General features: G+C 64.8%; 51 protein-coding genes, 7 pseudogenes and 1 riboswitch. Of the genes and pseudogenes, 31 read left to right on the forward strand and 27 right to left on the reverse strand.

All coding sequences use genetic code 11. The features are described 5' to 3' along the window. Positions 1-118: 118 nt before the first annotated feature. On the forward strand, positions 119-1,375 hold the full coding sequence (locus PSR88_RS38500; RefSeq protein WP_016880645.1) for an NAD(P)/FAD-dependent oxidoreductase: 1,257 nt from the start codon (positions 119-121) through the stop codon (positions 1,373-1,375). Between the two features lie 208 nt (positions 1,376-1,583). After that, positions 1,584-3,164: an FMN-binding glutamate synthase family protein gene (locus tag PSR88_RS38505; protein WP_029538057.1), complete on the forward strand. Its 1,581-nt coding sequence runs from the start codon at positions 1,584-1,586 to the stop codon at positions 3,162-3,164. Between the two features lie 250 nt (positions 3,165-3,414). On the opposite strand, the gene PSR88_RS38510 is transcribed toward PSR88_RS38505, so the two are convergent. Then, positions 3,415-3,855: a MarR family winged helix-turn-helix transcriptional regulator gene (locus tag PSR88_RS38510; RefSeq protein ID WP_011599175.1), complete on the reverse strand. Its 441-nt coding sequence runs from the start codon at positions 3,853-3,855 to the stop codon at positions 3,415-3,417. Between the two features lie 606 nt (positions 3,856-4,461). Between PSR88_RS38510 and PSR88_RS38515 the strand changes: the two genes are divergently transcribed. From PSR88_RS38515 to PSR88_RS38530, 4 genes and pseudogenes are all read left to right on the forward strand, one after another. Continuing rightward, positions 4,462-4,662: an RGCVC family protein gene (locus PSR88_RS38515; protein WP_237723862.1), complete on the forward strand. Its 201-nt coding sequence runs from the start codon at positions 4,462-4,464 to the stop codon at positions 4,660-4,662. A gap of 474 nt (positions 4,663-5,136) precedes the next feature. Next, a pseudogene (locus tag PSR88_RS38520) lies at positions 5,137-5,253 on the forward strand (DUF3040 domain-containing protein); the annotation flags it as partial. Positions 5,254-5,388: 135 nt separating this feature from the next. Next, on the forward strand, positions 5,389-5,541 hold the full coding sequence (locus tag PSR88_RS38525; protein WP_237723866.1) for a hypothetical protein: 153 nt from the start codon (positions 5,389-5,391) through the stop codon (positions 5,539-5,541). Positions 5,542-5,709: 168 nt separating this feature from the next. After that, complete coding sequence (locus tag PSR88_RS38530; RefSeq protein WP_016880649.1) at positions 5,710-6,606, forward strand: SPFH domain-containing protein; 897 nt, start codon at positions 5,710-5,712, stop codon at positions 6,604-6,606. A gap of 341 nt (positions 6,607-6,947) precedes the next feature. Here PSR88_RS38530 and PSR88_RS38535 read toward each other — a convergent pair whose 3' ends face one another. Next, entirely contained in the window at positions 6,948-7,304 is a 357-nt protein-coding gene (locus PSR88_RS38535; protein WP_016880650.1) for a DUF488 domain-containing protein, read from the reverse strand. A 441-nt stretch (positions 7,305-7,745) separates the two neighbouring features. Here PSR88_RS38535 and PSR88_RS38540 point away from each other — a divergent pair, with 441 nt between their 5' ends. Continuing rightward, positions 7,746-8,540, forward strand: a complete 795-nt coding sequence (locus PSR88_RS38540) for a succinate dehydrogenase iron-sulfur subunit (RefSeq protein ID WP_029538063.1) — start codon at positions 7,746-7,748, stop codon at positions 8,538-8,540. Between the two features lie 335 nt (positions 8,541-8,875). Here the strand turns inward: PSR88_RS38540 and PSR88_RS38545 are convergent, their stop codons facing one another. Further along, positions 8,876-11,674 (reverse strand): aconitate hydratase, encoded by a 2,799-nt coding sequence (locus tag PSR88_RS38545; protein WP_016880652.1) that lies wholly within the window; start codon positions 11,672-11,674, stop codon positions 8,876-8,878. Further along, the gene (locus tag PSR88_RS38550) at positions 11,671-12,030 is read right to left on the reverse strand and encodes a carboxymuconolactone decarboxylase family protein (RefSeq protein ID WP_016880653.1); all 360 of its coding nucleotides are present in this window, start codon (positions 12,028-12,030) and stop codon (positions 11,671-11,673) included. Before PSR88_RS38550 ends, PSR88_RS38545 begins: the two co-directional genes overlap by 4 nt. Before the next feature lie 340 nt (positions 12,031-12,370). Here PSR88_RS38550 and PSR88_RS38555 point away from each other — a divergent pair, with 340 nt between their 5' ends. Beyond that, positions 12,371-12,784 (forward strand): VOC family protein, encoded by a 414-nt coding sequence (locus tag PSR88_RS38555; protein WP_029538066.1) that lies wholly within the window; start codon positions 12,371-12,373, stop codon positions 12,782-12,784. 128 nt (positions 12,785-12,912) lie between these two features. Here the strand turns inward: PSR88_RS38555 and PSR88_RS38560 are convergent, their stop codons facing one another. Next, complete coding sequence (locus PSR88_RS38560; protein ID WP_016880655.1) at positions 12,913-13,197, reverse strand: YciI family protein; 285 nt, start codon at positions 13,195-13,197, stop codon at positions 12,913-12,915. A gap of 80 nt (positions 13,198-13,277) precedes the next feature. Next, positions 13,278-13,970, reverse strand: a complete 693-nt coding sequence (locus PSR88_RS38565; protein ID WP_016880656.1) for a helix-turn-helix transcriptional regulator — start codon at positions 13,968-13,970, stop codon at positions 13,278-13,280. Between the two features lie 226 nt (positions 13,971-14,196). Between PSR88_RS38565 and PSR88_RS38570 the strand changes: the two genes are divergently transcribed. Then, positions 14,197-14,766, forward strand: a complete 570-nt coding sequence (locus PSR88_RS38570) for an FHA domain-containing protein (RefSeq protein ID WP_016880657.1) — start codon at positions 14,197-14,199, stop codon at positions 14,764-14,766. A gap of 285 nt (positions 14,767-15,051) precedes the next feature. On the opposite strand, the gene PSR88_RS38575 is transcribed toward PSR88_RS38570, so the two are convergent. The 3 genes from PSR88_RS38575 to PSR88_RS38585 form a co-directional block, all read right to left on the reverse strand. Then, on the reverse strand, positions 15,052-15,282 hold the full coding sequence (locus tag PSR88_RS38575) for a hypothetical protein (RefSeq protein WP_016880658.1): 231 nt from the start codon (positions 15,280-15,282) through the stop codon (positions 15,052-15,054). 52 nt (positions 15,283-15,334) lie between these two features. Then, the gene (locus tag PSR88_RS38580) at positions 15,335-16,087 is read right to left on the reverse strand and encodes an MgtC/SapB family protein (RefSeq protein ID WP_029538068.1); all 753 of its coding nucleotides are present in this window, start codon (positions 16,085-16,087) and stop codon (positions 15,335-15,337) included. Between the two features lie 101 nt (positions 16,088-16,188). Continuing rightward, the gene (locus tag PSR88_RS38585; RefSeq protein WP_037196066.1) at positions 16,189-17,853 is read right to left on the reverse strand and encodes a hypothetical protein; all 1,665 of its coding nucleotides are present in this window, start codon (positions 17,851-17,853) and stop codon (positions 16,189-16,191) included. A gap of 899 nt (positions 17,854-18,752) precedes the next feature. On the opposite strand from PSR88_RS38585, the gene PSR88_RS38590 reads away from it, so the two are divergent. Both PSR88_RS38590 and PSR88_RS38595 read left to right on the forward strand, forming a co-directional pair. Further along, the gene (locus PSR88_RS38590; RefSeq protein WP_342338975.1) at positions 18,753-19,130 is read left to right on the forward strand and encodes a serine recombinase; all 378 of its coding nucleotides are present in this window, start codon (positions 18,753-18,755) and stop codon (positions 19,128-19,130) included. 635 nt (positions 19,131-19,765) lie between these two features. After that, positions 19,766-19,894: a hypothetical protein gene (locus PSR88_RS38595; RefSeq protein ID WP_272943389.1), complete on the forward strand. Its 129-nt coding sequence runs from the start codon at positions 19,766-19,768 to the stop codon at positions 19,892-19,894. A 1,679-nt stretch (positions 19,895-21,573) separates the two neighbouring features. Here PSR88_RS38595 and PSR88_RS38600 read toward each other — a convergent pair. The 3 genes from PSR88_RS38600 to PSR88_RS38610 form a co-directional block, all read right to left on the reverse strand. Then, entirely contained in the window at positions 21,574-22,095 is a 522-nt protein-coding gene (locus PSR88_RS38600) for a Dps family protein (RefSeq protein WP_016880663.1), read from the reverse strand. Next, a complete protein-coding gene (locus tag PSR88_RS38605; RefSeq protein ID WP_272943390.1) occupies positions 22,092-22,220 on the reverse strand; it encodes a hypothetical protein in 129 nt (42 codons plus the stop codon). The genes PSR88_RS38600 and PSR88_RS38605 overlap by 4 nt, the downstream gene beginning before the upstream one ends. 490 nt (positions 22,221-22,710) lie before the next feature. Next, positions 22,711-23,268, reverse strand: coding sequence for a CBS domain-containing protein (locus PSR88_RS38610; RefSeq protein WP_016880665.1), 558 nt, complete (start codon positions 23,266-23,268; stop codon positions 22,711-22,713). A 755-nt stretch (positions 23,269-24,023) separates the two neighbouring features. Between PSR88_RS38610 and PSR88_RS38615 the strand changes: the two genes are divergently transcribed. Next, positions 24,024-24,401: a serine recombinase gene (locus tag PSR88_RS38615; protein WP_342338976.1), complete on the forward strand. Its 378-nt coding sequence runs from the start codon at positions 24,024-24,026 to the stop codon at positions 24,399-24,401. 506 nt (positions 24,402-24,907) lie between these two features. Beyond that, positions 24,908-25,274 (forward strand): annotated as a pseudogene (locus PSR88_RS38620) (LysR substrate-binding domain-containing protein); the annotation flags it as partial. A 490-nt stretch (positions 25,275-25,764) separates the two neighbouring features. Here the strand turns inward: PSR88_RS38620 and PSR88_RS38625 are convergent. From PSR88_RS38625 to PSR88_RS38655, 7 genes are all read right to left on the reverse strand, one after another. After that, positions 25,765-26,772, reverse strand: coding sequence for a phosphotransacetylase (locus PSR88_RS38625; RefSeq protein WP_342338983.1), 1,008 nt, complete (start codon positions 26,770-26,772; stop codon positions 25,765-25,767). Positions 26,773-26,875: 103 nt separating this feature from the next. Continuing rightward, on the reverse strand, positions 26,876-28,684 hold the full coding sequence (xsc, locus tag PSR88_RS38630) for a sulfoacetaldehyde acetyltransferase (protein ID WP_016884751.1): 1,809 nt from the start codon (positions 28,682-28,684) through the stop codon (positions 26,876-26,878). Positions 28,685-29,085: 401 nt separating this feature from the next. Next, complete coding sequence (locus PSR88_RS38635; protein WP_342338977.1) at positions 29,086-30,510, reverse strand: NAD(P)(+) transhydrogenase (Re/Si-specific) subunit beta; 1,425 nt, start codon at positions 30,508-30,510, stop codon at positions 29,086-29,088. Further along, positions 30,510-30,860, reverse strand: coding sequence for an NAD(P) transhydrogenase subunit alpha (locus PSR88_RS38640; RefSeq protein ID WP_016880553.1), 351 nt, complete (start codon positions 30,858-30,860; stop codon positions 30,510-30,512). The genes PSR88_RS38635 and PSR88_RS38640 overlap by 1 nt, the downstream gene beginning before the upstream one ends. Beyond that, positions 30,860-31,012 (reverse strand): hypothetical protein, encoded by a 153-nt coding sequence (locus PSR88_RS38645; protein ID WP_016880552.1) that lies wholly within the window; start codon positions 31,010-31,012, stop codon positions 30,860-30,862. Before PSR88_RS38645 ends, PSR88_RS38640 begins: the two co-directional genes overlap by 1 nt. After that, the gene (locus tag PSR88_RS38650; RefSeq protein ID WP_029537987.1) at positions 31,009-32,124 is read right to left on the reverse strand and encodes a Re/Si-specific NAD(P)(+) transhydrogenase subunit alpha; all 1,116 of its coding nucleotides are present in this window, start codon (positions 32,122-32,124) and stop codon (positions 31,009-31,011) included. The genes PSR88_RS38645 and PSR88_RS38650 overlap by 4 nt, the downstream gene beginning before the upstream one ends. Before the next feature lie 159 nt (positions 32,125-32,283). Continuing rightward, a complete protein-coding gene (locus PSR88_RS38655; protein ID WP_016880550.1) occupies positions 32,284-33,549 on the reverse strand; it encodes an MFS transporter in 1,266 nt (421 codons plus the stop codon). A 547-nt stretch (positions 33,550-34,096) separates the two neighbouring features. On the opposite strand from PSR88_RS38655, the gene sauS reads away from it, so the two are divergent. The 6 genes from sauS to PSR88_RS38685 all read left to right on the forward strand — a co-directional run bounded on the left by sauS (position 34,097) and on the right by PSR88_RS38685 (position 40,534). Next, the gene (sauS, locus tag PSR88_RS38660; RefSeq protein WP_016880549.1) at positions 34,097-35,521 is read left to right on the forward strand and encodes an acylating sulfoacetaldehyde dehydrogenase; all 1,425 of its coding nucleotides are present in this window, start codon (positions 34,097-34,099) and stop codon (positions 35,519-35,521) included. A gap of 3 nt (positions 35,522-35,524) precedes the next feature. After that, entirely contained in the window at positions 35,525-36,688 is a 1,164-nt protein-coding gene (locus tag PSR88_RS38665; RefSeq protein WP_016880548.1) for a succinate--CoA ligase subunit beta, read from the forward strand. Then, on the forward strand, positions 36,688-37,599 hold the full coding sequence (locus tag PSR88_RS38670) for a succinate--CoA ligase subunit alpha (protein ID WP_083853014.1): 912 nt from the start codon (positions 36,688-36,690) through the stop codon (positions 37,597-37,599). The genes PSR88_RS38665 and PSR88_RS38670 overlap by 1 nt, the downstream gene beginning before the upstream one ends. Positions 37,600-37,816: 217 nt before the next feature. Next, complete coding sequence (locus PSR88_RS38675) at positions 37,817-38,815, forward strand: IclR family transcriptional regulator (RefSeq protein ID WP_237723842.1); 999 nt, start codon at positions 37,817-37,819, stop codon at positions 38,813-38,815. Between the two features lie 429 nt (positions 38,816-39,244). After that, positions 39,245-39,353, forward strand: a riboswitch (TPP riboswitch). 187 nt (positions 39,354-39,540) lie between these two features. Then, positions 39,541-39,765, forward strand: a complete 225-nt coding sequence (gene thiS / locus PSR88_RS38680; protein ID WP_029537985.1) for a sulfur carrier protein ThiS — start codon at positions 39,541-39,543, stop codon at positions 39,763-39,765. Continuing rightward, positions 39,758-40,534, forward strand: a complete 777-nt coding sequence (locus PSR88_RS38685) for a thiazole synthase (RefSeq protein WP_016880544.1) — start codon at positions 39,758-39,760, stop codon at positions 40,532-40,534. Before thiS ends, PSR88_RS38685 begins: the two co-directional genes overlap by 8 nt. Before the next feature lie 475 nt (positions 40,535-41,009). Here the strand turns inward: PSR88_RS38685 and PSR88_RS38690 are convergent, their stop codons facing one another. Next, positions 41,010-41,741: a sulfite exporter TauE/SafE family protein gene (locus tag PSR88_RS38690; protein WP_016880543.1), complete on the reverse strand. Its 732-nt coding sequence runs from the start codon at positions 41,739-41,741 to the stop codon at positions 41,010-41,012. A 61-nt stretch (positions 41,742-41,802) separates the two neighbouring features. On the opposite strand from PSR88_RS38690, the gene PSR88_RS38695 reads away from it, so the two are divergent. After that, on the forward strand, positions 41,803-42,387 hold the full coding sequence (locus tag PSR88_RS38695; RefSeq protein WP_237723838.1) for a hypothetical protein: 585 nt from the start codon (positions 41,803-41,805) through the stop codon (positions 42,385-42,387). 7 nt (positions 42,388-42,394) lie between these two features. Here the strand turns inward: PSR88_RS38695 and PSR88_RS38700 are convergent. Further along, positions 42,395-43,147, reverse strand: a pseudogene (locus tag PSR88_RS38700) (IS256 family transposase); the annotation flags it as partial. 48 nt (positions 43,148-43,195) lie between these two features. Here PSR88_RS38700 and PSR88_RS38705 point away from each other — a divergent pair. The 3 genes from PSR88_RS38705 to PSR88_RS38715 all read left to right on the forward strand — a co-directional run bounded on the left by PSR88_RS38705 (position 43,196) and on the right by PSR88_RS38715 (position 45,604). Next, positions 43,196-44,380: an IS30 family transposase gene (locus PSR88_RS38705; protein WP_016880541.1), complete on the forward strand. Its 1,185-nt coding sequence runs from the start codon at positions 43,196-43,198 to the stop codon at positions 44,378-44,380. A 100-nt stretch (positions 44,381-44,480) separates the two neighbouring features. Next, complete coding sequence (locus PSR88_RS38710; RefSeq protein WP_016880540.1) at positions 44,481-44,852, forward strand: transposase; 372 nt, start codon at positions 44,481-44,483, stop codon at positions 44,850-44,852. Further along, positions 44,852-45,604 carry an IS3 family transposase gene (locus PSR88_RS38715; protein WP_016880539.1) on the forward strand — a complete coding sequence of 251 codons (753 nt, stop codon included), beginning with the start codon at positions 44,852-44,854 and terminating at the stop codon, positions 45,602-45,604. The genes PSR88_RS38710 and PSR88_RS38715 overlap by 1 nt, the downstream gene beginning before the upstream one ends. Here PSR88_RS38715 and PSR88_RS38720 read toward each other — a convergent pair. Next, positions 45,501-46,895, reverse strand: a complete 1,395-nt coding sequence (locus PSR88_RS38720; RefSeq protein WP_037195973.1) for an IS30 family transposase — start codon at positions 46,893-46,895, stop codon at positions 45,501-45,503. The genes PSR88_RS38715 and PSR88_RS38720 overlap by 104 nt on opposite strands. Here PSR88_RS38720 and PSR88_RS38725 point away from each other — a divergent pair. Then, entirely contained in the window at positions 46,799-47,221 is a 423-nt protein-coding gene (locus PSR88_RS38725; protein ID WP_083853015.1) for an integrase core domain-containing protein, read from the forward strand. The two genes, PSR88_RS38720 and PSR88_RS38725, sit on opposite strands and share 97 nt — an antisense overlap. 46 nt (positions 47,222-47,267) lie before the next feature. Here PSR88_RS38725 and PSR88_RS38730 read toward each other — a convergent pair. Both PSR88_RS38730 and PSR88_RS38735 read right to left on the reverse strand, forming a co-directional pair. Beyond that, positions 47,268-48,125: pseudogene (locus tag PSR88_RS38730) on the reverse strand (transposase); the annotation flags it as partial. Continuing rightward, entirely contained in the window at positions 48,122-49,222 is a 1,101-nt protein-coding gene (locus PSR88_RS38735; protein ID WP_037198108.1) for an IS630 family transposase, read from the reverse strand. The gene PSR88_RS38735 and the pseudogene PSR88_RS38730, both read right to left, overlap by 4 nt. A gap of 452 nt (positions 49,223-49,674) precedes the next feature. Between PSR88_RS38735 and PSR88_RS38740 the strand changes: the two are divergent. Then, positions 49,675-50,515: pseudogene (locus PSR88_RS38740) on the forward strand (SDR family NAD(P)-dependent oxidoreductase). Between the two features lie 269 nt (positions 50,516-50,784). Here PSR88_RS38740 and PSR88_RS38745 read toward each other — a convergent pair. Further along, complete coding sequence (locus PSR88_RS38745; protein ID WP_016884898.1) at positions 50,785-51,213, reverse strand: hypothetical protein; 429 nt, start codon at positions 51,211-51,213, stop codon at positions 50,785-50,787. A 678-nt stretch (positions 51,214-51,891) separates the two neighbouring features. On the opposite strand from PSR88_RS38745, the gene PSR88_RS38750 reads away from it, so the two are divergent. The 6 genes and pseudogenes from PSR88_RS38750 (at position 51,892) to phoU (ending at position 55,495) form a co-directional block, all read left to right on the forward strand. Then, on the forward strand, positions 51,892-52,161 hold the full coding sequence (locus tag PSR88_RS38750; RefSeq protein ID WP_157180210.1) for a hypothetical protein: 270 nt from the start codon (positions 51,892-51,894) through the stop codon (positions 52,159-52,161). Beyond that, positions 52,158-52,649 carry a hypothetical protein gene (locus PSR88_RS38755; protein WP_016884896.1) on the forward strand — a complete coding sequence of 164 codons (492 nt, stop codon included), beginning with the start codon at positions 52,158-52,160 and terminating at the stop codon, positions 52,647-52,649. The genes PSR88_RS38750 and PSR88_RS38755 overlap by 4 nt, the downstream gene beginning before the upstream one ends. 170 nt (positions 52,650-52,819) lie before the next feature. Continuing rightward, the gene (locus tag PSR88_RS38760) at positions 52,820-53,521 is read left to right on the forward strand and encodes a hypothetical protein (protein WP_029539781.1); all 702 of its coding nucleotides are present in this window, start codon (positions 52,820-52,822) and stop codon (positions 53,519-53,521) included. After that, positions 53,508-54,296: a hypothetical protein gene (locus tag PSR88_RS38765; RefSeq protein ID WP_016884894.1), complete on the forward strand. Its 789-nt coding sequence runs from the start codon at positions 53,508-53,510 to the stop codon at positions 54,294-54,296. The genes PSR88_RS38760 and PSR88_RS38765 overlap by 14 nt, the downstream gene beginning before the upstream one ends. A 70-nt stretch (positions 54,297-54,366) precedes the next feature. Further along, a pseudogene (locus PSR88_RS38770) lies at positions 54,367-54,788 on the forward strand (DUF6308 family protein). A gap of 59 nt (positions 54,789-54,847) precedes the next feature. Beyond that, positions 54,848-55,495, forward strand: a complete 648-nt coding sequence (gene phoU, locus PSR88_RS38775; protein ID WP_016884893.1) for a phosphate signaling complex protein PhoU — start codon at positions 54,848-54,850, stop codon at positions 55,493-55,495. A gap of 363 nt (positions 55,496-55,858) precedes the next feature. Here phoU and PSR88_RS38780 read toward each other — a convergent pair. After that, positions 55,859-55,984, reverse strand: a pseudogene (locus tag PSR88_RS38780) (hypothetical protein); the annotation flags it as partial. An 80-nt stretch (positions 55,985-56,064) separates the two neighbouring features. Next, a complete protein-coding gene (locus PSR88_RS38785; protein ID WP_342338978.1) occupies positions 56,065-56,211 on the reverse strand; it encodes a hypothetical protein in 147 nt (48 codons plus the stop codon). Positions 56,212-56,915: the final 704 nt, after the last annotated feature.

The following is a 56,915-nucleotide window of genomic DNA, read 5'->3' on the forward strand; positions in this document are numbered from 1 at the left end:
GGCCGGCCGAGGCGACCCGGCACTACAAGATATCGGCGCGGTGCGGTGAACAGGAACCACAGCGCGCATGAAATCGGTCCTCGCACCTGAAACACCTCGCACCAGAGAAGGACATGACATGGCCACTGCAGAGCAGACATTCGTCATCGTGGGCGCCGGACTGGCCGGTGCGAAGGCCGCTGAGGCGCTGCGCACCGGCGGGTTCGACGGAAGGATCGTTCTCATCGGCGACGAGACCGACCGCCCCTACGACCGACCCCCACTGTCGAAGGCCTACCTCCAAGGCACCACCGAGCGGGAGAAGATCTACCTTCACCCGGCCGGGTGGTACACCGACCACGACATCGAGTTGCGGGTGGGGACCCCGGTCACCGCCCTCAACCGGACCGAACACGAGGTGGTCATTGACGGCGTCGAGCGGCTCGGATACGACAAGTTGCTGTTGACCACCGGTTCGTCGCCCCGCCGGCTGCAGGTGTCCGGCGCCGATCTGGGCGGGGTGCACTACCTGCGCCGGGTCACCGACTGCGAGACAATGAAGGCCGCGTTCGCCGCGGCGGACCGGGTGGCGATCGTCGGGGCGGGATGGATCGGTTTGGAGACCGCGGCCGCCGCCCGAGCGGCGGGCTGCGCAGTCACGATGGTGGGGAGATCGAAGTTGCCGTTGCTGGCGGTGCTCGGCGCCGAGGTCGCCGAAACCTACGCCGCCCTGCACCGCGACCACGGTGTGGAGTTGCGACTGAACTCCGGGGTGCGCGAGATCGTCGGTAAGGACAACCGGGCCACCGGAATCCGCCTCACCGATGGCACGGTGGTCGAGGCGGACGCGATCGTCGTGGGGGTGGGCATCGTGCCCAACACCGCACTGGCCGAGACGGCCGGGCTGGCGGTCGACAACGGGATCGTCGTCGACGAACACCTGGCCACGACCGACCCCGACGTGTTCGCCGCCGGGGACGTCGCCAACACCTATTACCCGCTGTTGGGGACTCATCTGCGCCTCGAGCACTGGTCGGCCGCCCTCAACCAGGGACCGGTGGCGGCGGAGAACATGAGCGGCCGGGTCACCGCCTATGACCAGGTGCCCTACTTCTTCTCCGATCAGTACGACAGCGGGATGGAGTATTCCGGCTACGTCCCGCACGGTAGTTACGACTCGGTCGTGTTCCGCGGCGACGTCGCCGCCGGCGAGTTCATCGCCTTCTGGATGCGAGACGGGCGGGTGCTGGCCGGCATGAACGTCAACACCTGGGGGGTCACCGATGCCATCGAGGCGCTGGTGCGCTCCGGTGAGCGGGTCGACCCGGCGAAACTGGCCGACCCGGACGAGCTCTTGAGGTACCTGGCCGATCGGGTGCCGGGAGGTGCGCGGTGACGCTCATGCCCCAGCAGGCACGGTCCCGAACCCCCGAGACACCGCCCCCGTCTCAGTGGTGGTGGTGCTGTCGGCCCTGCTCGCACTCGGCCGGGTTTCCTGGATTCACCGATGGCGCTTCCGGTTCGGCCGGACCTGCTCGATCGGGTGCGCGGGGGCCGACACGGCGGGTGGGTGCGTCCGCGACCACGCGCCGGGAGGGATTCCCATGATCCGGTGGCTGGTTATCGCGGGCGCCTGGGTGTTGGGGTCGGCGTCGCTGCTGCTGGTCTTCTTCGTCTCGGCGTGGTGGCTGCTCGTCACGGTGATCGTGGCGGCGATCGCCATGGTCGGCGCCTGGGATCTGCTGCAGCGTAGGCACAGTGTGCTGCGGAACTATCCGGTGATCGGCCACGCCCGGTTCATGCTCGAGAGGATACGCCCCGAGATCCAGCAATACTTCATCGAACGATCCACGGACGGAACACCGTTCGACCGCGACACCCGCACCACGGTGTACGAACGCGCCAAGGGCACCAAGGACGTGGAACCGTTCGGAACCGAACGGGACGTCACCGCCACCGGATACGAGTTCGTCACCCACTCGTTGCGCGCGCATCCGGCCTCCGATGACACACCACATGTCCGGATCGGCGGTCCACAGTGCACCATGGGGTACGACATCGCCTTGTACAACGTCTCGGCGATGAGCTTCGGCGCCCTGTCGGGTAACGCCATCGAGGCGCTCAACGGGGGCGCGGCGCGCGGCGGGTTCGCCCACGACACCGGCGAGGGCGGTATCAGTCCTTACCACCTCGCGCAGGGCGGCGACCTGATCTGGGAGATCGGTTCCGGCTACTTCGGCTGCCGCGACCCCGATGGGCACTTCGATCCCGGCGAGTTCGCCGCCAAGGCCGCCCTTCCTCAGGTCAAGTGCATCTCCATCAAGCTCTCCCAGGGGGCGAAACCAGGGCTCGGCGGCGTACTGCCCGCCGCGAAAGTCAGCCCCGAGATCGCCCGAACCCGGGGGGTGCCGGTCGGGCAGAGCGTGATCTCGCCGCCCTCCCACAGCGCGTTCTGCACACCGCTCGAGCTCATCGACTTCATCACCACACTTCGTGCACTGTCCGGCGGAAAGCCGATCGGCTTCAAACTGTGCGTCGGTTCCCGCACGGAATTCCTCGCCATCTGCAAGGCCATGATCGAGACCGGCATCACCCCGGACTTCATCATCGTCGACGGATCCGAGGGCGGAACCGGGGCTGCCCCACTCGAATTCGAGGACCACGTCGGGATGCCGCTCACCGAAGGCCTGATGCTGGTGCACAACGCGTTGGTGGGCACCGGACTGCGGGACCGGATCAAGATCGGCGCCTCGGGCAAGGTCGCCAACGGAATCGACATCATCAAACGCCTGATCCAGGGAGCGGACTTCACCCTCGCCGCCCGCGCGATGATGTTCGCGGTCGGCTGCATCCAGGCCCAACGCTGCCACACCAACCGGTGCCCCGTCGGTGTCACCACCCAGGACGCCCGCCGGGCCCGCGCACTGAATGTTCCGGACAAGACCACCCGGGTGTACAACCTCCAGAGATCCACCGTCGCGAGCGCCCAACAAATCCTGGCATCGATGGGGCTGGACGACTTCTGCGACCTCGATCCGTCGATGCTCCACCGGCGCATCCAGGGGCACCGCACGATGACCTACGCGGACCTACACGAGTGGCTGCAGCCCGGCGACCTGCTCACAGAGGACCCCCCGACGAGTTGGCTCCGCGACTGGACGAACGCCGACTCGTCTAGGTTTTGACGGCATCGCCGGAGTCTGTGGTGTTCGCCCGAGTCCCGCCGAGGCCGGCTACGTCGCACCACCTACCGCAGAACCAGCGCCCACGAGCGCGACGTCCCCGATGTCCGGGATCCGCCTGCGCCAGCTCCTCGCCCGGCGCCTACCGACCCTCGGGCAATGGTTTCTTCGCCGACCGGCAGCTGATGGGAACCGGGATTGATGTGCGGGCGACCGATCACGGCCCCGGGCGGGTCGACGAACGGACGCGATGTCACCGATCCTGGGGAGGGTCGTCCCAGATGGGTAACTCGAGGGCGGGTCCGAGGCGCAGCAGTTCGTCGCGGTGCATCGCACTCAGACGTGCCAGGATCAGCTGCCCGTGCTCGGTCAACTCCACCCGTACCGCCCGCGCGTCGGACGGGTGCGGCGCGCGCTCCACGAGACCCTGCTTCTGCGCCCGGTCGACCAGCTCCACCACGCTGTGATGACGCAGCTGCAGGCGGTCGGCCAGCTCTCGCATGGTGGCCCATTCGCGGCCGGGAAATCCCTTGAGTGCGAGCAGCAGCTGGTAGTGCTGCGGGGTGAGGCCATGGTCACGGACCGTATCCTCACTGAAGCGCACATAGCGGCGGATACCGAAGCGGAAACGTGCCAGTGCCTCGAAATCCCGCTTCGTCAACGGCTCCGACTCCACGTGCTCCTCTGCAGTCACGGCACCTCGCCCCTTCAGTCGTCAGAACCGCCGCACTATATATCGTCATACGATACACCAGGGATGTTCTCGTGGTCATCATGCCTGAACGGGGCATTGCCCGACATCGTGCAACGAGTCCTTGAAGACAGCGCCGACGTCGATGCCGCGGCGACGAGTGCGTAACGCCCCGCCGTGCGATCGGCCACCGACTCGGCAATGTCGACAAAGTATCGCCGATTCGCGGTCGTGATTCCAGCGCAGACGATTTCCGATTCCCTCAGAAGAAGGACGCACAGGAACACATCATGTATCAGCACCCGCACTGCCCCGTGCAGCGGAGCGATGAGTACGGGCGGACGATTCCGCAACGAAAGCATCGAGGACTCGTTCGGGTGCAATTGCGACAGGATCGCCGAGGGCCGAGGAAGGGTCGTCGGGACGTTGTGAACCCTCGACGCGTCACCGCAATAGGTTCCGGGAGAGGGTCGTCACCCGCGGAGCCAAAGGAGCCGGCGGGCACGTGTAGCCTTGAGGGTGCCGAGGGCCCGAACATGCGCGGTCAAGCCATGTCGTCCTCGGCGCCCGAACCGGCCCGATCACAGGGCCGAGAACTGGAGCGCCGCCATGGCGTCGAACGCGACCAATGTGTCGAACCCTGAACGGGCACTGGAATCAACGCCGTCCTGCACGGCATGTCCGCACCGCCCGGATTCCCACGATGCGCTCGGTATTCGGTTTTGCGCCGCGACCTCGGACCGAAACCTCGGCCGAAAGTGCATCTGCGCTGGCGAACCGGCGACTGGCCAGCACTACTCCCGGTACTGAACGAGAAGTACAGCTCGAAAAGCCCACCCAGGCATATCCGCCCGATTCCCGGCGAGTTCTACCGCAACCCCTATTCGCGCGGTGCGGGACCGGCGCCCATGCGGCGACATCACCGACCGCACCAATCGGCGACCGTCGCCAGAAAAGGGGGTAGCGGTGGTACTCCCACCTTTACTGGCGCGCAATCACCTTCGTGTCCGGCAGGGGCCGGGCTTCCCGCGGTGCCGGATGTCGACCGTGATTTTCGCGAAAGTCGCATACGGATCGAGCGATGGGACCGGATATGTGGTTGGGCGCGAGTGCCTTCGCGCACGAAGAAGGTCCACTACCGAACCACCGACGAGGAGCGCAGTCAACCGGGTGGCCGACGCCGCGCCTTCCCGTGCTGCAGGCGAAACATTTTTATCGTGATACGATATAAAAAGTGGTCGTCCCGGCACCAAGACCTCGCCGGGGGAGTCCGGGAGGTGCGCTGTGCTCAGCGACGATGAACGAAATGCTCTGTGCGAGATCGAACAACGGCTACTCGCAAGCAGCCCGACGCTGGTCCGAGTGTTTCACGGCGTCACACCGCGCCCACCATACGATCGCAGTGTGCGGGTCCGGCTGAGAGTGCTGGTGCTCGCGGTGACGTTCGGCATGTTTGCACTGCGGGGGCCCCGCGTTTTCAACGAAGCCGAGATCACCGTCCGGAAGAGTTCACCGACGCCACGTACAACACGGGCGGTGCCAGCACGCAACCGTCTGGCCGTCGGCGGTTCCCATTCCGCGAGCGCGATTCCGGTCAATACCGACACCGTCCGGATCCTCGATCCGTCGACGGCGTCCGGTGCTGTGCTCATACCGTGGCCGCCCCGCGAGGTGCCGGCACCGAACTGAGTGGCGAACTCGGAAACCCCACGCCTCGCGCAGGTTTGGGCGACTCCACGAGTCGAGGCGCTGCTCCGAGGAGCCGTCAACGCGGGGACGTGAGGTAAATTCATCGATTGGCAGCAAGCCCGTGGTGACCGGGTATCGGTAGAGGCCACGGGCGGATGGGAGAACACCATGATTCTCTATGCGGTGGCCGTCTTGGTCGGACTCGGCCTGCTCGGCCTGAGCTCGAGCATTCGCGTCGTCAAACAGTTCGAACGCGGCGTCGTGTTTCGGTTCGGACGCGTCCAGCCCGCCGTCCGCGCACCGGGCCTGATGTTGCTGATCCCGATCGCCGACCGGCTCGAGAAGGTGAACATGCAGATCATCACGATGCCGGTGCCCGCCCAGGACGGCATCACCCGCGACAACGTGACCGTCCGGGTGGATGCGGTCGTCTATTTCAACGTCGCCGATCCGGTGCGAGTGGCCGTGGACGTGCAGGACTACGTCTCCGCGATCGGCCAGGTCGCACAGACGTCGCTGCGGTCGATCATCGGCAAGAGCGAACTCGACGACCTGCTGTCCAACCGGGAGGGCCTCAACCAGGGCTTGGAGCTGATGATCGACAGCCCCGCGCTGGGGTGGGGTGTGCAGATCGACCGGGTGGAGATCAAGGATGTGGTCCTCCCCGATTCGATGAAGCGGTCGATGTCGCGCCAAGCCGAGGCCGAACGTGAACGGCGGGCCCGCATCATCACCGCCGACGGCGAACTGCAAGCCTCGGCGAAACTGGCCCAGGCCGCCGAGACCATGACCGAACATCCCGCCGCCCTGCAACTGCGGCTCCTGCAAACCGTCGTGGAAGTCGCGGCCGAGAAGAACTCGACCCTCGTGCTGCCGTTCCCGGTCGAGTTGCTCCGCTTTCTGGAACGAGCGACACCGCACACCGCCCATGTTCCGACGCGAACAACCGAACCCACAACCACGACCACGCCTGCCAACGTAAACGACGAACCGTCGACCCGGCACACACAACACAGATCCGTCGACGCCCGCGGATTCGCCCTCGAGCAATCACGATTCGGATAGGGCCAATAGACCCCTCAGGCTCCAGAGCGGTGATCGCCGGTTCCGTTCGGGGGTCCTGGGCCGCAGGCGGGATCGGGAGCGGTGGTTCACCCCGACACCACGGTAACCTCTATTGTGACGGGACTCGCGGTAGGGGACAGGACCGTCACCCCGCGTCTTCCGGGTTTCCAGGATGTCGCCCTGCGGGCCTTGGGGTCTGACTGCCCGCACTGACCTGCGCCCGACCCACCACTGCCCCGCGGACCACGGCCCCGTTCTGACCGCGGCCGACCGGCACGGCTCGAGGTGCAAGGCCGAGGGTTCATGGATGCGATGAGTATTCAGCCCGTCCCATGGTGATGTCAGAACTGATTCGAGATCCACTCGCGCAAGACCACGGCTTGGTTGTGCTCGAGGTCCTTCGCCGAATACAGCAGCACCACAGTCCCGTTACGCGCCGCCTCGACGATCGGTTGGGCGGCAGCGCGATTGGTGTCGAGTTCCTGAAGGTAGCGGGTGCGGAACTCCGGAAAGCGATCCGCCTGGTGGCCGAACCAGGTCCGCAGCTGCGTGCTGGGCGCCACCTCTCTGATCCAGGCGTCGCAGTCGAGGTCCGCCTTCGCGATGCCCCGTGGCCACAGTCGATCTACCAAGAAGGTTGGCGATGTCTTCTTGGTGCCGCGAGCGTCATAGGCTCGCACCAACTCGATCGGGCCCATAGATCGATCATGACACGAAATGACGGTGCCCACAACGAATGACAAACCCGCGGTGCACTGTGGCGGTGGCGATGAAGACCGCGGACACCGCACTGATGGATGAGAACCTGCTGAAGCTGCCCGAGTCGATCCACCTGGCCAAGCGCACCACGGCCGTCAACCGCGGCAGAACATCGGTGTCGCGCCCGCAACCGTGTCGCGGTGCCGGCAGGCGCCTTCGCCGGCCACGCCACGATGTCCCTCGGGATGCTCGTGCACGGACTGTCGGTGCTCGTGGCCCTCGTTAGGAGGGGTGTCGCGTCCGCACATCACGCGGCGCCCCCGGCGCGAGAGAGGGTCCGGACCGGTTTTCCGATCCGACAACCGACCACTGAGCTAACCTGTGGACAATCCGAGACGCGCTCCCCGAAAACGTAATTGACGAGGTTGGAGTCGATAACCATGTCTGTCCCCATGAACAACGAGGGCCCGGGTTCCGTCGCGCTACCGCCGGTCCCCGAAGGCGCCGTGATGGTCACGTTGAAGATTCGCCGTTTCAACCCCGAGGACCCGGGCAAGGCCGGATGGGTCAGCTTCGAGGTTCCGTGCCTGCCCACCGATCGGTTGCTCAACCTGATCACCTACGTCAAGGGGTATCTCGACGGGACCCTGACCTTCCGCCGCTCGTGCGCGCACGGCGTGTGCGGATCGGATGCAATGGTCATCAACGGAGTCAACCGGCTCGCGTGCAAGGTGCTCATGCGCGACATGCTGCACAAAGACGGTAAGAACACCACCGTCACGATCGCACCCCTCAAGGGACTCCCGGTCGAGAAGGATCTCGTCGTCGACATGGAGCCGTTCTTCTCGGCGTACCGCCAGACCAAACCGTTCCTGATGACATCGGGTCAGGAGCCCACCCGCGAGCGGATCCAGTCCCAGGCCGATCGTGCCCGGTACGACGACACCACCAAGTGCATCCTGTGCGCGTGCTGTACCGAGTCGTGCCCGGTGTATTGGGCGGATGGTAGCTATTTCGGGCCGGCCGCCATCGTCAACGCCCATCGCTTCATTTTCGACAGCCGCGACGAAGGCGCCGGGGAGCGGATGGACATTCTCAACGGCGTCGACGGCGTCTGGCGTTGCCGCACCACGTTCAATTGCACCGACGCTTGTCCGCGCGGAATCAAGGTGACGCAAGCGATCACCGAAGTCAAACGCGCGTTGCTGTTCAACCGCAAGGCAGTAGTGCGGTAGCCCGCACGAGTTCTGCAGTTCATCGAGGCGCGCGTGCTGTCGACGCGCCAGGCCTTTAACATTTAACAGGGGTCTCCGGCCCTGGTCGGGGAACGAAAAGGTGTCACCCTGTTGCTTCCCCGACCGACTCACTGTTGCTGTTGGGTGAGTCCCGCGAGCATCCGATGCACGTGGGCGGCCTGGCACTGTTCACTCCACCGGGGGTGACGGCGGAGGTGCGGGGGCTGTTCGAGAGACGCTGTTTCCGCATGGGTGCTCTCCGGGCAGGAAGTGGACCGGGGCCACCACTCCCGTTCCGGCCGGCGGTCGCTGCCCCGGTGGGCATGGCGAGCCGCTCAGGTGACGAGGAGCTGTCGCAGCACATATTGCAGTATCCCGCCGTGCCGGAAGTATCCCGCCTCCGCGGGGGTATCGATCCGCACCGTCGCCGGAAATTCCTGTACTTGACCATGGTGGTCGGCTCGGACGGTGACCTCGGTAGGGAAGTCCGCGCCCGGGTCGCCGCCTTCGAGTCCGGTGATCGAGTATTCCTCTTCACCGGTCAGCCCGAGGCTTTCGCGGGTGCGACCGGGCGGGAACTGCAGGGGCAGCACCCCCATGCCGATCAGGTTGGAGCGGTGGATGCGTTCGAACGACGTCGCGAGGACCGCTTTGACCCCGAGCAGCAGTGTTCCCTTGGCCGCCCAGTCGCGCGAGGACCCAGATCCGTATTCGGCGCCGGCGAGGATGATCAGCGCAGTGCCCTCGGCGGCGTAGGCGTTCGCGGCGTCGAAGATGCTCATCACCTCCCCGCGGGGGAGGTGGCGGGTGACGCCGCCCTCCGTGCCCGGGGCCAGCAGATTCCGCAGCCGGATGTTGGCGAAGGTACCGCGGATCATCACCTCGTGGTTGCCGCGACGGGATCCGTAGGAATTGAAGTCGGGCGGTTCGACACCATGCTCTCGCAGGTAGATACCGGCCGGGCTGTCGCGGCGGATCGTGCCCGCGGGTGAGATGTGGTCGGTGGTCACCGAATCCCCCAACATGACCAACACCCGGGCGCCGGTGATGTCGGAGATCGGTTGCGGTTCGGGCTGTATGCCGTCGAAGTACGGTGGCCGCCGCACGTAGGTGGAGTCCTCGTGCCATTCGAAGATCTCGCCGGAGGCGACATCGAGACCGCGCCAGTTGTCGTCACCGGCGAAGACATTCGAGTAGCCGTCGGTGAACATCTGCGACTGCAGGCATTCGTCGATGACTGCCTTGACCTCCTCGGTGCTCGGCCAGATGTCGCGCAAGTACACCGGCTGCCCGTCCGACCCGGTCCCGATCGGGTCACGGCGCACATCGGCGAGCATGGTCCCGGCGAGTGCGTAGGTGATGACCAGCGGCGGGGAGGTGAGGAAGTTCATCTTGCACTCGGCGTGGATGCGGCCCTCGAAGTTACGGTTCCCGGACAGCACCGCGCAGGCGGTCAGATCGTGTCCGGTGACCGCGTCGCTGACCTGGGGGATCAGCGGACCGGAATTACCGATGCAGGTGGTACAGCCGTAGCCAACGAGTCCGAAGCCGAGCCGTTCCAGATAGGGGGACAGACCGGCCCGTTCGTAGTAGTCGGTGACCACACGCGATCCCGGGGCCAGCGACGTCTTCACCCACGGTTTGCGGGTCAGGCCCGCCTGCACGGCCTTCTTCGCCAGCAGGCCCGCACCGATCATCACCGACGGATTCGAGGTGTTGGTGCACGAGGTGATCGCCGCGATGACGACGTGCCCGTGATCGACACTGTGCACCTCGCCGTCGAGGACCACCTCCACCGGGTCGGAGGGCCATTCATGGCTCTTCCCGCACCGGCACGGTGCCGCCGGCCCGTCCGAGGCGCGGTCGTGGTCGATCGCGATCGGATCGCTGGCGGGGAATGACTCGTCGGATGCCTCGTCGAGGCCGGCTTCCAGCGCCGACGGCAGTGGTTGGCCCGCCAGCAAGGACCCGACGGCGTGCGGCGCGCTGGCCAGCGGGATGCGGTCCTGGGGTCGTTTCGGACCCGCGATGGAGGGCTCGACGGTGGCGAGGTCGAGCTCAACGGTGTGGCTGTAGGCCGGTTCCTGATCGGGGTCGTGCCACATTCCTTGTTCTTTGGCATAGGCCTCGACGAGTCGGATCTGCTGCTCGGGTCGCCCGGTCAGACGCAGATAGTGGAGGGTCTCGTCGTCGATGGGGAAGATGGCGCAGGTCGAACCGTATTCGGGGCTCATGTTTCCCAGGGTCGCCCGGTTGGCCAACGGGACGTTGGCGACGCCAGGGCCGTAGAACTCCACGAATTTGCCGACGACACCGGTCTTGCGGAGCAATTCGGCGATCGTGAGGACGAGGTCGGTGGCGGTGGTGCCCTCGGGTAGGGCGCCGGTGAGTTTGAGCCCGAGGACCTGCGGCAGGAGCATGCTCATCGGCTGGCCGAGCATGGCCGCCTCCGCCTCGATTCCGCCGACTCCCCAACCGAGCACGCCGAGGCCGTTGATCATCGGGGTGTGCGAGTCGGTGCCGACGAGAGTGTCCGGGTAGGCGAGGGGGCCGTTCGGTGTGTCACGTGTGAAGACCACGCGGGCCAGGTATTCGAGGTTGACCTGATGGCAGATGCCGGTATCGGGTGGCACGACCAGAAAATCGTCGAAGGCATGCTGCGCCCACCGCAACAGTTGGTAGCGCTCCTTGTTGCGGGAGAACTCGAGGTCGGCGTTGACCCGGTAGGCGTCGGGCCGGCCGAAGACGTCCGCGATCACCGAGTGATCGATGACCAATTCGGTGGGAATGAGCGGGTTGATCTTTCGCGGGTCGCCGCCCAGCGCCGTCATCGCGTCCCGCATCGCCACCAGGTCGACCACACACGGCACGCCGGTGAAGTCCTGCATCAGCACCCGGGCCGGGGTGAATTGGATCTCGGTGTGGCCGGGATTGCGCGGTGACCACGAGGCCAGGGCCGAGACCTGTCCGGGGGTGACCAGGCGGCCGTCCTCGTTGCGGAGCAGATTCTCCAACAGCACCTTCATACTGTAGGGAAGCTGGACGTCGGTCTCGATCGCATCCAGCCGGTAGATACCGTATGTCTGGTCTGCGACCGTCAGTGTGGAGCGCGCACCGAAACTGTTGCCGCTCACGGTTCGGGCTCCCCGGTAGTGGTGTGGCCACTATGGTTCATGGCGTTCAGGGCCAGCGTGGAGTGCGCGAACGCACCACCGGCCCGCATTTCCGCCGCGACCCAGATGGCTTCCATGATTTCCTCCGGTTCGGCGCCCGTGCGGCGGGCGAGCTTGGTGTGCCCGGTGATGCAGTAGGGGCACTGCGTCACATGGGCGACCGCGACCGCGATCAGCTGTTTCGTCTTCTCCGGCAGCGCACCGTCGGCGAAGACGGCGCGACTGAAATTCTCGAAGGCGTCGTGAATCCCGGGTGCGAGCGCCTTGCGGCGCTCCGAAATCTCCGGCGTGGTGGGCTGATACAGCGACTCGGGCATACAGCTGTCCTCCTGTTTCAGCGTTGCCAGCCGTAGCACAGACACCGCAGCAGCAGCGCGGACCTTGCCTGCCACCATAACCCGTCCGCATCAAATTGCCAGGGCCGAATGTCCCCACCTCCACGACCGATCCGGTGGCTCAACGGTGCAGACTGAGTGGGGCGATCTGCAGGACAGTGTGGAACGATTAATCATCGGCCCGATTCGCTTGCCGCATTGCGCGGCGCGATGGTGTCGGAGGACAATATTGGATGCGTGCGTTCCGATCTGAGCGACGGGTCCACCCCGCGCCGTGAGCGTTACGGTGAAGATCACGGACCGCCCGGGCGTAGGAGATGAGATGTGCGCTGCCAAGGTTGCCTCGTCGGTGATGCAAGTGGCCGAGTTGGATCGGTCGGTGAAGTACTACTGCGACGTATTCGCCTGCCGTGTCGCTGTGCGCGAGCCCGATGCAGCACTCCTTGTGACGCCGGACAACTTTCAGATCTACATGTATGCGAAGAAGGGGGCATCGACCCGTCGCGGGGTAAGCGTTATCGGCGTCCACTACGTCATGTGGGCCGCCGACACCGAGGACGAGTTGGAGCGGATCACCGAGCGACTACGCACATATGACGCGGCCACATACACGCAGACGGTCGGCGGGGTGACGTTCGTCGATGGTTGCGACCCGGACGGCATTCGTGTCATCGTCGCGTACCCGGGCCCCGAGCAGCTGCCGCGGGAGCTGATCGCGCAACGATTCCGCGGGTGACCACGACCGTTGGACAAGAACCGTCGAGTACCAGAGGTCATCGAGCCTCAAGAGGTACCGTGCACGGTTCGGTCAATTCCGCCGACGATGCCCGATCGGCATATCCCGACACTGGCGTGGATCAGCACCTAGCCGCGGATTTCGCCAATCACGGGGTTCCATATGCTGATGAGAACCTTCGATACGAGGTTTGCTCGAGCAAATGGATCGTGCGTGAACAGACGTGTGACGGTGTCTTCGTCGGCACCGTCGACGATGAACTGGGTGCCGGTATGGTCCGCGAGGGGACCCGATGACAGCACCACTTTGCGGCGGACCAATTCGGCGAGCCACGCACGGTGGTCGGTTCGGTGATCATCACGACCGGAGGATGTTTCGGGGCTGTAGGTGTATTCGACGACGAACACGGGCATGCTCTTCTCGTTCTCTCGTGAGTCGATCTATTCAGTGTGCATCCACGCTCGATTCAATACCCGTTCTTCTCGCCCGATTCCTATGACGGTTCATCAGGAGTGGGGGTCAGGTACGCCAGGCAGAGCGACGGCTCGACGAACGGCTCGAGCCGATCGGCCGCGAGAGGTGCCCGCACCTCGGCCAGCGCCCCGCGGATCAAGCCCAGGTGCAGCGAACACACCACGTCCCTGTGTTGCTCGGCTACCTCCCGGAACGGGCAGTGCCGCAACGGGATCACTGGTCGAGTGAGGTTCTCCACCGCGCCCGGGGCGAAGCCGGACTCGGCCAGCACCGTCGACAACCGGCGGACCCCGTCGGCGGCGTCCACCCGCTGCGACGGGGCCGGCCGCTCCGCCAGGTAGCGACCCCACGCCTCCCCGGCCGTCTCGGCAGCCCGGCCGGGCTCGGGCAGAGTGTCGACGATAAGGCCGGTCAGCATCTCCGCCAGCAACCGATAACTGCGCTGGCCGGTGGACGCATCCGAGGTGGTAGCGGCATAGACCATCCGGGGCCGACCCGGCCGGCGGCGGTCCTCGGCGCGACGCTCGGCCAGGCCCGCGTCGACCAATCCGTCCAGATGAAACCGGGCCGTATTCGGATGCAGGTCGACCCGGTCGGCGATGTCCTGTACGCCCATCGGTTCCGCCGCGGCGCACAGCAGGTCCAGCACCCGGTTCCGGGTCTCGCCGAGCGCGGTCGGCAGCGTGGGGTCGGTCAACGTCTGCTCGCTCATACTGCCTACTTTAGCCGAGACCATTAGTAGAAACCATCTGTATCGGCGAAGGAGGCGGCGCGCGGTCGAGCATCGGATCGTGCCAGGTCAAGTACCCTTAGTGATGCTAGTCACACGCGTTTCGCCTTCCGGCGGACGACGAGTTTGCACTATTCTAATAGTAAATATTAGTTGTTGTATGAGGCAGTGCTAGCTTGCTCTCCTCGCGCAGAGAGAGGACCTCGTCGTGACCGCATCATTCGAACTCACAGACACCAAAATCGGCTCCGGTGTTCGGGCCGGCTCGGCCATCCGAGACGACGCTGACCGTCTGCTCCGCGAGTATCGGGCGAAAGCCGCACTGGTGACCGAGTTGTCACTCGATGGCCCACTGTCGGCGAAGTCGTACGCCGGGATGAACCTCCCCACCGCCCGCCGTCGACGGCATCCGGCCGCCAGCGACCCGCCTTGGGGCCGTGCCGAGGTCGAGGCACTGCCGTCTGGTTCGGCACTGCTCGTGGTCACACGGGGATCCAACCGCGGTGACTGGTTCCTGCTCGATCAGACGGTCACCACGATCGGTCGCCACATCGACAGCGACATCTACCTCGACGACACGACCGTCGGCCGCCGCCACGCCCAGATCCGGCGTGACAACGACTCGTTTCGGGTGACCGATGTCGGCAGCCTCAATGGCACCTACCACAACCGGGCACCGGTCGACACCGCACTGCTCGCCGACGGTGACGAGATCAAAATCGGAAAATTCCGGCTCGCGTTCCTCATCACACCGCTGTCAGCGGCAACGGATCAATGACCCCGACGGAGTGAGTGATACGGCTTTCCCCGTCGACCATGATCGCCCCGCAAGCTGTTGCGTGGCGTCCTCGACCAGCACGAGGCACCGAAAGCCGCTCGAAAATCGTGATGCACGGCCGTGAGCCGATAGCCCGCTCATCCCGTGGGAAACTGCTCAGACTCACGTTGCCCAACCAGCGGGCCGGAGTTTCGGTGCAGGTGGTGTAGCCGTAGCCGACGAGTCCATGGCGCCAGCTGCCGGTATCCAATCGTGCGCGCCCAAGCGTTCCGCGGTCCGTGGGTCTCAACCCGCGAGCCACAGACGCCGCCGTGCCACGGCCTTCATCTTCTCCACGATCTCCGGCCGGAGCGGAGTCGGGGGGTTCGGGTGCAGCTGCGCGTTCAGACAGCGGAAGAACTCGCAGGTATCCATACCGAAGACAGCGACGATCTCCTCCGCCGGGCCGCCGCCATGCGGGAACCAGCGAAGCGCGAAGGGCATCATCCGATTCACCTTTGCCGTGTTTCCGGTCATCGTATTTCCTTTCCCTCACCGCTACCTGGCCCGAGTCGACGGCGGAGCATCCCTATTCCGGTGGGTCTTCGCAATGGACTCCGGCGACGTGGTCGAGGACCGATAGTTGTGTCACCAGTTCGCTCATGTTCGTGGTTCCATACAGTTCGAGTTCGACTTCGACGCTGCTGGTGAGTGGCAGCACCGTGTCCAGATTGTCGCGCAGGCGGGTGAGGACGCCGCCGGTGTCGGTATCGGGGTGTCGGGTGGTAAAACCCTGAACGGCGAGCCCGTGCTCGGTGCAGGCCGAAATGATGCGCCGGAGTGCGCCGGTGCCGTCGGCGTACCGCACTCGTAGGAGGTGCTGGCTGGGCTTACCGAGCCGGGTGGAACGGACGACGACCGGATACGCGAAGGCGATGACGAAGTGGCAGCCGGTGACGAACACCGCCGGAAGGATCAGCCCGGCACCGGACGCGGTCCCGATCGCGGCGGTGAGCCAGATCGACGCCGCGGTGGTCAGTCCGCGCACCTTGTTGCGGCGGACGAAGACCAGCCCGGCGCCGATGAAGCCGATTCCGGAGACGATTTGGCCGGCCACCCGCGAGGGGTCGAGCGTGACCAGGCCTTCGGCGAGGACGTCGCTGAACCCGTACTTGCTGACGATCATGAACAATGCGGCGCCGAGACCGACGAGGGTATGGGTACGCATCCCGGCGGACTTCTGCCGCAGTTGCCGCTCCATACCCACCGCCGTGGACAGCACCACGGCCACCGACAACACCGCCAACATCTGCCACCAGGACGGGTACGAGGTCACTAACATCGCGCGAATATTCCTTTGACGATAGGACAATAAGAACGGCCGCGGCCTTCACGCTGGAACATACGGTCCCGCAAGCGTGCCGGTGTTGTTGAAGGTCGGGTCTATTCTGCTTCTGGATGGGACGACGAACTTGCCGCCACCAACGGTGGGTTGGAAGGTCCGAAGCCGGAAAGGTTGTTGGCCTCGAGGCACTCTCGCAACGTGGGCGTGTTGCCGCGGCGACTCGGAGCGGTGCGCCACACCTGCGTCTCGAATGGGAAGATCGACTCCCGCCGTCGACGTTCGAGGTCCTTGACAGGTGTCATGGCGGGCGAGACCCGTGGCGGCGAGACCGGTGTCGGTGCGGTCAGTGTCCTGGAGGGGCGACGACGTGCGACAACCTCGAGTATGGCGACAGCGCCGATCGCGGTGGTAACCGCCACGGTGAACCCCCAGCGCTGGAGGTACTCCGGTGATGCCGCGACGGCCGCGTGGAGCGAGGTGGCGAACAGCGCACCGGCGGCCGCGACCGATACGAGCGTGGACCGCCGGTCTCGGGCGGAGGCGAGCGCGTGGGGCAACAGACAGCTTTCAGCACTATCACACAACTTACCGAGTTCGGTATGCAGAAACGCGATCTCGTCGGCGGTGCGGTTCGCCAGCGTTGATCGAAGGTGTGTCGATTGGATCCGCGGAGGCCGGTGAGCACCCGCGGGGTGTGTTTGCAGAAGCCGTGTCTCGATCATCCGTGTGCGAGCCGCCGCGATGTCGCCGAGGCCCGCGAGGGCGCCGCGTTCGCTCAGGTGGCGGCGGTTGCGCAGGAGCGACAGTACGCGTCGGTGGTCCGCCGAGTGCTGTGCGCGGAGGGCGACCCAGCCGATGAGGCAGTAGACCATCTCACGGCTGCCCCGACCGAGATGGCCGGGACCGGTAGCGGTAGCGGTGGCGCCGAGGTCGACGGCGAGGGCCCGGGCGTCCTCGCGAATCGCGATCCCCGACCCAAGACGAGACGCCCTGTCGATCAGCGGGGCCCGGTGCCACCGCAAGAGTCCACGGTAGGAGGGGGACGCGGCCCCTGCGCTGGGTGTGGTGCCCGATTCATCGACCAGTCGCCGTACCGTACCGACCCCGTCCGTGTGGACCTCGATGATCAGGCCCTCGAGGGCTCCCGAATCGGTCCAATGAGGGCCGCGGATTGTCAGGCTGCGCAGCGGCCGGTAGACCTCAGATCTGGGCAGTCGGGTGTCCAGCCGCGGGAAGACGTCGATCGGGCTCGCCTCGGCTGTCAGCCCGAAGGGACGAAGAAAGGCTTCGATGGCGGCCCAGAATTCGGGGCTACCACCGCCGCGGAGCGGGTCATTGTGCCGGTCGATCAGGCTGCCGGTGCGGTCGGGGGTGAGTTCCTCGCAGGCCAGCACCAGCCCGTTGCCGGGAACCTCCCACAGTGACAGGCACGTGGCCGGTGGGCCGACGTAGCGGTGTTGTGGGCCGGCAGGTGCGCGCTGGTTATCGAGTGCGAGGCCGAAGGTAACCGGGGGACTGCTGCGATCGACGATGTGCCGGAACGCCAGCAACTGTGCGTGCGGTCCATCGTCTCCGGTGGCGGTGGGGGCGCTGATGCGAGCCGGCGGGAAGGGCTCGACCTCGTCGACCGCGGGTACCGGGACCGGGTCGGCGCTTTCGACGATATCCAACGGCAGCAGGATGACCCGCAACAGTGCCCGGCGTCTCCGCGACGACAGCGAAGCCGGGTTCGGCCGACGGGGAACGAGTCCAGGACGATTCATTTCTGTTCCATCAATTCTCGACACATCCGGTACTCGTGCGCCGACCCCATGGGTCGGCAGGGAGACAGTCATCTCACCGGATGTTGTGGGAGTGCCCCTGTCTCGCTCACCCTGAACTCGTTGGGAAACACGTCGTCCCGGCCGCGGAGGGGCCGGGACGGGCGTGTCAGAGGCCGGAAGTTGGCCCCCGATCGGGTGGTCACACGCGGGGCGGACCAATAAGACTGCGATGTGCTTCCATTGAACTCGGCAGGGTTTTGTGAGCCGCTGTCACCGCTGTAGAAAAATGGAAGAGAGTGCAGTCGCTGATATTTCCACGCTCCGAGCCGTTCTCTTCCGAAGCTGCTACGTCTGATATGGGCGCGGGTCTGGGCTGTTAGCCGAGTTCGCGGGGCAATATCATCGATCGCTCAGGCAGCGAGGAGGGTGGCGGGGTGCGGTGTTGACGCCAGTGTCGCGTCAGCTCTTCCGCTTTCGGGTGAATAGAGTGGACGCGATCGCCTTCTCTCGCTTCTCCGCCCGGCGCTCCTTGAGGGCTCGTGCGGACTGTTTCGAACTCTTGACGGCGGACTTGTCAGCCATTGTCGGTCCTTTCCGAATCGGCAACCGCGAACTGACCTCGACCATACCCAACAAAAGAAATAAGTCCAGTTCAGCGGCCGATTAGAGGCGGTTCGATGATGCGCGGGCCGTGACGACGGCGTCGGTTGGTGCGTCGGCGGGCTGTTCCCCGATCCGAGGTACTCTCACCCCCTGTGGCGTCCGATCCGGTCGCGTGCGACGTCCGCCGGGAGTTTCCGAGGTGCAAGGCGCGCAGGAAATTTCACGGACTTGCTTATTTCTTCCCGATGGCTATGGTGCAGGGCAGCATTAGTGGCATCTATTTGGAGGACTGAAATGTGAGTGCAGCTACCGATCGTCAGTGGGCGGTTCGTGACGCTGTTCTGCGTTGGCTTCTTGCGAAGACAACGGAGGGTTATCGCAGCCCGATTCTGGACGCGGATGCCATCGGAGCAGAGGTCGGGTGGGTGGCCTCGCCGCTCACCCGCGACGAAGTCGTCGACGCCTCGATGTTCCTGTTCAAGGAGAACTATGTGACAGGCGTGCCGGTAATGGGGATCGGGATTCCACGACCGATGCTGACTGTCGCGGGACGTCGGGTGGCCAAGACCGGCAAACCGCTGAGGTACAAGGTCGACGCTCACGAGGCGAAGGTGCGCCGGCGTCTGGCGGCACCGCTCGCAGAGACATCCGCGACAACGGCGGCAGTGAAGTGAAAGAGAGAATGACTCGACCGGTCACTCGACGATGAGTACGTGAGCACGGGGTTGAGCGCGGAACCTGTGCGGTCCGCGCCGTCGTCGGCGCAGACCACGCCGGCACCGACGAGGTTACCCAGTCCGGTCGCGCCGCGAGGTATGTGTCGTATCCGCGTACGCACACTCCGTCGCGAAGGACCGACCCATCGGTCGACTATTTCATTGGTTAGCGATCGGTACGGCCTGGACCGTATGTCGGCGCCGGGCGGCCAGGGTGCATCACCGAAAACTCCGGAAGGATAGCAGAATTCATTGCGGTCCTACTGGATGACAGGGTGCTCCGAAGATCGTAGCGTGGGCGCTGGAAGGATCGGCCAAGGTGCGCAGAGCGACCTACAGTTTCGCCTGCCCGTCGCCGTTCGCGCGGCGGCGGGCACGTTGTTCGCTGGTGAGGGTGTAACGGTCGGCAATGACTTCGCGGCCTTCTCGTGGCGTCCATCATGAGTGTGAGACCCGACCACAGGATTCCGTCGATCCTCGCCGGTGCCGGGTCGATCAGTACCGATTCCGCGGGCTGCGAGTGAACTGAGCCCCACCACATTACGTTCCCCACCTAACGCCACATTTGGCCCGCCCCGAGGAGGACCTGTCCCGTGAACCTCAATGTCGCCCTACTGTTACTTGTCCTCACCGGCGGAATCGGTGGCACCGCCGCCATCCAGGCCGCGTTGCGCCGTGCCGCTGACCGCGGCCGGCGTGCAGTGTTCCACGTCAGCGGCTGACCAATCCTTCTCGGCGCCAGGCCCGCCGGGGGCTACGAAGGGCAGAGATGAGCGATCCTGCGATGGGGGTGGGTCTGATACGGGCGCTGCCGCGCATCCCGTGCCGGCTCACTTTCATTTGCAGGTCCGTGCCGCCGGGTGCGTGTGGGTCCGGGCAGATGCCTTTCCGACTTCGTCGACCCACGGCACTGAGGATCCCACCCCAGGATGGCGAACACGGCTTGCGCGGAGATTGGCGTGTGGTGTCGAAAGGGCCCTGCACGACGTCGAGGTGCACGATCAGGCCGATCCCCGGCGACGTCGTCTATGGCGACGATATCGAGCGTGCCGGCGCCCGAAGTTTTCGGCGGTGGCCAGTCGCCGACGACCGTTTGATCACTACCCTCGGCGCCAGTCCGCTCTTGGATTGGTCTTCCGGATGCAGCCGCATGGGGGGCGTCCCGTGTGACCGTCGGTGCAGGCTGCAGCTGTGAGTGGCGGTGATGGAGGCCAGGACGTTCGGATCGCTCGGGTTCTCCTTCTGTCTGCCGGCCCGATCGCTACGGGGACGAGGGTGTGATCACCGGAGTGTTCCCGTCCGAGATGCATCCGGCGAGGTCCTCGATTGCGGTTGTCCCGATCGCCCTGCCCGAACTTGCGTTTGAGAGCTGCCCGCACCGTCGAGGCTGATGCACCCTCGTGTGCGCGGTACACCTGGTCTACGCCCCGCTGGATGTTCGCCGCGACGGGCACCAGATCCGCCGCACACCCGATGTCTATGCGCACTGGAACCTCGACCACATCAACCTCGATCCTCGTGCATCACCGCGCGCTCACCTTGAGAGTATGAGAGACGCAGGATGACTCAGCTGCCCATTCGTCGTCGATGGCTGTGGTGCATGCTATCGCGGCTGAGATCTGTCGGCCGGAGGCTGAATCAGCCGATCGGGCTCTCCCATTCAGGTTCCTTCCTCGGGTCGAGAGCGTCCCGATCGACCCGGCAGGGGGGTGCATCGCACCGTTCGGAGTGGGTGCCGCGCGCAGGAGTCGACCACTGCGACGAACACTGTCAAATCAGGGACCGCTCGGCGAAAGGCGTGCGATGGATCGCTCGTTTCTGGGCGAGTTTCGTGCACAGGTATTTGCGGGCGAAGACCGCGTACACCGTCCCGGTTGACCAGAACTCCGCCGGCGGTTTCCCGCCACGCGGTACCACCGCGCACGATGTATAGGGTGGCATCAACTACGAAGGGCGGCAATTCTTCTCGGGTCGCCTCCCGCGACCTGCCGTGCCACCCGGTGCAGGCAATCGCGATTCGAGGGGCGCCCACGCTGCGTCGGTGACCGGCGACGAGTACACCGCGCAACCATGTCCCCCCGGGCACAATGAGATCGGCGATGATGACATTGTGGGCTCCTGTTGGGGCGGTGATCTGGTGATCACCGACCCAATCAGGAGCCCACTTTCTTCGATTCTCGGCGCGCGCCAGTTCGAGTTCTCACACGCACTGTGGCGCAGCCGCTGGAATGACCCGCAACCGATCATTGGGCGGCATGGACTGTCGTCGCACTCGGGCTTCGCGTGCTGGGGCGATTGGAGTGCGGCATGCAAACGCGATCGTTATGGCATTGATGGCCGAGACCGCCGGTGCCGATCGTTTGGCGCGGCCGCCTCCTTGTTCGGGCACTGTCTGGCGGTGCTAGGTGACGAGCAGCTGTCCGAGCCGACGGCGGTGGGTAGATGGTTGTGCGCTCTGGGCCTGCCACATCCAGTGCAGTTGCTCGAGTCGGGCGGTGATGCCGATCAGCAGGTCCTGGGTGACCGGGTCCGCCTTCTCGGTGGACTCGATGCGGGCCCGGAACCGCTCGATGACGGCGGCCAGGTTCGCGGCGATCGTCTCGACCACCTCGGCGTCGGGTGTCCAGCCCTCGGCGAATCCCGTGGTGCCCGCGTCCGCGGCCACGGTGGCCGCGCGGCCGTCCGGGCTGACACCGATCGCGGTGGCGCGTTCGGCCGCCTCGTCGGTGAATTTGCGTGTGACGGTGGCCAGCTCGTCGAGGGAGGGGTGTACCGCCAGGAAGTGGGGTCCGATGACATTCCAGTGCGCCTGTTTGGCGATCAGGCTCAGGTCGATCAGGTCGACGACGGTGCCCTGCAGTGCCTTGCCGGCGATTCGTTGATGCTCGGCGTCGAGGGTGGTGGTGATGGGGGAGGGGGTCATGGTTGCTCCTGACGTTTTCGTAGGTCGGTGTCGGGGTCCTTGTTGTGGTCGTCCAGGCCGATGTTGTCCCGATTGTGCTGTCGGCGTGGTGGGGGATCGTGCCCGTCGGTGAGTTCGGTACTCACGTGTGCTGCGGGTGTCCGGCGCTCTGCGATCTCAGGCACTGTCCTCGAGAGGCGGAACCGTGTTCTACTCAGCCTCGCTGAGCCGGTGTGCGAGCACTGAACCGGCGTTTCCTCCCGGGGCGCCGTGATCGGTCTCGGGGGCGAACATCACCTCGAGATGGGCCTTGATCTGGCGCGTGCTCATCGATCCGCCGTGGGCGAAGGATCGATGGATTGCCGCGGCGGGCGTGCGCGATCGATTCATTCCTCGTTCTCTCTTTCTCGGCCTCCGGGCCGCTACCGGCGCAGGGTGGCCGTGCGTGCGGCGCAGCGTCACGACGGGCGCCGCGATCAGAGTGCCTTCGGCCACAGCCCGGTCGGCGTGGCCGCGGACTGAGCACTCAGGCCGTCGGGGCGATGCCGAAACACCCTCACCGCGCACTGAGTCGCGGCGGTGTAGTGATCACCGCGGCGCGCTGTTGCCAACAGCTTGTGCCTGATCGACCACCACCTAGTCGTCAGTGGCAATGGACACTGTGCGGGTGCCCGGTACGGTCTTGCTCAATGCGATCGCGATGCGGCGTTCGGATTCGTCTGCGAACGGGCCTGCGAGGGTGACGCAGCCCTCCTCGACCGTCACGCGCCAGCGTCCGTCCCCGGTATAGTCGTCGAGGCGGCGTTGCGCGCCCACGGCGATCGTCTCGTCCGGTTTGAGCATCAACCGCACCACGTCACTGCGGCTGAGGATGCCCACTACCCGCCCGTCGATATCCACGACCGGTAGACTGCGTAGTCCCTGCTGAAGCAGCATCTGGCTCACATCGGCCAAATAGTGATACATCGGCGCCGCAACGGCGGGTGCAGTCATCACCTCGCCCACCGTCTCCGAGCACGTTTGTCCGGCCCGCAACACGTCTCCACTGTTCAACATCCCAACCAACCGGTCGTGGTCGTCGACCACCGGCACCGCCGCGAACCCGTACTCGGCCAGCAGCACTGCGGCCGTGCGCATACTGTCGGATTGGCGCACCACTCGAACCGGTCGCTGCATCACGTTCAACACTCGCATCGTCACCACTCGTTTCAGTCGATCCGGCACCCACCACTAAAATGCGCCGGAAGTTGGCCCCCCGTTAGGTTTCACGCGGATGCAGGCCGATGACATTCGCCGTGTTTAGCGGAAAGGAGGGAAGCCGGCGAGGTCCTCACCCCAAGTAGCTGGAACCCGAAACTTGGTAGTCCGTGATGGGGCGAGTCGGCTTTTCTCTTGGCCGAGCGTCGAGTGCGACATTCCAACCCTCAGGCAGTGACGAGGACGGCGGGGAGGTGGCGATGCTCCAGGATGGCTTCAGCTCTTACGCTTTCGAATGAACTGAGTCGATTCGAGGGCCTTCGCTCGCTTCTCCGCCCGGCGCTCCTTGAGAGCACGTGCAGACTGTTTTGAACTCTTGACGGCGGACCTGTCAGCCATTGTCGGTCCTTTCCGAATCGGCAACCGCGAACTGACCTCGACCATACCCAAAAAAAGAAATAAGTCCAGTTCAGCGACATATTCGGGGGAACGGCACGTCTACCGAGCCACGCGCAAAAGGGCCGGCTCGGAGTGCGTCGACGGTGACGACGGGATCGGCCAGAACGTCGTCACCGGTCTGTTCCCGCGCGAGATACCCTGCGCCTCAGTCACTCCCGCGCCGATCATCCTGCAGCATCAACCGGAGGTTCTCCGAAATCCCAAGACGCGCAGAATAGTTCGATACCTGCCTATTCCTTGCCGACTGCTATGGTGCATGGAAGCATCAACGGCATCTACCGGAGGACTGAAATGTGAGTGCAGCTACCGATCGTCAGTGGGCGGTTCGTGACGCTGTTCTGCGTTGGCTTCTTGCAAAGACAACGGAGGGTTATCGCAGCCCGATCTTGGACGCGGATGCCATCGGAGGAGAAGTCGGGTGGACAGCGTCGGCGCTCAGCGACGACGAGGTGTACGACGCCTCGAACTATCTCTTCAAGGAAGGCTATGTGACAGGCATGCCGGTGAAGGGTGTCGGGATTCCACGACCGATGCTGACTCTTGTCGGACATCGTGTGGCCAAGACAGGCAACCCCCTGCGGGCCAAGGCCGACGCTCGCGAAACCAAGTCGCGCCGGCGCCCGCAGACTTTCGCAGAGGCATCCGTGACGACAGCGGGCACAGCGAAGTAGACGGCTCCGACCGTCATCTGACTATGCGTACGTGAGCACGGGATCAAGCCCGCCGAAACATTGTCCGACCATCACCACACCCGAAGGGAGGTTGACATGTACACCAACGTGGCACTGCTGCTGGGGTTGCTCGCCGGAGGAATCGGCGGCACCGCGGCCCTGCAAGCACTTCTGAGGCGGCCCGGCAGACCGAGCCATAGGGCATCCTCGGTGATCCACTTGGGCCATGTCTCCTAAATGTTAGTGCACGGGTGCATCATCGCGGGTGCAATGTCTACCTGACGGTGAAGACCCCAAGCCTGCGAAAGTCTGTCGCGACGGATCCATAGTCGCTACGACCGCGATCTCGGCCGCTGAGACGCCGAACAGTGCGGCCAACAACATAATCCACCCTGAACAGCAGAAATGGCGCCCACAGTGAGAGTGTCACCGCAGGCGGCCATTGCGAGTGCCAGCGTGGTGACCAGGAGCAGCGAGGGCTTGATGTGCAGATGCGGGCGTCATTCGCCGAACTCGCCGCGACACCTCTGTTGGCCCGGGGGCCTGGGGTCCGGGACTCGAACCACGTTGGATCTGGCACTCCAGGAGTACACCCGAGCCGTGCCGCTGCTGGAACTCGGCAGCACTGCAGCGATTCGCACCAGCGTGCTGGGTGGTGTCGACCCTGCGGTGCTCAGCACTCTCGCCGTCGCCGATCAGGTTCGCTCTGGTGACATGCGCGTAATCGACGTAGACGGTCTTGACCTCGATCGATCGTTGCGTGCCGTGTGGCGGCCGCCACGGCAATTGGCCGGTGCTGCCGGTGAACTCGTACGTCTTGCGCGTCGAGACGGACAGGAGAATGCGGCTACCGGAGTTGTCCACGCTCGGTGAAGCGTGGATTGCCGGGAATCACGGTGTCTGTATGTCCGATGTCAGGCGACGCCAACGACCCATCGGTTCCTTGGCGAGCGGGGCTGCCGATGACTCTCTGAAAGCGTTTGTGGTCTGGGCTAGGAAGTCGTTCCGAGGCGCACCTGGTGGCGTCGCGCCGGCAAGGCCGCGCCGGGTGGCACAGCGGTGCATTGTCGGTGCCGGCGAAGCGCTTCCCGCTGCAGTGCGACGTAGGCGATTCATGACTCGGCCTGAAATGTGGAGGGGGCGGTCACTCGCGTGCTACATCGCGCTGCGCGCTCGACCGACCGGTTCGTCGAAGCAGCGAGTTCAGCACCTAGTTCTAAGGTAGCCTTCTGGCTGTTTGGATGTTTCGGCTCAATTCAGGTGTTCCGCCATTTGATCAGATTGAGCCAGGGAGACATATATGGGTTCGGTGCATGTCCGATTGCAGCACATCCGGTGCGACTCAGAATTCGGCCGGACAGCGTCAGATGGCAAGTGACTGGATTGCGGTGACTAGGGCCATCAGTTCGATGTCGGAACTGCTGCACCCCCGCGAGAGATCGTTGATCGGTGCGTTCAGGCCTTGCAGGATCGGTCCCAATGCGACTACCCGTCCGAGACGTTGGGCGATCTTGTAGCCGATGTTCCCGGCGTCGAGGTTGGGGAAGATGAACACGTTCGCGCGTCCCGCCACCGTAGACCCTGGTGCTTTCGTGATTGCAACCTCCTGGACGAGAGCAGCGTCGAACTGCAGGTCGCCGTCGACGTGAAGTTCAGAGTCGCGTTCGCGCACCAGTTCTGCCGCCTGGCGCACGCGGTCGACGCGGGGGTGTTGAGCGCTTCCCTGGGTGCTGAACGACAGCATGGCCGCGACCGGGGATTGTCCCGTCAACTCGGAGTGCGTGGCGCATGCAGCGAGGGTGATGTCGGCGAGTTGGGTGACGGACGGTTCGGGCACGACTGCGCAGTCGGCGAAAGTCACGGCTCGGCCGTTGGGTAGCAGCATCAAGAAGCAACTTGACAGTGTGATCGTATCCGGTTCCAGTCGGACGATTCGCAGGCCTGCCCGCAGCACATCAGATGTAGAGCGAGTAGCCCCGGCGACGCATCCGTCGATGATGCCCGCGCGGGTTGCCGCTGCCGCGATGTGGATCGGGTCGGTCTGCGCAGCCGCGATGCGGTGCGGCTCTTGCGCGTAGCTCGCTGCGATGACTTCGCGAACGACGTCGTCGACGCCCTCGACGACATCGGCGATCCATTCTTCCGGAACGAGACTGCCCGCGTCCCGGGCGGCGACGTGGATGGCCTCGCGCCTGCCGTACAAGCGTGGCGTCACCACACCGCTGCGGTTGAGTGCGTGTGCGGCGCGGATGGTGCGTTCGTCCTCACCGTCGGCGAATCCGATCACTCGATTACGTCCACTCAGTTGGGCAAACCATCGTTTCGACAATGCCGAATGTGGTGTCGGTACTTCGCGTTCCGGGTTCAGCATGAGTTCGGAATTGGTCACTTGTCTGGCTCTCTCATCGAAGACGGGGCGGTCGTCGACCTCTCGACGACCGCCCGCGTGGATCAGAACACGACGCCCATGTGGGTTACACGTAGTCCTTGTACTTGTCGAGCAGGCGAACCGGCTTCGACAGCGCGTCGCGGCGGAAGGGGTCGCCGAGTTCGCGGGTGCACATGATCTCGATGACCGTCGTCTTGCCCTCGTTCATCTGTGCGGCGACCGCGCGCTGCAGTGCGGGACCGACCTCTTCGAGCTTGTCCACCACGATGCCCTCGGCGCCCATCGCCTGTGCGATTCCGGCGAAGGACTCGCTCTCGAGCTCACCGGCGACGAAGCGGCGGTTGTAGAAGTCGACCTGGTTCTTCTTCTCCGCACCCCACTGCCGGTTGTGGAAGACGACGGCGGTGACCGGGATGTCGTGCCGGACAGCCGTCATGATCTCGCCCAGGCTCATTCCCCAGGCGCCGTCGCCTGCGTATGCGATGGCGGGCCGTTCCGGTGCCGCCGCCTTCGCGCCGATGATGGTCGGCAGCGCGTAACCGCAGTTGCCGAAGCTCATCGGGGCGAGGAAGCTGCGCGGCTTCTCGAACCGGAGGTAGCTGTTGGCGACGGAGTTGATGTTGCCGATGTCGGTGGAGACCATCACGTCTTCCGGCATCGCCTTCTCCAGCTCCCGCAGCACCTGACGCGGGTGCAGCCAGTTGCCGTCCTCGCCTTCCTGTTCGGCGATCATGTCGAGGCTGAACGCATCGCGCTCGTGCGTCCACTCGTCGAGTTCCTTCTCCCACGCGGCCTTCTCGGCGTCGATCTTCTCGCCGCGTGCCGCACGGTTGGCATCGCAGACGAGGGCCTTGCCCTCGAGCCGCTCGGTGAGCGCGACGGCAGCGGCCTTCGCGTCACCGCAGATCCCGACGGAGATCTTCTTGACCAGACCGAGCATCTTGTGGTCCGCGTCGATCTGGATGATCTTGGCATTCTTCGGCCAGTAGTCCATGCCGTGCTGCGGCAGAGTCCCGAAGGGGCCGAGGCGGGTGCCGAGGGCGAGCACCACGTCCGCCTGGCTGATCAGCTTCATCGCGGCCTTCGAACCCTGGTAGCCGAGCGGTCCGGTCCACAGCGGGTGGCTGGCGGGGAACGAGTCGTTGTGCAGGTAGCTGTTGACGACGGGGGCGCCGAGACGCTCGGCGAGTGCCTTGCACTCCTCGACACCGTCGGCCATCACCACGCCGCCGCCGGACACGATCACCGGGAACTCGGCCTGCGCCAGCAGTTCAGCCGCCTCGTTCAGGCTGGTCTCCCCGCCGGGGCCACGGTCGAGGCGGGTGGGCTGCGGGATCTCCGTCTCGATCTCACCGTAGAAGTAGTCGCGCGGAATGTTGAGCTGCGTCGGGCCCATCTCGGACATCGCGCGGTCGAAACAGCGGCCCGTGAACTCGGCCATGCGCTTCGGGTTGTTGACGTGCCCCTGGTACTTCGTGAATTCCTGGAACATCGGCAGCTGGTTGGCTTCCTGGAAGCCGCCCAGGCCCGTTCCCATGGTGCCGGCCTCGGGGGTGACGATGACGACGGGGCTGTGCGCCCAGAACGCGGCAGCGATCGCGGTGACACAGTTGCTGATACCCGGACCGTTCTGCCCGATCACCATGCCGTGCCGCCCGCTGACCCGCGCATATCCGTCGGCCATGTGTCCCGCGCCCTGCTCGTGCACGACCGGGACCAGTCGAATCCCGGCGGGAGCGAAGATGTCCATCGCATCCATGAAGGCGGATCCCATGATGCCGAACATGTCGGTGACGCCGTTGGCGACCATCGTCTCGACGAACGCCTCCGACGGCGTCATCTTCTGTACACCGGAGACAGCGGTGCGATCGGCACCGTTCTTCTTCTTACTCATGATGCGCGTTCCTCCTTCGAGGGTTGGGCTGCGCTAGAACCAGCGGGAGTGTTGGCTTGAATTTCGGATACCGATACGTAGAGTTCCGATTTCGTGAATTGGTGTTGACGGTAGGCCGTTTGACGGCGTTAGTCAACGCATGATTATAAAAACCGGTACGTTTCGTTCGAAAATCTGGTATTCGATGCCAATGGGTCGCCGTTTCGGTGAGTGCGGTCGGGACGTCGACGGCGTGGTCACGAGCGACCAGGTGTGGATGTGCAGGTCGTCGCCTTATCTCATCGTCCGCGCCATCGAGCTCGCCGGAGTGCAGAGAGCGGCCGATGTTCTGGTGGGTGGTGCCATCCTGAAATCGCCGGAGGTGCCGTGCGATTACGTCGCGGTGTCTAGGGACGTAACCGCTAGAGGGCTTTGAGTTCCTCGGTGACCTCGGAGACCGACTTCTTCGCGTCCCCGAACAGCATCGAGGTGGTGTCGGCGAAGAACATCGGGTTGTCGATACCGGCGAACCCGGAATTCATCGACCGCTTCAGCACGATCACCGACTTCGACTGATCCACATTCAGGATCGGCATCCCGTGAATCGGCGACGACGGATCATTGCGCGCGGCCGGGTTGGTGACATCGTTCGCCCCGATCACCAGGGTGACATCGGTGCGCGCGAACTCGTCGTTGATGTCGTCCATCTCCTTCATCGCGTCGTACTCCACATCCGCCTCGGCGAGCAGCACGTTCATGTGCCCGGGCATCCGGCCCGCCACCGGGTGGATGGCGTACTTGACCTCCACCCCCTTCGACTCGAGCATCTTCGCCATGTCCTTGACCGCGTGCTGGGCCTGCGCCACCGCCAACCCGTACCCGGGGACCACGATCACCTGGTTGGCGTACGCCATCTGGATCGCCGCGTCCGCCGCCGAGGTCGACTTCGCCGTCTTCACGGCGGTGTCCCCGACCGCCGCCGCACCCCCGCCGCCACCGAACCCGCCGGCCACGATCGCCGGGATGGACCGGTTCATCGCCTTCGCCATCAGATTGGTCAGGATCGAACCCGACGCCCCGACGATCATCCCGGCCACGATCATCGCCTGATTATTGAGCGCCAGACCGGCGGCCGCCGCGGACAACCCGGTGAGCGCGTTCAGCAGCGAGATCACCACGGGCATGTCGGCGCCGCCGATCGGCAGCACCACCATCAACCCGAGCACCGCCGCCAGCACCAGCACCCCGACGATCCACCACTGGCTGGTCGGTGCGGCCGGATCGATGGCCTTGACCCCGATCGCCACCGCGAGCGCGACGGCCCCGATCAGCAGCACCGCATTGAGCGGCTGCTGCAACCGGCCGATGCCGATCGGCCGGCCCGGCAACGTTTCCTGCAGCTTCAAAAACGCGATCACCGAACCCCAGAAGGAGATCGACCCGATGATCGCCGCGAACAGCGACGCGATGACGATGTGCACCGTCGGCGACTCACCGTGCGCGAAGGCGGTGAACCCGTCCGAGTCCAAAAATTCGGCGTACGCGATCAACGCGACGGTGCCGCCGCCGACCCCGTTGAACAACGCCACCAGCTGCGGCATCGCGGTCATCTTCGTCCGCAACGCCGGCGGCACCCCCAGCACCACACCGATCACCAGACCGGACACGATCAGCACCCAGTTGGAGGTGCCGCGGATCGCGATCAGGGTCGCCACCACCGCGACACCCATGCCGGCGGCGGCGATCTGGTTGCCGCGGACCGCGGACTTCGGGCCGGTCAGACCCATCAGACCGTAGATGAATATCGAGAACGCCACGATGTACAACACGTTGACCACATATTCCATTACCGGTCCCCACCCTTCTCAACAGCAGTGACATCGGAAGCAGCGGCGGCGGCGGCGGGGATAGGCTTGGACTTGAACATCGCCAGCATCCGGTCGGTGACCACGAAACCACCGACCACGTTGATCGTGCCGAAGACCAGGGCCACGAACAGGATCACCTGCAACCCCCACGGCGGGCCCACGACCTTGCCGAGCACCACCAGCGCACCGAGGACGACGATGCCGTGGATGGCGTTGGTGCCCGACATCAGCGGGGTGTGCAACGTGTTCGGGACCTTCGAGATCACCGCGAACCCCACGAACCCGGACAGCACCAGGATCGCGATGTTCGCCAACAATTCGGTGTACATCAGACGGCCGCCTTGGTGTCTCGATGAACATCCGTATCATCGCGGAGTTGCTCGGACAGGTCGACGAACTCGTGGGTTCTCTGAAGGACCATCACATGGTCGAGAAACACCGCCAGCGGCGTCGCGAGCATTCTGAAAAGCGTTGTGATCATGAGATTTCCTTGGTGTCGCGGGTGACGCAGGACGCGGCGAGGACCTCGTCCGAGAAATCGGGGGCCAGCCGGCCCTCGACCAACATCAGCTCCAGCAGCGCGGAGATGTTCTTCGAGTACAGCTCCGAGGCGTGCTCGGGCATGCTGGCGGGCAGGTTCAGCGGCGAGCAGATCGTCACCCCGTGTTTGACCACGGTCTGACCGGGCTCGGTGAGCTCGCAGTTACCGCCGGTCTCCCCGGCCAGGTCGACCACCACGGAGCCGGGCTTCATGCCCTCCACCGCGGCGGCGGTCACCAGGCGCGGGGCCGGACGGCCGGGCACCAGGGCGGTGGTGATGACCACGTCGAAGCCCTTGATCGCGTCCTCGAGCGCCTGCTGCTGCTGCGCCCGCTCCGCCTCGGTCAGCTCGCGGGCGTACCCGCCCTCACCGGCGGCGTCGATCCCGAGATCGAGCCACTGGGCACCGACCGAGCGGACCTGGTCGGCGACCTCCGGGCGCACGTCGTAGCCGGTGGCCCTGCCACCGAGACGCTTCGCCGTGGCCAGGGCCTGCAGGCCGGCGACACCGACCCCGAGCACCAGCACCGTGGCGGGCTTGACGGTGCCCGCGGCGGTGGTGAGCATCGGGAAGAACCGGGTCGACTCCGACGCCGCGAGCAGCACCGACTTGTACCCGGACACGTTCGCCTGCGACGACAGCGCGTCCATCACCTGGGCACGGGAAATCCGCGGGATCGCCTCGACGGCGAACGCCTGCACCCCGGCCGCCTTCAGCGCGGCGACCTGATTGTCCTGGTTGCGGGGGGCGAGGAACCCGATCAGGGTCTGCCCGGCATGCAACCGGGCCACCTCCTCGTCCGACGGCGGCGCGACCTTCACGATCACGTCCGCCGACCACGGATCGGCGATGGCGGCTCCTGCCAATTTGTACGACTCGTCCGGGATCAGCGCGCCCAAACCGGCACCCGACTCGACCACCACGTCGACGCCCTTGGCGATCAACGACGCCACGACTTTGGGCACCAACGCGACCCGACGCTCACCGTCGTTCGACTCCCGAACGACGCCGACCGTGCAGTGACGTGTCCGAGTGCTCTGGGTCGTCAACAACTTCTCTTCTCTGTGTGCTTGATAGATAGTTAATGAAGAACTGCGACAGCATCTTTCGCTAATGATCACCTCTGCCGGACGATGGCTCGGCACGGCTGATTGGTGACTCACCTGTCGCGGAGCCATGGCTGGCGGCGGAACGGCGGCAGCCGCGGGGGCCTACGCGGCCGCAGGTGTGGTGTCGGGGACTTGTCTAGCAGGGTTGATCAACAACGAGGCGAGCGCGCCGACGAGAAGAAGCGCCGCGGACAGTGCGAACGACATCACCCAGCCACCGCTCACGTCGATGAGAAGGCCGAACACGATTGGTGAGACGATGCCAGCGATACCGAAGCCGGTATTCATCAGCCCACCTGCGGTGCCCGCATGGTTCGGGGCGATATCCATCGGGATGGCCCACAGGACAGGATTGGTGAGCTCGAGCAGAAAGAACGCCGCGGCAAGGCACACAATTGTCAGGACGAGGTTATGCACGAACAGGGTCGGTGCAATGAAAACGAACGAGCCGAGCAGGCCTGCGACCAGTACCGCTCGGCGTGCGATCTTGAGGCTGCCGGTCCGGCGGAGGAGCGCATCTGAAATCAGGCCGCCAGCCATGTCGCCAAACACTCCCGCGATTAAGACGAGGGCAGAGAACGCTGCGAACTTGGCCAGGTCCAGACCGAAGCTTTCGTGGAAAAATGAAGGGATCCACGTGAGGTAGACCCACAGCATCCAGCCGTAGCAGAAGTCGACAAAGGTGACGGGGAGTATTCGGGCGAACAGTGCTTTCCACGGCACCGGGGGGCGGACATCACTGCGCTGGTCGGGGGTCAACTCGGCCAACTCTGTGTCGGTGATTTTCGGATGGTCGGCGGGCCGATCCCGATAGTAGAACGCCCACACAATCGCCCACATCAAGCTGATGATGCCGAGCACGACGAACGCGAGCCGCCAGTTGTAGACGGCGATGAGGCCGGCTACCACCAACGGGGCGATCGCATTTCCGATCCGGGCGAAGGCGTGCGTGATGCCCTGGCCGAAGGCCCTTCGATCAGTCGGCAACCATTTGGCCATCGCATTGGTAGCGGTGGGGAACGCGGCACCCTCACCGAACCCGAGGCCGAGTCGCGCTGCGAATAGGGTTACCAACCCGACCGACAGCCCGGTGCAAACGGTTGTGAGCGCCCACACGACGCCTACGACGGTGAGCACTATCCGCGGACCGAATTTGTCGCTGAGGACCCCACCGAAGATCTGGAAGAAGGCGTACGGGATCGAGAATGCTGCCAGGGCAAGGCCGAGTTGTGTGGAGGTGAGCCCCAGATCCTGCTTGATGAAGGGGGCCGCGGTGGAGATGCTGACACGGTCCATGTACGTAATGAAATACATTCCGCACAACAGCAGCAGGACTTTGCCACGTACCCGGTGGCGCAGCGACTCCATCAGAGTTGCACCGGTGGCGGGAGGGCGAAGTGGGGGTATGGACACCGTCTTGGGTTGATTCGTCATTGAATGGTCTACCTTCATGATGCCAGGGGGCGAGGTCGCATCGGCTGGCCGTGAGCCAGTCGCAGTGCCGCCAGATGAACGACGTTGTCAGGGTTGAAACCCTCGGTATGCCCGGACTTGCGGAGCAGGGCACGTGCGGGCCGTAGTGAGACACGGTTCGCCGCGTTGGAGTAGGCAGGGCCCGAGTCACCCCGTTGGGGCGGGGGAGTGGGACACAAATGCACCATTTTGCTCGTTCCAAATTGTGGAAGCGTATGCCATAGAGACGCTAGGGCAGCATCGGCGATGTGTCAATGCTCACACAGCAGCCTGAGTCGTTTGACCGCGTTTTGCGACACGCATTGGCCATAAACACATCTGACATCCCAGCAACGGTTGACAGAACGAGTGTCGGTGCTAGAGGATTTGGAATAGAACACCACAATATGGAATTACTGCCACGTGCGGAGGAAGCCGTGGCAGCCGCAGGAAAGGACAACCGATGCCCGAGCAAACCCCCCCGACGTGCGCGGAAGATCCCGTCGCATCGATCACGGAAATCGTGGCCCGGGCGCGCGCCGCGCAGGCAACATTCGAGACCTACTCACAACAGCGGGTCGACGACGTGGTCGCCGCCGTGGCGTGGGCCATCTACGAACCGGAGCGGGCCCTTGCCCTGGCCGAATTGGCGGTCCAGGACACCGGCCTCGGACGGGTCGAAGACAAGGTCGTGAAGAACCAGCGCAAGACACTCGGCACGCTGCGCGATCTAACGGGGGCTCCGTCGGTCGGGATCATCCACGAGGACGTACAGCTCGGAATCACCGAGTACGCCAAGCCTGTGGGGGTAGTAGCGGCCGTCTGCCCGTCGACCAACCCGGCCGCGACGCCGGCGAACAAGACCCTCATGGCGCTCAAAGGACGTAATGCCGTGATCATTTCGCCGTCGCCGAAGGGTGCCTCGACCGCCGCGATGTTGGTGCGTTACATGCATGCAGAATTGGACAAGGTCGGTGCACCTCGAGATCTGGTGCAGTCACTCGCCGCACCGAGCAAGCCGCTGACCAACGAGCTGATGAACCAGGCCGATCTCGTCGTGGTTACCGGATCCCAACGCAACGTCCGGCAGGCGTACTCCAGTGGCACTCCCGCCCTCGGCGTCGGGGCCGGCAACGCCCCGGTGATCATCGAGGCCGACGCAGACGTCGAGGATGCCGCCGCGAAGATCAAGCAGAGCAAGATTTTCGACTACTCAACGAGTTGCTCGTCGGAAAACTCCGTGCACATCACGGACACGGTCTACACCGAGGCACTGGAGGCGCTGAGAAATCAAGGAGGATACCTGCTGACCCCAGCAGAAAAGGATCGGCTGCAGGCCGTGATGTGGCCGGACGGCAAACTGTCCTCCGCCATCACTGCACAACCCCCGGGAAAAATCGCTGCACTCGCTGGACTGGATTCACTGGAGGCCCGTGAGGCCGACTTCTTCATGGTCGAGGAAGATGGTGTCGGCCCAGAGCGCCCCTTCTCCGGCGAGAAACTGTCCGTTGTGCTCACGGTCTATCGCTATCACGATCTCGACTCCGCCCTGGACCGCATCCAGCGATTGCTCGACTTCCAAGGTGCGGGGCACTCTTGCGGAATCCATACACGCAACGTGGAACACGCCCACACGGTGGCACGGCGACTGCGAGTCGCCCGAGTCCTGGTCAATCAGGCGCATTGCTTCGGTACGGGCGGCGGCTTCGATAACGGGCTCGGCTTCACCCTGACGATGGGGGCGGGTACCTGGGCTGGCAACAGCATCAGCGACAACCTCTCGTACCGGCATTTCCTCAACATCACACGACTGGCGCAGGTGATCCCCCCGCGGGTTCCGACGGAAGAACAACTGTGGGGCAACTACTTCGAAAGGTATGGGCGATAGACCATGAAACTGCTGGAATACCAAGGCAAACGACTGTTGTCCGAGTCGGGGATCACCATTCCCGACGGGGCAGTAGTCTCCAATGCGAGCGAGGCTGCCGCGATCGCCGCTACCCTCGGCGGAAAGATCGTCATCAAGGCGCAGGTACCGACCGGCAAGCGAGGCAAGGCCGGGGCAATACGGTTCGCCGAAACCGCGGCACAGGCTCAGCACGAGGCATACGATTTGCTGGGGTCGTCGGTGGACGGATTCATCGTCACCGAGGTAATCGTCGAGCAGGCCCTCCCGATAGCACGAGAACTCTACGCCGCGATCCTCAACGACCCCGCGAGTAAGGGCCCCCTCCTGTTGTTCTCGACCCAGGGCGGGATGGACATCGAGGAAGTCAATTCCACTGCACCGGAAAAGGTACTCCAGCATCAGATCGATATCCGGACTGGATTGTCCGAAGAGGAGGTCGTGACTCTGCTCTCAGACACGGACCTGCCCACAAGGACGCGGGCGACGGTCGCTGCCACCTTAATTCGGCTGTACGAGGTGTACCGACGTGTCGACGCCGATTTGGTCGAGGTAAACCCATTGGTTCTGACCGAGGACGCCGTGATCGCCGCTCTCGACGCCAAGATTTCTCTCGACCCAGGTGCCCTGGTGCGCCACGAGGAGCTAGTGACAAGCCTGGGCGGTAGCCAACCGGCTAGCGAAACCCCGCTCGAACGAGAAGGACGCAAACTCGGCTTACAGTTCATCGAACTCGACGGCGATGTTGGGGTATTGGCCAATGGTGCCGGGCTGACCATGACCACGCTCGACGCGGTCAACCACTATGGCGGGCAGCCCGCGAACTTCCTCGAGATCGGCGGCGACGCCTACACCAAGGCAACACCCGCCTTGCAATTGCTGCTGAATAACCCGAATGTACGAAGTCTCCTGGTCAACTTCTGCGGCGCATTCGCCCGCACCGACGTGATGACCCGCGGCGTTGTGGACGCATTGACAGCGTTGCGCCCCAACATTCCCGTGTTCTTCTCCATCCACGGTACCGGCGAAGAGGAAGCTATCCAGATCGTCCGTGAGGTGCTGGGAACCGAACCCTATGACCAGATGGATGACGCCGTAAAGGCCGCGGTGTCAGCGGCATGCACGGCGCGCGAGGAGGTAAAAAACTGATGTTGGTAACCGCAGACGAAACGGTGATCGTTCAGGGCATCACTGGAAAACAAGGCTCGTATTGGACTGAACGGATGGCCGATTGCGGCACCCGCATAGTTGCTGGAGCTAGCCCTGGCAGAGGAGGGCGCACCGTGGCCGGAGTGCCGGTCTACGACTCGGTCACCGCCGCAGCATCTCACCACATGCTCGACGTCAGTGTGCTGTTCGTGCCACCCCTAGCGGCCAAAAACGCGGCACTGGACGCCATCCACGCCGGGGTGCGCAAGCTGGTATTCCTTACCGAACACGTTCCCTACCACGACGTGATGGAAATCCTTGCCGAGGCACGCGATCACGGCACTCAAGTTCTCGGCCCCAACACCGCAGGGCTAGTGGTGCCGGGGCAGGCCTCGGTGGGCATCATGCCAGGGTTTGCCGCGAACATCTTCCAACCAGGCAATATCGGAGTGGTCTCCCGCAGCGGCAGCCTCGGCACACTAATCGCACTGAACCTCGTCAGTGCCGGGTACGGGCAATCAGCCTTCATCGGTATTGGCGGCGACCCGGTTCTCGGCACCACAAGCCTCGATGCAATCCGCACGCTTGACGACGACCCGCGCACCGAGGCCGTCGTGCTGGTCGGTGAGATCGGTGGCTCGATGGAAGAGGACGCCGCAGAGTACATCGCTGGTATGTCGAAACCTGTGGTCGCGTTCATCGCTGGACGCAGCGCGCCGCCGGATCGCCGGATGGGCCACGCCGGTGCCATCGTCACCGGCGACCGGGGAAGCGGCGGCTCGAAAGTCACCGCACTGACCAACGCGGGCGCGACCGTGATTGACGTCCCCAGCCAGCTTGCTGACGCCCTGCAACAGCACGGAATATCCCCAGCAAGTGTGACCGGGGGGCGGGTCGGGGCGATCCTCTGACCTGCCGTGTCGACCCGCCGTATCCGATTCCACCGCAGGATCGGCGGGGCGACACACCAAGCGGGAAGAGCTCGCGCACGCCCAAACGGTATTGGCGGCACCGCGGTCGTGGAGGGGACGGAAACAGCGCCGAAGTCAAGGTCCCGACCGGTCGGCTTCCTGAACCGTGGCGGACGTCCCGCTCCCCGTTCTTGCCAATATCCCCGGAACGAGCTCGGTGCCAGACGCAGCGTTCGACGTCACTGAGAACCGGCCCAGCCAGCCACCACTCGGGAACCACCTCCTGCACTTCGGTGCGGACGGCTTGGGCGCTGGCAACATCGATGAGAATCGGGGCGGCAATCGCTCGCGCTTGCGTGAACGCATCGACCCACTTGGTAGAGTATTTCATTATGTGGGAAGGGGCGAAGGCGTGAGAACAGCTGAACACCCGGCACCGTCGGCGCAGAACCGTCAGGTAGCCGGTACACAAACAATCACCAGAGCGCTTTCCGTCCTGCGCGTCCTGCGGGACGCGGAAGGTGACGTAGGGGTCACCGAGATGGCCCATGCCTTGGATTTGCACTCCAGCACGACGCATCGCATCGTGAGGGCGCTCGTCGTGGCCGGCTACGTGGTGCAGAACAAGGAGACCGAGCGCTATCGACTTGGTCTGGAGGCTTTCCTACTCGGCCGCGCTGCAGGGCAAACCCTTGGCTTCGATGCGGCCATGCCCCTGCTCGACGGCTTGGCGGAGGAAACGGGTGAGTCGGTCAATCTTGTTGTCCGCGACGGGGATCACGCCCTGGTCATACTAAGGGTCGAATCCAAGCAACCTCTACGGTTCAGCCAACCTACCGGAACACGGATCCCGTTGTACTGCACGAGCACAGGCAAGGCGCTACTCGCCTTCGCCGGCGATCTGAACGCGGAGGTGGCGCGGCTAGGGGAACTCGAACGGCTGACCCCGGCAACAATCACCTCTCCTCGGGATCTACTCCGCGATCTCGAGGAGATCCGGTCACGCGGCTTCAGCATCAACAGAGGTGAGCGCGTTCCCGGGGTGTGCGGCGTAGCTGCTCCGGTCCTGGGTTCGGGTGGGGTAGCGACTGCTGCCCTGGCGGTGCAGGGGCCGGAGATCCGAATGCCGGACGACCGGATCGCGGAACTGGGGCCGCTCGTGATGGAGGTGGCGCGAGCGGTCGTTGCCTCGCTCCCAGCAGGTTATGAGATCTGACTTGGCACTGTAGGACCGAAACAGGATCGTGAGTCCCAATCGACGTCTTGGCGGGGTATCTGCGCTCCTCGAACGTAGCTGGCTTGTCACTCATCGCTAGCTGGCCTCGTCTGGGCCTGGGTAGTGGTCGGCGCCTCGGGTTTGTCAAAGGTGCGATGCCACCGTTTTCGGTTGGACTTACGGGCGAAGGTGCGGGACAGAAACGTCGGTCTCCACCAGTGTCCATCGGTGGGGACGCGATCGGCGCATTGCCCGGGATGGTTCGTTCTTTGGTGAGCACCTGTCCCCGGTCTCTCGCGTCCCCGATCTCTTGCTGACGCCATGCCACCCACCAGACTTGGCCAAGTAGCGTTGGCGACTAGGGTCCACGGGCAGTCGTCCATTCTCGGGGCGATTGCTCACAGGATCTCGGTTACAGTTCGTGGGACAACTACACATCACGGGGGCTCGCACCAGCGGGCTGAGAGGACGGCTAGGGTCGTCGACCGTCGAACCTGTCCGGGTAATGCCGGCGTAGGGAGCATCAATGATGAGCACAAACGCATCTAGACCCAGATCCGTCACCACGGTGCCGATCGAGGGTAGCACCGAGCAGTACCAAAGGTCGGGCGACGTCCGGGTGCCGGTCCGACGTGTGCACCTCACTAACGGTGAGCACCTCGACGTAGGCCACGCAGCGGGCTCGTACACAAGCGTGTCGGCCGCTTCGGACGGGAGTCATGGAGATGAGTGAGCAGCGAGTAGTGGTGCCGATCGGCTTCAGCGTCAACGGCGAGGACCACGAGTTCACGGAACCGTTGACCGTCACCGGGCTGCTGGAGGTGCTGAACCTGCCCACCAAGGGCATCGCGGTGGCAGTGAACGGCGCCGTGTTCCCGCGCGCCCGGTGGGACGAGCTCGTGGTCCGGGGCTGGGAGATCGAGACGCTCACGGCGGTGCAGGGTGGCTGACGCGACGCCCGGCGTGCAGAAGGGCCTCACGATCGCGGGCCGCACGTTCGGTTCACGGTTGATCATGGGTACCGGCGGCGGCGCCAACCTGACGGTGCTCGAAGAGGCGCTCGTGGCGTCCGGCACCGAGCTGACCACGGTCGCGATGCGCCGCGTCGACGCCGCAGGCGGCACCGGTGTGCTGGACCTGCTGCGCCGGCTCGACATCGCGCCGCTGCCCAACACGGCCGGGTGTCGCGGTGCGGCCGAGGCGGTGCTGACGGCGCAACTCGCCCGTGAGGCGCTCGAGACCGATTGGGTGAAGCTCGAGGTCATCGCCGACGAACGCACCCTGATGCCCGACGCCATCGAGTTGGTCAGCGCTGCAGAGCAACTGGTCGACGACGGTTTCGTCGTCCTGCCGTACACCACCGACGACCCGGTGCTGGCCCGCAGGCTCGAGGACGTCGGCTGCGTGGCCGTGATGCCGCTGGGTTCGCCGATCGGCACCGGGCTCGGTATCGCGAACCCGCACAACATTCAGATGATCGTGGAGGGTGCGGGGGTTCCCGTCATCCTCGACGCCGGCATCGGGACCGCCAGCGACGCGACCCTCGCGATGGAACTCGGCTGCGACGCGGTGCTGCTGGCCACGGCTGTGACCAGGGCGAAGGACCCGGCACTCATGGCGTCGGCGATGCGTGGAGCCGTGGTGGCGGGGTACGAGGCACGTCACGCGGGCCGCATTCCCAAGCGGTTGTGGGCGCAGGCCTCAACTCAGACGGTGTGAGAGACGGCGGTGCATCACCTGGCAGGCCGCCACATGCCGAGGGAGGGTGGGAGCAACCTACGTTTCGGGTCGAAGTGTCTGAGTTCAGGGCAGAACCGTTGATATTTCACGGCATCGAGGGGCGCTGACGACCGCTGCCCGTGACGATCGGCCGGGGTGGAGAAGGATTTCATCATCGTCGCCGCGGGCTCGGGCGTTGTAGGCCGGACAAGGGTGAGGAACTCGAGCCTCACCCGCTGGGTGCCGGATCTGGCGGCGAACTCGCTCGTCCTCCGTCGCCGCGCGGTGGTGAGGTCCGGCGTCCCCGCCAGTCGAAGTAGACCGAGGTGGGAACACAGTCGCGCGCTTGCGCTCAGGAGAACGGGCGATATCCCGCGCGCAGCCGGGCGGCGTCCCCGTCATCTCGATCCCCACGCCGTGGCACATCGCATGCGCCGCGTGGGGATCGATCGCTGAGCGCGTCTCCGCGGAATTCCTATCCGACGACGAGAGTCACGGCGCCGGACGCGATCACCAATACGATGACGGCGGACCGAAACATGCCCGGCGTGATCCGGCGGGCAATCGACAGTCCAGTGAGGTTGCCGACCAGCGCGGCGATGACGAAGACCGGAAGGCGCGGCCAGACCATCGAAACGGTGATCTCGTCGCGGATAAAGAGAGTGCCGAGTGCGATGACATTCGCGACGATGAAATAACCTGCGAGATCGGCGATGAATGCCAGCGGTGGCAACCGGGCTCGCATCAGGAGCAGAACAGGAGGCGGACCGTTGAGGGACGTCGTGGTCCCGAGGTAACCGCCGACACCGCCGGTCAGTACTTGCGCAACGGCAGACGGCTGCCGTGGCGATACCGTCCGGACCGGAAGGGCCATGGCGATTCCGCACAACATCACCAGCGCGCCCGCTGCCGGCTTCAAATACTGCTCCGGCAACAGACTGAGAGTGACCGCACCGAGCCACGCTCCAGGCAAACTGCCGCCGCCCAATAGTGCAACCCGACACCAATTGATCTGGCTCCATAGCTGGTACGCCACGTTTACGCGGGTGACCAGGCCGGCGACCAGATTGACAAATACCACTTCGCGTACGTCGAATCCGACCATCAACATGACCGGAGTCGCGATAAGTGCGGTTCCGAAGCCGGTGGCGCCTCCAATGATCGAGGCGATGCCGAGACACAGGACGCCCACAAGTAACAGCGTCATCGCGACCCCCTTCCGATCCGGGCAGCACACTCCGCAAGGTTTGACGCTCATGTGGCCAGGCATGACCGCATTCACGAGCGACATCAGCTCCATGTCGATACTGCTGCATCTGCGCGAGAGCATTCAATCCTGCCGCGTACCCGAATGCCCAGTTGAGTCCCAAAAACACCTCGACTGCCCGTACTGGCATTGCGCGCCGGCGAAGGTGCTCGTCGACGAACACAAGAGTCGAGACCTGCTCGCGGCCGGATTCTCGGTGGTGCGGCTGCGCGAGGACAACCTCCCGGCTCTGGACATCGACCATCCCTACTACCAGGAAGTGCGGGTGCACTCCACCGTCGCGCGACGAGGACCCGTCATGGCGGACATCCACGACTGGATCACGGACCTGACCGCGTCACTCGCGCGCGTGACGGGACCGGTCAGAAAGCCGCTGCCCCCAACCGACATCCGAACGCCCCGGGCCGGACCAGACGAAAGCCCCGGGCGAGAGGTCCTACCTGAGCATACCGGCGCAGATCCACGCCCACCGCCGACACCTGTCATCCAACACCGGCATGTTTCTCTGCAATTCGGACGTCGGTCCAACGCCAAACATGAACTACGCTCAGTGCGGGTCTGTCAAGTTAACGGTGTAACTGTTTGAGCTGTGGCTACTTTCGTCCGGCGGACAGGCGTCCGTCGAAGGTGATCTCGAAGGCATTCAGCGCTGCCTTCCAGCGGTTGGACCAGCGCTGGCGGGCGGTGCCTTTGGGGTCGAGGCTCATGATGGCCAGGAACACACATTTCAGGGCCGCCGCCTCGGTCGGGAAGTGGCCGCGAGCCTTGACAGCCCTGCGGATTCGGGCATTGACACTCTCGATCGCGTTGGTCGTGTAAATCACCTGCCTTATCGCGTGGTCGAACTGCAGGAACGGCACAAACTCGGCCCAGGCGTTGGTCCACATCCGGATGATCGCGGGATAACGTTTCTCCCATTTGTCGCTGAACTCGGCGAACCGGTCCAGCGCGGCCTGCTCCGACGGCGCGGTGTACACCGGTTTGAGGTCCTTGGCGATCTCGGCCCAGTCCTTGCGGGAGGCGTAGGCGTAGGTATTGCGGAGGAGGTGGACCACGCAGGTCTGCACGATAGTCTGCGGCCACACCTGTCCGATCGAATCGGGCAGATGCTTCAGACCGTCACACACGACGATCAGAACATCCTGCACACCACGATTTTTCAGCTCCGACAACACCCGGAGCCAATACTTCGCCCCTTCCCCGTCGCCGTGCTCGCCGGCCCATAATCCGAGGATGTCGCGAGTGCCGTCCACAGTCACCCCCATCACGACGTAGATCGGCCGGTTGGCCACGTTGCCGTCGCGGATCTTGACGTGGATACAGTCGATGAACAGCACCGGATACACCGGGCGGATTCCACTGATCGAAGCGAATCCTTCCCCGAGAGGATTACGATGCCCAGGTATGCGTGGAACAAGTCACCACAGGAAGACAAGCGCCGCTACTTCGAGCTGATCAGACAAGGCCACTCAGGATCGAAGGCGGCAGCGACGGTCGGCGTGTCGCTGAGCTGTGGATCGTTGTGGTTCATCGACGCTGGCAGTGTGTCTTATGTCGAGAGTCCGATCAGTAGCCGCTACTTGAGCCAAGACGACCGTATCGAGATCGCCGACGGGCTGGCCCGTGAGGAGTCGGTCAAGACGATCGCGGAACGCATCGGCAAAAGCTTCCAGTCGGTGTACAAGGAGATCGCACGCAATCGAAAATCCGATGGTCGTTACCAACCGTGGTACGCCCACAACCAGGCACACCAGCGTCGACGACGCCCGAAAGTGCGTGTGTTCACCCATGATGACACGCTGCGTCGGCTCGTCGCCGCTAAGCTCGGCAAGCGCTGGTCGCCGGCACAGATCAGCCGGTGGCTGCGGCGACGTTACCCACGCCGCACGGCGTGGCACGTGTGCGTTGAGACGATCTATGAGGCGGTGTACCGCAGACTGGTCTTGGCTGCGACGGGCGGGTCTTTGCGCACCGGCCGGACTTATCGCCGGCGCCGTGGCCGCGGACGATCCCGGGACGGTTCGCTCAAGCAGTCAACGAATATGACGCCCATCGCGCAACGGCCAGCCCACGTGGAATCACGTCGTCGGGTCGGGCATATCGAGGGCGACCTCATCATCGGCGCCGGCCAGAGATCGGCGATCGCGACGCTCGTCGAGCGCAAGACGCGATTGACCATCCTGGTCGCGATCCGTGGTGGCCACTCCGCGCAAGTCGTCGGGGATGCTCTCATCGAGCGCTTCGCGCAGATGCCCGTCTCGCTGCGTCGGTCGCTTACCTGGGATCAGGGCAACGAGATGTTTCACCACGAGCGTATCGCGGACGCCACCGGCCTGAGGATCTACTTCGCCGATCCCCACTCGCCGTGGCAGCGGGGATCAAACGAAAACACAAATGGGCTTTTGCGGCAGTATTTCCCGAAGGGAACTGACCTAAGCTGCTGGACCCAAGACCAGCTCGACGAGGTCGCCACCGAACTCAACGACCGTCCGCGGCTATGCCTGAATGACCTCACTCCGAACCAGGCTGTGCGACGATGGTGGCCCCTGCACGATTACCCGATGATTCGCCACGACTAGTGGAATCCGCCCCGGGTCCAGCGGCCGGTTCTGCCACTCGAGCATGCCGTCCATCACCCGTTCGGTGATCGTCGAGATCGTCTGAGGTTCCCCCTGAAAAGTGGACATCGAGTTGGCGGGACTCCAGTCCCGCTGGAAGGATGTCCGTATGCCTCCTCGCAAGCGTCGGTCGTTCACGGCCGAGTACAAGGTCGAGGCCGCCCATCGTGTGATCGATTCCGGTCGTACCATCGCGGAAGTGGCCCGGGAGCTGGGCCTGAACGAGAGCCTGTTGGGTGAATGGGTCAAAGTCGAGCGCCGCAGGATCGCTGCCGCCGAGGTCCATGGAGAAAAACCTCTGGACACGGCCGAACGCGCCGAGTTACTGCGACTGCGACGGCAGGTCGGCGAGCTTGAGAAGGACAACGCTTTTCTGGTAAAAGCCTCGGCGTACTTTGCTGCGATGCAGAAGAATCGACCCGGTTCGATCTGATGGTGAAGTACGCCGGCCCCGACGACATTGCGGAGACCGCCGGTACCGCCGCACCCGAAGGTGAGCGCTTTTCGATCACGCGGATGGCGCGACTGTTGACAGTGTCCACATCTGGCTATTACCAGTACATCAAACGTAGGGCCACCACGGTACTGACGCCGAGGCAGCAGCGTCGCGCCGACCTCGAAGTCAAGATCGTCGAGATCCACAAGGATTCGAAGGGAACCTACGGGTCTCCGCGGGTCACGGCCGAGTTGCGTTCTCAGGGTGAGGTGGTGAACAACACGACGGTGGCCAAGATCATGGCCTCGATAGGTATGGAGGGCATCAGTCCGCGCACGTTCAAGGTCAAGACGACGGTGGTCGATCCGCAGGCGTCGTTCCCGCCGGATCTGATCGAGCGGCACTTCGACCAGGGCAGACTCGATGCCGTCTGGCTCACCGACGTCACCTATCTCACCTCCGGTGAAGGTGACATGTTCTTGTGTGCGATCCGGGACGGCCATTCGCGGAAAGTGTTGGGATACAGCATTGCTGATCACATCGGTGCGGAGATGGTCACGACAGCCATCGACCGGGCCGTGGCTGCGCGCGGTGGGTGGTGTCGTGAGACGATCCTGCATTCGGACCGGGGTGGAGAAGGCGGATTCAACCGGTCGTCGCAACACCGTGCCGTGAGGACGAGTGTACGTGTTCGGCAAACACTTCCGCTGGAGTTCTCCAACCGTGGACCTTTCGGGGACGGTTGTTGAGCGCATCGGCGACCGCCTGAGGCTCACGGAACTTGTATCGGGACAGATCAGTTCCCTTCGGAAAATATTGTCGCAGCAGCCCATTGGTGTTCTCATTCGTTCCGCGCTGCCATGGACTGTACGGATCACAGAAGTAGACACGGATACCGGTTGAGGCGGTCAGCTCGGCATGACGCGCGAGTTCCTTTCCGCGATCCCACGTCACGGATCTGCGTAGATGCTCGGGGAGCGGTGACAGCGTCGCGGCCAGAGCATCACGAACGGACTCCGAACCATATCCGGACAGCGCCGGCCCGTTCTTCACCATCGCCGCTGTTCCATAGCCTTTCAGTCGCGGCAGGTGTAGTAGTGTCGTGTATCTGCTGGTGCGCTCGACGAGCGTGCCGATCGCGGACCGGGTCAGACCGATGATGAGGTCGCCCTCCCAGTGCCCCGGGGTCTTCCGGCTCTCGACCTCGTCAGGACGGGCGCTGATGGTCACCTCCTCGGTGATGAATCCGGTGCGCTGTTTGCGCGCTCGCGCACGAGGCTTTCGTAGCGCCCGGCCGGTGCGCAAGCAGGCGACGAGCTCCCGCTCCAAGCCGCCGCGACCCTCGATGTAGAGCGATTGGTAGATCGCCTCAGGTGAAATGCGCATCGTCGGGTCATCCGGATAGTCGATCGGCAGGCGATTCGAGATCTGCTCCGGACTCCACGCCGTCGCCCACCGACGATCACCGCGCCGAGGCTTGTTGCGGCCAATCCAAGCCGCATCCGGACCGGACACCACGGTTCCATCGTCGGCACGAATCACACCGGACAGTTTGTCCTGCACATATTCTCGCAACCGATCGTGTTCGGCGAGCTTCGCCGGCTTCGGGCGCCTCGCGGCGAGATCGGCCTTCCACTGCGCGGTCGACGCGCGATACTCGAGCTTGCCATTGCGGGTGGCGGCGTTCCGCCGCAACTCTCGCGAGATCGTCGACGGTGACCGTCCGATCCGGTCAGCGATGTCGCGCATATTCATACCCTTGGCTCGCAGCAGCGCGATATCCTCACGCTCGGTGAACGACAGGTACCTCCCCGAGACCGGGGTCAACTCGATCGGTGGCATCCCACCAGCCTGGCGGAACCACCGTGTCCCCACCGGCCCCGACACGCCGCATGCGGTCGCTGCGTCGTCGCTCGTGAGACCCTCGGCGATCCGCGTCCAGAATGCCCGCTCTAGATCTCGGCGTATCGGAGGACGTCCCGGTGACCGCATCACCGCACGCCCCGTCAACGCTGCCGCCCACCCGGGTGGTCGTCCCATCCCACACCTCCGTTATCGAGGTGTTGCTTCCACCGGTTGAGCCTGGTGAATACACGGCTCACCTGACCGCGGCCGCCTGTTTTCGGCACGGGTTGCGTCGGTCGATGGGTGCGACCGGGATCTGCTGGGACAATAGTCCTTCCGAATCATTCTGGTCGACCTTCAAGCACGAGGAATACTATCGGCACGTCTTTGCGAGGAAGTCTGATCTCGTTGCCGCAGTTGACAGCTGGATCATCTTCTACAACACTGTCCGACGACACTCAGCAGTGGGAATGCAAAGCCCCGACAGCTACGAGAAGTCACTTCGGGCGGCAGTCGCCTGAAGCAGGTAACCCCCTTGTCCACCGTTCGGGGGTGCCTCTCTATTTGTCAAGCAGCCCTTTCGGATTCTTCCTCGCGTTGTCGGTGGCTGCGTTTTTCGTCGGCGAGCATGATGCGCCAGACGTGATCGGACAGGTGCCGCTTGAGGCTGCGGTTCGCTGCGCGGCCACTCTTGCCCTCTGCGATCTTCTTGTCGTAGTAGCCGCGGCCGGTGCTGGCAGGCATCCGGATCTGGACCATCGCGATCGTGTAGAGCGCACTGTTGAGTTGCCGGTCTCCGTACCGGGACAGGCGGTGGCGATCAGTGTCGGCGCTGGCGATCTGCACCGGTGCCGAGCCGTTGTAGTTTGCGAAGGCCGCGGCGGTCGGAAACCGGCTGACGCGCCCGGTTCGGCCGATCAAGCGGGCGGCGGTCACCGGACCGATCCCGTCGACCTCCCGCAGACGGGTGCCGTGCTCGTCGAGAGCCTGGGTCATCTGTTTCTCGTTCACCGCGAGCCGGTCGTCGAGGCGCCGGAGGTCGGCGATCAGGTCGCGACACAGCCCGACGCGGGTTCGGTCCACCTCGCTGCGGGCACGGAAGCCCCGCAGCAGTGCCGTGGCCGAGGCGGCAGTCAAGGAGGTTGGCGCCCCGCCGGCCAGCAACTGTCGTAACAACGCGTGCAGCTGATTGGCGATGCGAGTGCGATTGTTGCACAAGTTTGTTCGACGTTCGTCGAGCAAGGCCAGGACGTCGGTCGGGCCTTCGGGGACGACCGGTCGGGCGTCGCCCTGCAGGGCGGCCACACACGCGGCCGCGGCGGCGTCGATGCGGTCGTTCTTGCGCCGGCCGCCGCGGGAGAGTTGCCGGACCCGGGCGGTGGCGGTGGCCGGAACGTCGAGGACCATCTCCCCGAGGACGACTAGTGGTCTGTCTGCGATTTGATCTTGTGGAGGGCGGTGCGGCCGCGTTGGACTTTGGCGATGATGTCTTCCGCGGTCGCTTTCCACACGAAGGGTTTGGGTTCCTCGTTCCAGTGTTGTGCCCACGTGGTGATCGCGTCGGCAAGGTCGGTGACGCTGGTGAAGACGCCGCGGCGCAGCCGCTTGTCGGTCAGTTCTTTGAACCAGCGTTCGATCAGGTTCAGCCAGGAACTCGACGTTGGGGTGTAATGCAGGTGCCACCGGCGACGGTTCTTGTGCGCCAGCCACGCTTTGATTTCCGGGGTCGAGTGCGCGGACAGGTTGTCGAGCACGACGTGAACGTCGAGCGAGCGCGGGACGCTGGCGTCGATCTGCTTGAAGAACCGCAGCACATCGGCTCCGGCGTGGCCCTTGCGGAGGTCTGTGAGGACCTCCCCGGTGCCGACGTTCATCGCCGCGAACAGATCGATGGTGCCGTTGCGCTTGTAGTCGTGGGTCATCGTCCCGGCGCGTCCTGGCTTCATGGGCAGCGACGGCTGGGTGCGGTCCAACGCCTGGCATTGCGTCTTCTCGTCGAACGAGAACACCACCGCCCGCGCGGGCGGGTTCAGGTACAGCCCAACGACATCGACGAGTTTCTCCTCGAATCGCGGATCGTTGCTGATCTTGAACGTCGCGACCCGCCAGGGCTTGAGATTGTGATCAGCCCAGATCTTGGCGACGGAGTCCTTCCCGATCCCGACGCGGGCGGCCATCGTCCGGGTGCTCCAGTGTGTCGAGCCGTCCGCCGGACGCTCCTGATGGGTCAACCGCAGCACTTCTTCGACTGTGCCCGCCGGCAAACTCGGTTTGCGGCCTCGCCCCTTCGCGACCGTCCCGACCCCGGAAGTTCCCTCTTCTGCGAAGCGAGAGCGCCAGCGCCGCACCGCTTCCGGAGTCACCTGGCAACGTCTGGCTATCTCGGCATTGGCCACCCCGTCGCCTGCCCACAGCAAGGCCCGCGCCTGGACCACCTTCCGGTGCGGCAGTGTCGTCGAGGCCGCCATCCGCCTCAACTCCGCCCGCTGTTCGTCACTGACCGACAACGCCGCTGCAACCATGCGTCGACTATATAAAACGCTCGACTAATTCGCAGACGGACCACTAGCGAGCTCGACACGGCCGTGCTGCCTCCGTCGCGCTCGAATCGCCACGACAGGGACCTGCTGGACAGCGTGATCGGCGAACTGCCCGCATTGTGACGCACTCGCGCAGCCATCGGCACGAACCTGCCCGGTACCGCAGGGGCGAACCGATATCTTCCGCTGTCGAGGACGCGTTCGACTCGCCGCGGTCCGTCGATGCGGTGGTCAACACTTGCCGGCGCACTGGTTAGTGGTGGGGTGAGATCGGCCCGCGAGCATGGTGAGGCCGCAATGTGCGAATCATCCAAGGTCGCAGTGTCCTTCGGGGTCGAGCGCAACGGTCCGGGACGAACCTCGGAGGACGTGCATGCACAGCCTTCCCCATACTCATCTTCTACTGTCGATCGTGGGGATTGTTACCGGGGTTCATGAGCGGGAGGGGAAGTTGGTTGGGTTACTTCGGGGGCCGTGTCGTCGCGGTGACGGGTGCCGGCGCCGGGATCGGTCGTGAGCTTGCTGTGCAGCTCGCGAGGGCGGGGGTGCGGTTGGCTCTCTCGGATCTGGACGGATCGGCGGTGAAGGACACGGTGGATCTGTGTGGTGCGGTGTCGGGTTCAGTTTTCGCCGCCGCGGTGGATGTGTCGGACAGGAACGCGGTGTTGGGGCACGCTGCGGAGGTCGGGGACAGGTTCGGCGGGGTCGATGCGGTGTTCAACAACGCCGGGATCCTGTTCGCGGGTGATGTCGTGGATTCGGAGTTCGCGGATTTCGAGCGGGTGATGGCGGTCGATTTCTGGGGAGTGGTGTATGGGACGAAGGCAATTTTTGCCGTATGTGATGCGGTCCGATCGTGGGCATGTGGTGAACACGTCGTCGGCGTTCGGTCTCATTGCGGCGCCGGGATACTCGGCGTACAACGCTGCGAAGTTCGCGGTGCGGGGGTTCACGGAGTCGCTGCGCCAAGAGATGCAGGTCGGTGGGCACCCGGTGAAGGTGACGTGTGTCGTCCCAGGTGGTGTCCGCACCTCGATCGCTCGCAGGGCTGGTCATGCGGTGGGTGTCGATGGTGACGAGGTTGCGCGGTCGTTCGAGGAACGTATCGCCAGAACGGATCCCGGCGAGGCTGCACGGGTGATTCTGCGGGGCGTGGAACGGGGCAAGGCGCGGGTATTGGTGGGCCCGGATGCTCGGGTGGTTGATGTGGTGACCAGGATGCTCGGGCCGGCGTATCAGCGGTTGTTGCCGGCGGCGATGCGTCTCCAGAAATGAGGTGTCCACCCCACAGCCTCGGAGACTGTTCGCCTGTGAATCTGGTCGCGTCGGGGACGCCGACACGCAGCCTCGTTGCTGGCTCCACCGGCCGGGGAGCGGCTGCCGCGCGATGTCACGGCCACGAGCCGCCAGCTGCTCCTGGCGGCTACCCGCGGCTCTGTCTGGTCGTCGCTTTTCCTCTCTTTGGAGCGCCGATCGGTTGGCTGACAGGGCTCCTCGTAGCCCACTGAGGGTGACGTTTCGCACGCACCTGAGAGGGCCCGGTGTCAACGAGGGAAGAGGTGTTCCATCAGTTGTCCCAGGGCGCCCTCGTCCAGGCGGGGGAGGATGTCCATCCACACGCGCAGTGGTGGCCGCCCGATCACGGGTACGTCGACGAATACGAGGGAGCGCTGCGGCGAGGACCAGTCGCGCATGTCGAGTGTCGAGCACCCGGGGACCGGTTCGAAGCCGCTGGTGCACACCACGCTCACCCCGGGCTCGACGGGAGTCAGAACGCGGGTTCCCGGGACGTCGGGGTTCCAGAAGCCGGGGTCCTGCGGACCGAGCACGTCGTTGACGAACACTTGGGAGCCGCGAGGAATTGCCGGGGTGGCGGGGTCGGCGTCGGCGGGGGCGGAGCCGATCAGCACCGTTGCAGCGGCCAGAGCGAGAATGCTGCCGGTACGCCGTCCGGAGGGAATCGGCAGGGCCATGTCGGACTCCTTGATCAGGAAACGTGCGAAAGCGTGTCCTCACGGTAGCCGTTGCCCGCATCGAGTTTCCGCTTCGCGTGGCGGACCGGGCGACAGTGCTCCTGCGGCGGAGGGGCCCAGGCCATGCGTGCTGGATCTGGACGAGTCGTGGAGGCGCTGCGCGGGCTGGTATCCGGGTTCACGTCACAGCTCTGGGGGCTGTGTAGTTGCCGACGGCTCTCGGAGGCGAGTTCAGGCGCCGCAGCTGGGGGCCGCGCGAAGGAGTGGGTATGGGTACCGCAGAGGGGGCCGGCGTTGATTCGTGGCCGATGGCCGCGGGGTGTACGCCTACACGCAGAATCGCTTGTACAAACTTAAGTACTCGATGGTGTTTTAGTTTGTATTCCCATTTGGGTGGGTGGGGCGGAGGTGGTGGGTGTGGCTCGGGCGGATCGGTTGTTGTCGGGTGCGTTGCTGTTGCTGCGTCGTGCCGAGGTTCGGATCGTCTCAGGTGGGCCCACTGATCTGGATCTGGTTGTCCCTGGCGGGGGCGCGGTGGCGGTGAGGGTCAAGGTGTTTGGGAGGCCGCCGACCCCGAGCATTGTCGAGGGCCTACGTGGGGGGAATCGCGGGGACCGGTTCCTGCTTGTCACCCCGCGTGCGACGTCGTACTTGGGGGATCTCGCGGCGGAGGGGGTGGTGGATTTGATCGCGGTCGAGGAGGGTCGTGTCGTCATCGGGGGTGTCGACCACACCGCGGCGTCGACCGAGGCCGGGTCGGAGGACCGGGGTTTGCGGCGTGGTCGTCGGTCGTGGACGCGGTGGGCGGTCGAACGGTTGCTGTTGTTGGCCGAGCAGCCGGTGACGCAGGTCGAGTTGGCTGCGGTGTTGGAGGTCACGCAGCAGTCGGTCTCTCGCATGTGTGGCGGGGTCATCGGTTCGCGTCGCGCACCGACCGTGGGTGGGTGATCGGGCAGCGCGCCGAGGCCCTCGATGGGGTCCGGGTTCGGGGGGGTGTGTCGACGTACTGGTATGGACTCGATCCGGTGGTGCGGCAGGCGGAGGCGGCCGCAACCTGGTGCGCTGAAAGCAATGTGGGGTGTGTGCTGACCGGGGATGTGGCCGCGGATGTGTACGCGCCGTGGCGGTTGCCGGCGGTGGCCGGGCTGTATAGCGGTGGGCTGTTGGACTTCACTGCGGCCGGTTTCACCCCGGCCACCGATGCGGAGTACACGCTGGTGGTGACGGTGCCGCAGGACCCGACTGTGTGGCGCACCGCGGCCGCGGCGGCACAACCGACGGCGCGGGTCGATCCGGCCGCGGTCGACGCGGTCCCCCCAGTGCGGGTCGATCCGATCATCGCGTTGCGCGATGTGCTCGCCAGCGCGGGCCCGGATGCGGCGGAGGCCGCCGAGCAGCTGCGCCGGACGATCCTGGACGGAACCTGGCGTGGCTGACGTGGTGCGGATCGATGTCGCCTCTCGTGCGGCGGGCCTGGGCTATGGACGATGACGCCGCAGTCCTGGACGTGTCGGACGGGAATGCCCGGTCGCAGTCGGTAACGGCTAAATAAGCTCGCTGAACTGCATTTATTGCGTTATATAGTCGCAGGTGCGACCATATGTGTATGGGTGAGATGTCGGTGGCGGCTGCGGCCGCCGAGCTGGGCGTGTCCGGCCGACAGGTCACTCGTCTCGCGCGGGCGGGGGAGCTGGTGGTCACGCGTGAGGTGGGGAAGGCGTTGCTGTTGGATGCGGGGTCGGTGCACCGTGTGGCGCAGACGGACCGCCATCGAGGCCGGCCCTGGAACGGGGATGTCGCGTGGGCGGCGTTGGCGATGTTGTCCGGGGTGGGGGTGGATTGGATTTCTCCTTCGCAGGCGAGTCGTCTGAGGCATCGGCTGCGCCGGGCGAGCGCGACCGAGGTGGCGTTTCTTGCCCGCCGGCGCGCGCGGGTGCACCGGATGCGGGGATGGGGCGATGATCTGAACACTCTTGTCACCGGCGGGTACGTGGCGGCCACCGGTGTCAGTGCGCTGACCCAGGTTCCGGGGGTGGCGGGCCGATTCGGTTTGTCGGGAAGGGGTGGTGGTGCTGTGGACGGGTATGTGGTCGGCGACGACCTCGCCGGCGTGATCGATACCTTCGGTTTGGTGGCGGACGGTCAGGGGGACGTGACGTTGAGGGTGGTCACTGCGCTGGACCGGTTTTTCACAACGACGACGTTGCCGGCGGCGGCGATAGCGGTCGATTTGATGGAGTCGCTCGACACCCGGGAGCGCAGCGCCGGGGCGCGGGTGCTGGGGGAGTTGCTCGATGACATCCGGTGAGCGGCCGCAGTGGACGGTGCAGGCACCGGTCGGCGGGTGGGGGCCGCCGTGGCCGCAGGCCGCCGAGATCGCCCAGATGATTCCGTCCGAGCAGTGGACGTTGATCGGCGGGTTGATGGTTCAGCTTCATGCGGTGCGCGCGGGTGTGCCGCCGACCCGGGCGACCGTCGATGTCGACATGATTCTGCATATCGAGACCGGTGCCGCGACGTTCGGCGGTGTCCGCGCCCGGCTCGAGCAGCTCGGATACGAGTTGCAGATGCCGGTGAGGGGGCGGGTGCACCGTTTCGTACGTTCGGGTGGTGTCGAGCAGGTCGATGTGATGGTCGCCGACCACCTGGCACCCCGGTATCGGCCGAGGGTGTCTGGACGTGAGGTGTTCGCAGTTCCTGCGGGCACGTCCGCGTTGCGCAAGACGGTGGACTGCCTGATCGAGATCGATGGGGTGTCAACCAAGTTGAGTGTGCCCGATCTCCTGGGGGCGTTGGTGCTCAAGGGCGCAGCCTACCTCGAAGATCCCCGCGATCGGGGGCGTCATCTCGACGATGCCGTGGTGTTGGCGTGCGCCATCGAGAACCCCATGGCCGATCGGGCACGGATGAGGGGAAGCGATCGCGGCAGAGTCCGAGCCCTGGCCGAGGCATTGGCCGATCCGGATCATCGCTCGTGGCTGTCGATGCCCGAGCAACGCCGGAGACGAGGACGAGATGCGTTGCAACTGCTAGTTCAGGAGCCGAAAGCGAGAGCTCCTCAGCAGCAACGAAATACACGATAATGAGACACTTTGTCGACTGCCGCTCTACCGGGCGCGGACGTGGCGTAGATCGCAGGTCCCCCCGACGGCGGTGCGGGGTGATCCTGGACGCCGAGGCGGAGGCCTCGAACGCTCCTCTGGCGGCGGTGGGCCCGGATTGGGACTGGTCGACGAACCGGAGCCGCTGACCCCTGGGTGGCCCGCCTGGGACCTGGAAACCGCCCTCCGCGGCCTGCGGGACGTGGGCGGGATGAAGGCGACGAAGCTGATCGCCCGCAAACGCCCCGGCTCTACCCGATCTGGGGCTCCGTCGTCAGTCAGGTCCTGGGCGCCGCCCGCGCACATCTGAACCCGGTCCGGGAGGCCCTCCGCGCCGACGACGGAGCGTTGCATCACCGGTTGCTGTCGATCCGGGAGGAGGCCGGCCTCCCCGCGGAGATCTCCGCGCTCCGCGTGTTCGATGTGATCGCGTGGATGGACGGGGAGAAGTCGCGGCCTGGGCGAGCGCTCTGACCTGGGAAGGTGACACGTCCCGGTGTGCTGTCTTCGGCAGGTGCACGAGGATGATGGTTATGCGGATGAAGTTTCATGAGCAGCTCGACGAGCTGACTGACCGTTTGGCGTCGATGCGCCGGCTGGCCGGGGATGCGGTGCAGGCGGCGACCGAGGCCCTGGTGTTGGCTGACCTGCCCTTGGCGGAGCGGGTGTTCGATCTGAACGATCAGATCGAGGAGTTGCGCGGTCCGTGTGAGGACCTGGCGATGGCGCTGTTGGCGTTGCAGGGCCCGGTGGCGCGTGATCTGCGTCAGGTGGTCACCGGTGTGCACCTGGTGGCGGATCTGAGCCGGATGGGTGGGTTGGTGCAGCATGTGGCCGAGAGTGTCCGCCGCCGCTATCCCGAGCACGTCGCTTCCGGTGAGGCGGAGGAGTTGCTCTCCGAGATGGGGCGGGTGGCGGCCGAGTTGGCCGGCCTCGCCGAACGGGTTCTGCGCACGCATGATCCGGAACTGGCCGCTGAGATCGGTAGGCGCGACGACGAGCTCGACGACTTGCATCGACGGCTGCTCACTCTGATCGAGGATCCGGCCTGGACCGGCAGCATCCCGGCCGCGGTCGATGTGACCTTGCTGGGCCGTTTCTACGAGCGCTTCGGTGACCATGCCGTCGTGGTCGGGCGCCGGGTGATTTTCCTCGTCACCGGGGAACAGATGTCCCCGTAGGTCGTCGCCGTCACGGGCCGCATCGCCGCGGCCGATCCGAGCGCGGACTTCGCCCTGCCCGTTGGTGTGCGCGTTCGTGCCGTTGGTGGTGTGGTTCCTCGTGTCGATGGCACTGTTCTTCACCCCGACTGAACCTGTTATTCGGGTTGTTCGAGGGCGTTGGTGATGTGTTCGTGGACCGGAGGTTTCGAGGTTCTGGCCAGCGGCGTGGGCGCGGGTGTATTCGTCGGCGTTGAGCCGGATGGGGATGCGGTGGGCGGGGCCTGGGGTGGGCCTGTGGGCGAGTTCGCGTCTGAGGTGCTTACGCATTTCGCTGATGGGTAGGGATGCGAGGTCGGTGAGGATGTGAGCGCCGGTGGAGGCGGGGTCGTCGAGTAGGGCCAGGAGGAGGTGGTTGGTGCCGATCCTCTTCGTGCCCGAGCAGGGCAGTCTGGCGCAGGCTGCCCTCGAGGACCTTCTTCGTCTTCGGGGTGAACGGGATGTGCTCAACCGCCGGAGCGGAGCCCGCCGGTGCGCTGAAACACCGCCGAGCTTGCACTCGAGGGCCGGCGCGGTGACACCCCACGAGGTCAGCGCCGCCGCTCCGGGCCGCCAGCGTCGAAGATCCCGACCAGCAGGTGTTCGGTGCCGACGGAGTTCTGGTGGTGGGTGCGGGCGGCGCCGGCGGCGAGGACGACCACTTGACGGGCTTGATCGGAGAATCTCTCGAACACCATGACGCGCTCCCTCCCAGGCGTCGCCGCGAGCTACGCGAACTACTGCTGAATTCCCTGCTGCCCATTCTGGGCGGTGCGTAGGTGGTTAGGGGTGGGATCGATGCGACCTCGGCACCGGTGGGCGTAATAGTGCTGTGACCTGGTGTGATGGCATGCCCCCGGTTTGTGATGTGGGGGTCGCCGGCGACCTGTTCGGGGAGTGGCGGCGCCGGGGTTCCGGCGGGCGCGCGGGTGTCTGTTGCGTCCGGTTTTGAGTCGTTTTTGAAAGATGTTGATTTGCAACATGTTTCGGTAATTAGTTGGTGAGTAGGTCTTTACGTGTTTTGTGCACAAACCTCAGATTGTAAGGTTTAGAAGTTGTTGTTGATCAACAGATTTGGATGATTTGAGGTTTTCGATGTTTTGGGTTGGGTGGGGGTGGGTGGTATGCTGTGGGTATGACATGGAGCGGCACAGGAAGGCGAGTGGGCGGCGGGTCGGGCGCACCACCCCGTCTCCCCAGCCTCGTTCGGCTGTGGGGGACCGGATCAAATGTGCCGATGAAAAGCTTTGGTGAGAGCCTAATCTTGGAAACTCAGAGGAGCGAAGCGACTCGATCGTCGGCAACGGGAATGGACCCACTGCGAGCCGCGCAGCGGCTCCCTGGCGGGGAGCGCAGCGACTCGCCCCGTCTCCCGGCGCGGAGCGCCGGGAGCAGCGCCGCG

The sequence above is a fragment of the Rhodococcus sp. DK176 genome (assembly GCF_038447315.2).
Lineage (GTDB): Bacteria > Actinomycetota > Actinomycetes > Mycobacteriales > Mycobacteriaceae > Rhodococcus_F > Rhodococcus_F jostii_A.

Coding starts and splice junctions, on each gene's coding strand:
- PSR88_RS38500 (WP_016880645.1), top strand. CDS start 119: ATGGCCACTGCAGAGCAGACATTCGTCATCGTGGGCGCCGGACTGGCC.
- PSR88_RS38505 (WP_029538057.1), top strand. CDS start 1,584: ATGATCCGGTGGCTGGTTATCGCGGGCGCCTGGGTGTTGGGGTCGGCG.
- PSR88_RS38515 (WP_237723862.1), top strand. CDS start 4,462: ATGGCGTCGAACGCGACCAATGTGTCGAACCCTGAACGGGCACTGGAA.
- PSR88_RS38530 (WP_016880649.1), top strand. CDS start 5,710: ATGATTCTCTATGCGGTGGCCGTCTTGGTCGGACTCGGCCTGCTCGGC.
- PSR88_RS38535 (WP_016880650.1), bottom strand. CDS start 7,304: ATGGGCCCGATCGAGTTGGTGCGAGCCTATGACGCTCGCGGCACCAAG.
- PSR88_RS38540 (WP_029538063.1), top strand. CDS start 7,746: ATGTCTGTCCCCATGAACAACGAGGGCCCGGGTTCCGTCGCGCTACCG.
- PSR88_RS38550 (WP_016880653.1), bottom strand. CDS start 12,030: ATGCCCGAGTCGCTGTATCAGCCCACCACGCCGGAGATTTCGGAGCGC.
- PSR88_RS38555 (WP_029538066.1), top strand. CDS start 12,371: ATGTGCGCTGCCAAGGTTGCCTCGTCGGTGATGCAAGTGGCCGAGTTG.
- PSR88_RS38560 (WP_016880655.1), bottom strand. CDS start 13,197: ATGCCCGTGTTCGTCGTCGAATACACCTACAGCCCCGAAACATCCTCC.
- PSR88_RS38565 (WP_016880656.1), bottom strand. CDS start 13,970: ATGAGCGAGCAGACGTTGACCGACCCCACGCTGCCGACCGCGCTCGGC.
- PSR88_RS38575 (WP_016880658.1), bottom strand. CDS start 15,282: ATGACCGGAAACACGGCAAAGGTGAATCGGATGATGCCCTTCGCGCTT.
- PSR88_RS38580 (WP_029538068.1), bottom strand. CDS start 16,087: ATGTTAGTGACCTCGTACCCGTCCTGGTGGCAGATGTTGGCGGTGTTG.
- PSR88_RS38585 (WP_037196066.1), bottom strand. CDS start 17,853: ATGAATCGTCCTGGACTCGTTCCCCGTCGGCCGAACCCGGCTTCGCTG.
- PSR88_RS38600 (WP_016880663.1), bottom strand. CDS start 22,095: ATGACCCCCTCCCCCATCACCACCACCCTCGACGCCGAGCATCAACGA.
- PSR88_RS38610 (WP_016880665.1), bottom strand. CDS start 23,268: ATGCGAGTGTTGAACGTGATGCAGCGACCGGTTCGAGTGGTGCGCCAA.
- PSR88_RS38625 (WP_342338983.1), bottom strand. CDS start 26,772: ATGCTGAACCCGGAACGCGAAGTACCGACACCACATTCGGCATTGTCG.
- xsc (WP_016884751.1), bottom strand. CDS start 28,684: ATGAGTAAGAAGAAGAACGGTGCCGATCGCACCGCTGTCTCCGGTGTA.
- PSR88_RS38635 (WP_342338977.1), bottom strand. CDS start 30,510: ATGGAATATGTGGTCAACGTGTTGTACATCGTGGCGTTCTCGATATTC.
- PSR88_RS38640 (WP_016880553.1), bottom strand. CDS start 30,860: ATGTACACCGAATTGTTGGCGAACATCGCGATCCTGGTGCTGTCCGGG.
- PSR88_RS38645 (WP_016880552.1), bottom strand. CDS start 31,012: ATGATCACAACGCTTTTCAGAATGCTCGCGACGCCGCTGGCGGTGTTT.
- PSR88_RS38655 (WP_016880550.1), bottom strand. CDS start 33,549: ATGGAGTCGCTGCGCCACCGGGTACGTGGCAAAGTCCTGCTGCTGTTG.
- sauS (WP_016880549.1), top strand. CDS start 34,097: ATGCCCGAGCAAACCCCCCCGACGTGCGCGGAAGATCCCGTCGCATCG.
- PSR88_RS38665 (WP_016880548.1), top strand. CDS start 35,525: ATGAAACTGCTGGAATACCAAGGCAAACGACTGTTGTCCGAGTCGGGG.
- PSR88_RS38670 (WP_083853014.1), top strand. CDS start 36,688: ATGTTGGTAACCGCAGACGAAACGGTGATCGTTCAGGGCATCACTGGA.
- thiS (WP_029537985.1), top strand. CDS start 39,541: ATGAGTGAGCAGCGAGTAGTGGTGCCGATCGGCTTCAGCGTCAACGGC.
- PSR88_RS38690 (WP_016880543.1), bottom strand. CDS start 41,741: ATGACGCTGTTACTTGTGGGCGTCCTGTGTCTCGGCATCGCCTCGATC.
- PSR88_RS38695 (WP_237723838.1), top strand. CDS start 41,803: ATGACCGCATTCACGAGCGACATCAGCTCCATGTCGATACTGCTGCAT.
- PSR88_RS38705 (WP_016880541.1), top strand. CDS start 43,196: ATGCCCAGGTATGCGTGGAACAAGTCACCACAGGAAGACAAGCGCCGC.
- PSR88_RS38715 (WP_016880539.1), top strand. CDS start 44,852: ATGGTGAAGTACGCCGGCCCCGACGACATTGCGGAGACCGCCGGTACC.
- PSR88_RS38725 (WP_083853015.1), top strand. CDS start 46,799: ATGCCCGCTCTAGATCTCGGCGTATCGGAGGACGTCCCGGTGACCGCA.
- PSR88_RS38720 (WP_037195973.1), bottom strand. CDS start 46,895: ATGGGACGACCACCCGGGTGGGCGGCAGCGTTGACGGGGCGTGCGGTG.
- PSR88_RS38735 (WP_037198108.1), bottom strand. CDS start 49,222: ATGGTTGCAGCGGCGTTGTCGGTCAGTGACGAACAGCGGGCGGAGTTG.
- PSR88_RS38745 (WP_016884898.1), bottom strand. CDS start 51,213: ATGGCCCTGCCGATTCCCTCCGGACGGCGTACCGGCAGCATTCTCGCT.
- PSR88_RS38760 (WP_029539781.1), top strand. CDS start 52,820: ATGGGTGAGATGTCGGTGGCGGCTGCGGCCGCCGAGCTGGGCGTGTCC.
- PSR88_RS38765 (WP_016884894.1), top strand. CDS start 53,508: ATGACATCCGGTGAGCGGCCGCAGTGGACGGTGCAGGCACCGGTCGGC.
- phoU (WP_016884893.1), top strand. CDS start 54,848: ATGCGGATGAAGTTTCATGAGCAGCTCGACGAGCTGACTGACCGTTTG.
- PSR88_RS38785 (WP_342338978.1), bottom strand. CDS start 56,211: ATGGTGTTCGAGAGATTCTCCGATCAAGCCCGTCAAGTGGTCGTCCTC.